Here is a 56,632-nt window from a genome sequence, read left to right on the forward strand (position 1 = left end):
TTTGCATATGAATCCATCAAGAAAAATTTGATTTGGGTTTTTACTTCTTTCAACGCATAACTCTATATTTCTGGCGAATACAGTTAATATTAATCTATTTCCCCCATCTACAAATTTATTGTAGGATCTCAATTGTCCCTCCACTATAATTTCTGTGCCTATCTCTATATCCATTCCTCCTATGAGCCTTTCTGAAATAGTAATAAATAATATATCCTTACTTTCACTTAGCCTTGGAACTTCAATATTAAAAGTATAGAAACCTTCTCCATACATTTCATGACTAAATTGCAGCTCCGAAATCACCTTTCCTTCAAGATAAATCTTATTATTTAACATTAAATTGTCCATCATAAACCCCTCTTTCCCTTAGTTTTAAATATATCATTACCATATAAGTATTCATTAAAAAACAAAAATATACTTTAAATACTTAAAATATTTAAATTTAAACATTAAGTATTCTATTTTTAAATAAAGCTTTATTACAGGAGCTTTCCATAAGACCCATAGTTATAGCTATCATAGAGGCATAAAGTTCCTCTATGTCCTTCAAAGCAATATTTACCGGAATTTCCTGCGCCTCCACAACTTTTCCTCTGCACATAATATCTCTTTGAAGACAATACACAAAACCACTATTGTAATTTAAACTGGATATAGTAACTGTATTTTTACTTCCCAATCCGTAAGTTATAATATATCCACATATATCTACATTACTTTTTTGTCCATTTATCAAATCCATATTTACAAAACAATATTCGCTATTTAAAATCTTAAATTCTTGATCTATGGAATTTAAAATTACATACTCTACTTTTTTGGTATCGCCATCATTTATAAAAATATTATAGCTTACACTGATCTTATCAAATAGGTTCATTAAATGAGTTGTGAATTTGCAGCTGCTCCCTATAATTTTTACAGATTTCATATTTATTGCCTCCTGTCAAAATATATACTCGTTTAAAATTATTTTAAGCAGGATATACTTTTTTATACTCAAGTATGGAAAAATACATACCTTAGAAAACATTAGAAACCTGTTTTACTTAATGTTTTATATTCATTGATTTTCCTCATTGCCATTATAATACATATTTATTCTATTTTTCAATAACAGTTATACCATAAATTGAACTAATCACTTATTTGTTTTCCTTCATTATCCAATCTATAATTACTTTTATAAATTAAATCCCCCACTTTAACAAACTTATATCCCTCTGCACTCAATTTTTTTATTATCTTAGGTAAATTTTCAGGGGTATACTTAGCTGTATTATGAAATAACATTATAGAGCCTGGTTTTATGTTCTTCATTACTCTATTATATTCAATATCTGCCCCCTGTTCCTTCCAATCTATGCTGTCTACATCCCATTGAATACAATAATATCCTGATTTTTCTACAGTATTTATAACTATGTCATTATATGCCCCCTCAGGACACCTGAATAATTTTGTTCCAGAAGCTGTAATATTTCTTATTTTGGCTTCATTTATATTTATATCTTCTATGATTTTTTCCTCTGATATTTTGGTCATATTGGGATGCCTATCAGAATGATTACCTATTTCATGTCCTCTTTCATATATCTGCTTTAATTTATCAGGATTTCTATCTATCCAGTCACCTACTACAAAAAATGTAGCTTTAATGTTATATTTATCTAGCACATTCAATATCTCTCCAATGTACTCATCTCCCAAACTCACATCAAAAGTTATGGCAACCTTTTTTTCTTTTGTATCAACACAGTAAATGGGAATCTTTCTATTTGTATTTATAAAGGTTCCCTTATATCTATAATTTGTAAATACAGATATTAAAGTAGCTACAAGCAGCAATAAAGTTATCATAAATATTTTTTTTATTAATCTTACCTTCAATTTTTTCCTCCCATATATATTTATTTTCATAACTTTATATAGTATTCTACATTAATAAATATTACAGGAATATAAAAATTTATTGTGCAACATATTAATTATGTTGAAATACTTTATGTTATAATATATATAATTATAGTATTTCGAATTTATATGGAGAGGATTTTATAATGTTTGAAGATACTTTGGAACTTGCAGAAAATAAATTATTATTACTTTATATATTTAAAAAAATCAAATTTCCTATTTCAGATAATGCCATAACTGAAATTATACTAGAGAATGATTTTATAAATTATTTCACTATGAAACAATATTTAAATGAACTTTTGTCTTCTAATTTCATCACTCAGATAGATAAAACTAATAATCATAATCTAATAATTACCGAGAAGGGGTTAAAAGTATTATGCTTATTTAAAAACAGAATTTCAAAAGATAAACTAGATATCATAGATCACTATTTAGAAAAACAAAGCCAAAACATAAAAGAACACCTTTCAATAAATACTCATGTTTTAAAAGATAAAAATAATTTTATTGTAGATTTAAAAATATCAGAGAATGATTCTATATTAATGGAAATAAAATTAAATGTGGATTCTGATAAAAAAGCAAAAAAATTGTGCAAAAAATGGGAAAAAAATTTTTCAGAACTTTATCAGAAAATTGTGGAATCTCTCATGGAAGATTAAAAACTTCAACTTATAATCATACCTGTAGGTTCCCCTCCTATAGGTATATATTTTTTACTTTCATTTTTTATATTTAATTTTATAAGTAAATTATTATAGTTATCCCCTATATATAAATTATCTTTATACTTTATTACATTTCTCGGCATACCCCCTACAATTATTCTCTTTTTTTCTTTATAGTTATTTATATCTAGAATACTTATGGTTCCATCACCAAAATTAGCTACGAAACCATATCTGCTATTACAATATATATCCATAGGAGAATTTCCTACAATAATTCTATTTATGATTTTATAGTTTTTTAAAGACAATATAGCTATACTTCCCTTAAATTCCGATCCTATATTACTTTCACATATTAATACATGCTTTCCATCTACTGTAAATACAGCTTTAGTAGGATAGCAGCCTACTCTTACATTTTTTACATATTCCCTATTTTCACAATCTATTAAAGTTATACTGTCATCTTTCATATTGGCTATTAATAATAATTTTCTTTCCTTATTTAAACATATACTATAGGGAAGATTTCCACAGGGTATGCGTTCAACTACTTTCTTCAATTTTAAATCAAATATTAATACACTATTTAAATCTCCACATATTATATAAACATTATTACCATAAACCACTGCATCATTGCAGCATTCTCCTATATAATAACTTTCTTCTTCAACTTCATTTTTCTTATCTATTATAGTTATAGCATTATTATATCTATTGGCAGTTATAATCTTGTCATTACCCACACATATGCCTTGAGGTCCAACTCTATAAATTATATCATCAGATTTTAAATATATTTTCTTCTCTTCATGAAAATCATCCAAGTTAACCTTTGATACAAGATCAGAAGAAGTGCTACATACATAAAGATAGTCCAATACCATCACCCCCTACAAATATAATATGAGTATGTATCAAAATGGGTAATAACAATACCAAATTATTTTCTTGTATAAGTGATTTATATTCTATATAATTATTTTATAAAATGTTCTTAGGCTTAAACTTGCGATAAAATAAATTTATTTTTATAGAATAAGGTGATGAAGTGCATAGTTACATAACAAAAGGAGTCTGTTCAAGACAAATAAATTTTGATATATCTGACAATAAGATTAAAAATGTAAATTTTATAGGAGGATGCAGTGGCAACCTTCAGGGAATATCCCGATTAGTAGAGGGAATGGATTTAAATGAAGCCATAAAAAAACTGCAGGGTATCTCCTGCAATGGAAAAGGTACCTCTTGTCCTGATCAACTGGCAACTGCTCTCAAAGAATTTGCTGGAAAGAATTAAAAAATAAAGAACATATTTTTAAACATAAAATATGTTCTTTATCAGAACGCTGGAGTTAACTAATATCCCCAGTTGAAAATAATTACTTTAATTATCTGATACATCATTATATCTTTTTTATAATCTTCCTCATATCTCCTACCATATACAGCGAACCACACACTAGAATTAAGTCCTCTCTATTACAATAAGAAAGTGCTTTTCTATATGCTTTTTCATAATCATTAAAATCTTCACAATTAGAATTATACTTTTCTATTATAGTTTTCAGTTTACCCGCTATTTGCCCTCTTTTATCTTTGGGGGTAACTGCCATGACCCTTTTTGCAAGAGGCACAATGGTCTTTACCATCTTCTCTACTTCTTTATCTGCCAGTATACCAAGTATTAAAATCATATCATTATATTGAAAATACCTGCGTATATTTTCTTTAAGCATTGAAATTCCCTGTATATTATGAGCTCCATCTACTACTACCAATGGATTTCTGCCCATGACTTCAAGCCTTCCCTTCCAGGTTACACTATTCAATGCTCTTAATATAGAGGACTTATCAACTAAAATATTATATTTTGATAATTGTTCTATGGTAAATAAAGCTGCGGCACAATTTAAAAGCTGATGTTTACCTAAAAGAGATAGTTTGATGTCATAATTGGATTTCTTTGTAGCTATTTTTACCTGCTGTACATATTCCCTGCTTCCGCTGTCAATCTTATTTTCACCTATAAAATTAGAAGAATTTACAGGAACCTTTAAAAGTTCACTGCCCTTTTCCTCACATACTTTTTCTATGACCTTCTCAACAGATTCTGTCTGTGGATAAAGTATTACAGGAATACCTTTTTTGATTATTCCTGCTTTTTCATAGGCTATTTTCTCTAAAGTATCACCCAATATGTTCATGTGATCATAACTTATGGAGGCAATTACACTTGCCATAACTCCCCCTCCATACTCTTTAGCAAAAGGAACCATGACATTGGTAGAATCAAATCTTCCTCCCAGTCCTACTTCAATTACCGCTATTTCTACTTTTTTCTCCCAGAAATAATAGAACATGGCACAGGTAATTACTTCAAATTCCGTAGGATTATTATAACCCAGTTGTAAAACTTTATCTACAACCTCCGATACCTTAGTAACTACTCTGCTTAAATCATCATGGGATATATTTTTCCCATTTATTTGAATTCTCTCTTCAAATTCCTCTAAATAAGGAGAAGTATACATGCCCACTTTAAATCCGGCCTCCATTAATACCCTACTTATCATCACAGTAATAGAACCTTTTCCATTAGTTCCTGCCACATGTACAGCTTTTATTTTTTTATGTGGATTCCCTAAAAGCTCTAATATTTTTTCTGTTCTTTCAAGACCTAAGTTCACTCCAAATTTAGCAATATTATTTATATACTGCAATGTATCCTTATAATTCATAATGCCTCATCCCATATTTTATTTTAGACTTTCCAATCTTTCAATTACAGTTTCAAGCATTTCTCTATACTTATCCCCTTTTTCTCTCTCTCCATCTACAACAGACTTTGGTGCTTTTGAGAGGAATTTTTCGTTTGAAAGTTTACTATCTACTCTTTTTATTTCCTTTTCTAATTTCTCTTTTTCCTTACTGAGTCTTTCAATTTCCTTGTCTTTATCTACAAGCTCCAGAAGAGGAATAAATAATTCAGCTCCTGTAGTTACTGAAGATACCGCATTTTCTGAGACCTTACTCTTATCATCTAAAAATTCAATTTCGCTGGCAGAAGCCAATTTCTTAAAATATTCTTCTCCATTTTTAAAAGTATCCAGTGCATTTTTCTCCGTTATATATACTAGTAATTTTGCCTTTTTTGAAAATGGTACATTCATTTCTGCTCTTACATTTCTAATTGCTTTAATGGCCTCTATAATATATTCCATATCTTTTTCCACTTTTGAATCTTTAAACTCTTCATTATATTCTGGCCAAGATGAAACAGTTATGGATTCACAATCCGTATAAAGATGATCATATATTTCCTCCGTTATAAATGGCATTATAGGATGAAGCAGCTTAAGGGAAGCAACAAGTACATTATTTAATACATTGTATGCAACTCCCCTCTCTTTTTCACTTCCACCATACATAACCGGCTTTACAAGTTCTATATACCAATCACAGAATTCTCCCCAGATGAAATCATATATTTTTTGCGCGGCTATTCCAAGTTCAAACTTCTCTATGTTATCCGTTACTTCCTTTACCAGGGTATTCAATCTGGAAAGTATCCATTTATCTGCATCACTATACTCCCTGCACTCTTTATACTTATCCATTATATTTTCATCTAAATTCATAAGTACAAATCTTGAAGCATTCCATATTTTATTGGCAAAATTTCTAGCAGATTCTACTCTCTCCGGGTAATATCTTATATCATTTCCTGGTGCATTTCCTGTAATAAGTGCAAACCTAAGTGCATCTGCCCCATATTCATCTATTACTTCTATTGGATCAACACCATTTCCAAGGGACTTAGACATTTTTCTCCCCTCTGAATCTCTTACAATTCCATGTATCAATACATTTTCAAAAGGAATATCATCCATACAATATAATCCAGAAAATATCATACGTGCTACCCAGAAAAATATTATATCATACCCTGTAACTAAAGTATTATTAGGATAAAAACACTTTAAATCCTCTGTATTTTCAGGCCAGCCAAGTGTAGAAAAGGGCCATAGAGCAGAACTAAACCAGGTATCCAGTACATCTTTATCCTGCTCTATATTGGTCGAATTACATTTGCTGCACTTTGAAGGATCCCTATCACTTACTATAACTTCTCCACAGTCTTTGCAATACCACACTGGAATTCTATGTCCCCACCACAGCTGCCTTGATATGCACCAATCTTGAATATTTTCCATCCAGTTAAAATAAGTTTTTTCAAATCTTTCCGGTATAAATTTGACTTTTTTATTTTTCACTACATCTACAGCAGGTTTTGCAAGAGACTCCATCTTCACAAACCACTGCTTTGAGAGCATAGGTTCAATGGTAGTCTCACATCTGTCATGGCAGCCTACGTTATGTACATGTTCCTTTACTTTTACCAAAAATCCCTGTTCTTCTAAATCCTTCACTAATAATTTTCTAGCTTCATATCTGTCAAGTCCATTATATTTGGTTCCTTGAAGTTTTACAGTCCCATTTTCATTTAATACTATGATTTCAGGTAAATCATGTCTTTTACCTACATAATAATCATTAGGATCGTGTGCCGGAGTTATTTTTACCGCTCCTGTACCAAATTCCATATCCACATAATCATCAGAAACTATTGGTATCTCTCTATTTAAGATTGGAAGCAGTGCAGTTTTTCCTACCAAATGTTTATATCTCTCATCTTTAGGGTTTACTGCAATAGCTGTATCTCCAAACATGGTCTCCGGTCTTGTAGTTGCTATTTCCAAATACTCATCACTGTTAACTACTTTATATTTTATATGCCAAAAATGGCCCTGCTGCTCACTGTACTCAATTTCCGCATCGGATATGGCAGTATGACATTTAGGACACCAGTTTATTATTCTATTTCCCTGATATATAAGTCCTTCTTCATATAATTTTACAAAAAACTTTCTTACTGCCTTATTCAGCCCCTCATCCATAGTGAATCTTTCCCGTGTGAAATCCACAGAACAGCCTAATTTTTTTATCTGCTCTCTTATTCTAGCCCTATACTCATCAGTCCATTCCCAGGTTTTCTCAAGAAAAGCTTCTCTTCCTATTTTCTTCTTTACAATTCCATCTTTTAAAAGTTCCTTTTCTACTTTTACTTCTGTGGCTATACTGGCATGATCTTCTCCCGGCACCCATAATGTATTATACCCTTGCATCCTCTTGGTTCTTATTATTATATCCTGGATGGTATCATCCAGTGCATGACCTAAATGTAGTTTCCCTGTGATATTTGGAGGGGGGATCACTATAGTATAGGACTTTTTTGTGTGATCTGCTTCAGGTGTAAAATAGCCCTTTTCCTGCCAAATATTATAAAGTCTTTCTTCAAATGCTTTTGGATTATAAGTAGTTGCCATTTCTTTTTTTTCTGACATTAAAATTCCTCCTCTTACAAATATAATTTCATTATAAAAAGCCTCCATCCCAATAAAGGACGGAGGCCCGCGTTACCACCTTTTTTCCTGTAAAACTACAGGCTCTTAAAAAATAACGATTAAGAAACCGTCTTTACCTACTGAACATTTCAGTAAAGAAACTCTAAAGCTACCTTGGAGATAATTTATATAGAAAACCTCTCAACTAATAAGTTTTCCTCTCTTTATACTCTATTACCTCTACTCCTCTTTTTCACAGTGATTACACTTAATTTAATTTTATATATTTTTATTATAACCTTAATTTTTAGGCTGTCAAGAAATTTTATTTAACAGCTTCTTTTGCAAAAGAATTATTAACTATCTTATTAAAAGGAGGCCTTTCAGGTATTAAATCAGCTTTATAGGACTGTATTATATCCATAAGCCTGTTTAAATCTTCTTCTTGTATAACAGGTGTATCTGCATAGGCATCTATATCTCTATAATTTTTCACTACAGACTTCAATATATCTTCACTAGTTCCAGGGAAAAATGATTTAATAGATTTGGCTACTTCCTCGTCGCTGTGTTCCTTAACCCACATTTGACCTTCATAAATAGCTTTAGTAAACCTTTGTATAATTTCAGGATTCTTTGATATATAGGATTTTGTAGCAAAATAACAGGTATATGGAATATTACCTGCAGATTTACCTATTGAGGCTGCTATATAACCATTCTTATCTTTTTGGAGCATACTGGCTGTTGGTTCAAAAAGAGCCACATAATCTCCCGTACCAGCTTTAAATGCACCAGCTGTAGCAGTATAGGCTAAATTTGTTATTATATTTACATCCCTGCCAGGTTGTATGCCGTGATTTTTAAGTACATATTCCAGTGTCATCTCTGGAACTCCCCCAGGTCTCCCGCCAATTATAGTTTTTCCTTTTACAGATTCCCACTTAAAATCTTCTTCTTTATTTTTTCCCACCAAGAAAGAACCATCTGTAGAAGTTAATTGTGCAAAAATCACAGGAAAATCCTCTCGTTTCTGATTATATATATATATGGTTTGTTCAGGACCACAAAATCCTATATCACAGCTTCCACTAAGTACCTGCTGCATAGTTTTATCTGCTACCCAAACAAAAACACAAACTATAAGTAACCCCCTAATTGGGTCTGTCCTTCGAATTTAAATCCAATATAAAATCATATATCTTCTGTAGAAAAGTATCTTTATTATATTGTATAGAAAGTTCAAGCTCTAGTTTTTCTGCTTCAAATTGAATTTGCTGTAAAGAAAGTAAGTTCATTTAAAATCCCCCTCTAACTACATCTCTTTTACAGAACATCCGTTCTAATAAACTATTATAATAATACCATAAAATTGTTAACATATCCACATCATTCTAGTGTATTCTTTCTTCTCAATATTTTATTTAACATCCACGATCCCCCTTATCCTTGATATTCAAACGGTGCACCTTTTATTGCCTATAATGATACCACAAATAATATTCCTAGGCGGAATATCATATTGCAAAATTAGACATTCCATTATTTTCTTGTATAAAATACAAATATTGTGTCGTAAAATGTAGGTTGAGGTGGTTTTTCTTGTTTAAAAATATGCGAAAAAAATTAGGATTTACGCAAGATCAAATGGCTAGAAAGCTTGGTATAAGCCAAGGTACATTAAGTAAGTTAGAAAATAATTCTGTTTATAAAATCAATATTATAAAAATTGCTTTTATAAGGAAGGTGTGTGATATTTTTTTGTTGTGCCCCATAATATTATTTCTATATTTTTATAATGGGCAACCCTTTTGCCCTTTTTATTCCTTGGAAAATAAATGTACATATTGTAACTGTAAGAATTGTTATAAAACAAAAAAATAACTTTACTATTTCATGTCGTTATGCAGACATTTATTTTTATATATAGTCTATATAACGACATTTCATTGATATACGCTCATTTTATGGTAGGATATCCCTGATATATGTTTAGATGGGAGAATTTACATGGGATTAAAAAAGTCTTTTGGAGATAAAATCTATGATTTGCGCATGGGGCTTGAGTTAACTCAAGAAGAATTTATCGCTCGACTTAGGCCACCGTTTTCCAGAACAACTTTAAGTTACATAGAAAATGGCATATCTATGCCTAGCGCGGAGTTTATAAAAGCTATATGTGAAGCATATAATGTATCTGCCGATTGGCTTTTAGATATAAATGATACAGTAGCATTAACGATAAAAGAAAGACAACTTCTGGATAAATACAATGAATTGTGTGAAAAAAACAAGCAACTTGTTTTCAATTTATTAGATGCCCTTAATTATAAAATTGATAAAGATAAACATAAAAGCTCCAGCTAAAATAAAGCTGGAGCTTTATTATTCCATTCTATAAATTTGGAATGAGGGTGTTTTTACATGAATGAAAAGACTATAATATACTTAGAATCTAACTTGAAAAAGGCTGTTAGAATATACCTCATTAGAGATCGTGAAAATCAATTCGAAAAAAATATTTATATAACATATCAATAAATATTAATTAAATCGGAATTTGAAAGGAAGTAGCATATGAAAATAGTCGATGGAAACAAATATTTTCCAGAAATCAAGGATTTGATTGTTGAATATACAAACTCACTTAATCGAGATTTGACTTTTCAACATCTGACAGAAGAATTAAATGATTTAGAAACCAAATATACAAAGCCTAATGGAGAAATTTTGGCAGCTATTTCTGATGAAGGAAATGTAGTTGGTTGTGTTGCGTTTTATAAGCATACTGATAAGCGTTGTGAAATGAAAAGATTATATGTAAAACCGTATTATAGAAAATTCAAAATTGGTCAGAAACTAATAAAAGATATAATTGAATTGGCATCAAAAGATAGTTTTGAAGAAATGGTGTTAGATACAATAAAGCCGTTAAAGAGTGCTATTCATTTATATAAAAAATTCGGTTTCGAAGAAATTCCAGCATATTATGATAATCCAATGGGTGATGTTGTATATATGAGATTAGTTTTATAAATTCAAATTTACAGCAAATATTAGAGACATAATTTAATACATAATATTCTTTTTATACTCATCTAACAGTCCTATCCTCCAATTTAAGATATAATACAGGGTAAATTTTAGCATAAAAATTGTAGAGAATACAGAGATTTTGATAAGTTGGTGGAGTTCGCACCTTATGTATTTATTTAGGTAAATGTAGGTATGATTAAACCCTTCAGCTTGAATTAAGCAGAGGGTTTTTCTTATAGGTAGTCTAAAATTCCTTAATAATATTAATAAGGTTAGTAACATGACCTTATTATATCCAATTTATTTTTATCCATATAATTCATATCTTATACATAATCAGTCTACTAAACAGAAATAATAAAACTAATATATGTTTGTGATTGGGAGGGATTATATTGGAGAATACTCATGATTTTCGTTCACCTACAACAAATCTTATTGGCGTAGGTGCTCTTAAAGATTTACCACTAGAGCTAATGCCATATAAATTAAGCAAAGCCCTAATCGTTACAGATAAAAACATAATAAGGCTTGGTCATGTTGAAATAGTTGAAAAAATATTAAAGGATTTGTTTATTTCTTATGACATATTTGACGGTATCCTACATCCAGATTGTACAATTTCATTTGTAGAAGATGCTCTTACATACTTTAAAAAAAGATTAAACATATTGAAAAGGGACTATCACTTTATCATATCTGTTGGAGGTGGAACTAACCATGATTGTGCAAAGGCTATAGCTATTGTAGCAACTAATGGTGGCTCTATAGAAGATTATGAAGGATATAAAAAAATGACAAAACCTAGTTTGCCAGTCATAACAATAAATACTACTTCTGGTTCAGGAGCTGAAGTATCGAATGTTACAATTATAAAAGATGAAAGTAGAAAAGTAAAAATGACCATTGCAGATCCAAAAATGATGCCTATAATATCTGTAAATGATCTCAGGTTTATGCCAAGCATGCCTCCAGAAATAACGGCTAGTTCTGGCATTGATGTTTTGACCCATTCAATAGAGGGTTTCGTTTCTACGGAGGCATCACCCGTCACAGATGCCATGGCAATTAATGCTGTAAAGTTAGTTTTTCAATATCTAAAAAGAGCATATAAAAATGGTAATGATCTGGAGGCCAGAGAAAAAATGATGTTTGCTAATGTTATGGGAGGAATGATTCTTAATAATGCAGGATTAGGATATGTTCACTCCATGTCCCATCAATTAGGTGGTTTTTACGAGGAAGTTCATGGAGCGTGTAATGCGATTCTACTACCTCATGTGTTAGAATATAATGCTGTGTCAATACCAGAAGAAAAAATTCTTAAAATCAGTGAAGCTGTGGGAGCAAAAGCAAATAATAAACAAGAAGCTATTAATAAAATTAATCATAGTATTCAAAATCTCTCTGAAGATATTGGTATCCCAACTCATCTGAGTTCTATTGGAATTAATGAAAATGATCTAGAGTTACTTTCCAAAAACGCTGAAAAAGATATCAATTCCCTTGTAAATCCAAGGAAAGGAACTTTCGCAGATATAATGAATATTTTTAAAGCTGCTATGTAAATACACTTAAACTAAATCAATGAGAAAGTTAAGCCGGAAGTAACAAGGCAGTTCGGCAAAGAAAAAACGATTGCTTTTATGGGAAAACTTTATTAAAACTTAATACACTACGTGTTATGGTTCAACCCATTAAGTACAGAACTTATAAAATTTAAATACAATTCTTGTTAAGGTTCAACCAATGTAAAATAGCTAATTCTTATTTTTATTATATATCTTTAGGTATTGAAAATAAAGGATTTTATAAAAATTTTTCCAAGCAATTTTATTTTCTACGTTTGGTAAATATAAAATGTTTAAAGTTGGGTATAATGGTTAATGTCATAAGAATACTTTAAAGTCACTCATTATTGTTCTAATTGGTGAAAGCCCTGGGGTTTGACCCTGGGGCTTTTTGTGGGCTTAATTTAAAATTAATTACTTATGACTTTAATTTACTTTCTTGATTATGTTTTGGCAAAGTAGCAACTCTGTGTTTTGATACTAAATAATCTAAGTATACGTGAATCTGCTTTTTCTCAATTTTTTTTATGTATTTTTCCATATATTCATAGTCCGGATTACTTTTTTCATCTATTGGAAGAAGAATCTTTTCTTTTCTAATTCTGTTGTCATTTATTTCTCTATTAAAACTATACTTTTTTGATAAACGAGTTAAAATAGTTGCAATAAACAAATAAATATACTTATTATATAATGGATTTTCAAGTTTTGTAACATGGTCGCTAGCAACAAATTTAAATGGTTGAAAAAAGCATGCCCCAACACTGCCACTATTAGCTAATGTTAAACAACTTGAAAAGATACGAACATTTTCCTTATTACTAACAAAGTCATCCACACCATTATTCATTGCAGTTGATGAAACATAAGGTACTGTTCCTTTTAAATGATCTCCATTTTTCAGTCGTTTACCACGTTGTATATTGGAAAATATATCTTTTATGTAAAATTCTTTCCATCGCTTATGAGGACAGGGCACCATATCTTTTTCTGAATAGTCTTTTTTAAGATAAGCTATGTATTTTTTTAATAAGATCTGTTCTTTCTTTCTCATATATTGTTCCATAAAAGCCCAATTAGCATTGCCAGAAGCATCCGCTGGAAGCAAAATAACCTGTTTCTTCAATCTTGTGGAATTAATCGTATAAGAATATGAATACTTACTTTTATGCATTTTTAAACTTTGTACAACAAATAACAAGGCGTTTTTCGATATTTTCTTTCTTGGATTCAAAATATTCACTTTAGTTCCCGTAAAAAAAGGAAAAACTTGAACAAAAGGTTCAGCAGTTTCATTTCCAATAGTGATTACAGGAAAATGATTGTTTAAATACTCTTTAGAATAATCGATGAATCCATCCAAACCATTATTGCTTTCTTTTCTAGTAATATACGCAACAGAACCTGTTAACCTATTTATTTTATTACCATCAATATTTTTGCCAATTTTTACTTGAAACAAATCTTCAATTTTAAATTCTTTCCATTTTATTTCGTTAAGATTACACTCCATCAGCAATTTTCACCTTCTTTAAATAAATATCCTTTTCCATGGATAATCATATTAAACTCAAATGTCAGATAATCCACCATAGTTTTTTCAAAATCCTCTTCTTTAGGAATTTCATCGTTGAAATAATAAAAAGAATGCAGCCACTCATCATCAGCTTCTATCGTAGTTTTGACCATAAATTTACTTTCGGCTGGTGCATCATGGAGCCAGCATGAAAGCAAATGAGTTCTTTTTTCTTTTGCTCTTTCAGTTTCAACTAACCCAACGTGTTTATTTACAACAAATCCATCATCTTCAAAATTAATAAACTTACAGTACTTCTCTTTCGGATGTGTTTTATACGCAGTAAAAACAGCTATACAAGGATTTGTTCCAATACGGTAAAATGTTTCCTTATTTAGTGTAATGACTCCCTCCAGCGTATGTTTTTTCAAAATCTCTTGTTTTATCTTCTTGTCTTCTTTCGTTTTCCCCACCATTGTAGATTGAGGAACAATGACTACACATCGGGCTTCATCATCCATACTATCAAGTAGATGTTTAATAAAATGTATTTCTGACAAATGCATAGTATCCTTTCCTTTTGCCTGTGAATATGGAGGATTCATGAAACCAACAGTATATTTATTCTCTCGTAGCTTTTCGGAATCCCTTTTTAAAAAATCGTCGCAAATCAAATTACTTTTACCGTCACCTCGAAGGATCATATTTGTAGTAGCTATAGAAAACATATCTTCCCTAATTTCAATTCCATGAATTTGTTCTTTCTGAATGTGTTCTTTTTCCTCATCAGAATATGCCTTTTCAAGCATATAATGCATAGCTGCAATCAAAAAACCGCCCGTTCCACAGCAAGGGTCAAAAATAACATCTGTAGGCCTAATATCCACAAGTTCACAAAACAGTTCCGTAATATGTTTTGGGGTTAATACCACACCAAGTGATTGACCGTCACCACCACTATAGCGAATAAACTCACCATAAAAGCGACCCAATACATCTTCTGGTGTATTACTTACCGCAGAAGAAACAACGTTCTTCTGTAAGAATTCAGTAAAATAGCATAATGGGGTCTTTCCCAACTTATAATTTTTATCAATAAGCCTATCATCTATTTGGTTCAATATAGTTCTATCTTTAATGACTGTAAATTGATTTAAAATTTTTTCTTTCTTTGTTTCTGGCTGCACTTCTACCCTTGTAATATGGGTGGAAAGCGCATCGTATATTTTTTGACCATCTGTCTTTAGAGTATCTCCATTTAATGAATTAATGGAAAAAGAATTTTCTCTCAAGGCTAATAGAATAGCAGAAACAACAAGAGGCTTCTCAGAATCACCGAGTTGTCCGTAATTTCTCAGTGCTTCATGTAACTCGGAAGATTTCTTTAAGATATCTTCAAGCTCTAACGTTTCCTGAGGTATTTCACCAAGAACTTGTTCTTTATAGTAACGATCAATGTTTTCATCAGAAAAATTTTTAAAATTTTCAACTTCATTAAGAACTGTATATCCTCCTGCATCTACATACATTGGTTGAATTTTATGATGTTTTTTATCACCAGAACAGCCAAATGCGAATATTTTTTTAAAACTAGTCTTGTCCAAAATTACTCGTGCATAATGTAATGCACCATTTAAGGCATAGTTTATAATAGCTGATTTATCTTCAGAAAGAATTTGTTGTTCTTTATCATTATATAATACTTGTTTTTCTACATCTGCTTTATCTTCCACTACAATGATAAAGTCTTTAGACCACCCCACGAATTCAGGAAAACCTACGTGTCCGCTTTTTTTCTTCGAAGCCGTTTTCAAAGCCAACTGTATTTCTCTTAAACTACTCCCATTAGGGGTGTATTCTATCCCAGCTTCTTTTAATAAATTCCCAATAAAAAAGTCAGTAATTCTTTCATTAGTCACTCTCATTTCCTCCATCTATAAACAGATGCGTATAGTCAATTTTTTTTCTTATTTCTTCACGATGTTTTCCATTTCTAAGGTACATAGCTATATCGGCAGGTACTTCACTCCTTTTCTTTGCTGCGAGTTCAAAAAAATTTATTTTATCTTTTTGTCTTGGTTTAAGCAACTTAATCATTTTAAATTGCATATCAGGAGCAGGTGGAGATACCCTGCCATTTAACACATCAAAAAGATATGTCTTCGTAATACCTATTTGTTCCTGAAAAGCAGTTTTTGTCAACCCTGCATGTTCAATCATTAAAGACAACAACTCGCCAAAAGAACCTTGCTCATATGTTTTTTTACGTGGCAAATTATCGCCTCCCTTATATAATTAGTTAACTTACTAACATACTATAGTAAATTGGTTAAAAATGCAATATTCAAATATGTTTATTACACAAAAATAAACCCCAGAATGCCCCAGGGTTCGCCATCTTCCTAATATTCTTAATAATCAGTTCACTATAAGTATGTTCTTTGCCCTTGTATTTACCACAAGATTATGATTTCTCTTAACCTCATCTACGTACTTTCAAAAAAATAGTATGATTGGTTGATAATCATACTATTTGGAGTGTTGATTTAAAAAATTAAACTTTTTAGGTTGTGAAAAATTAATTAAGGGGGTTAGCCTTATAAGTATATACTATATGATTTTATAGGATATGTAAATGGTTTCAAGGCATAAAGCTTTCTTTTGTTTTGAATTTATTGAATTGGGTATAATAATTAACGCTTACAAAACTACTATGTTATCTCTTTAATATCGTTTCAATATGTTTTAATTCATGAAAGCTCTGGTGCTGCCAGGGCTTTTATTATAGAAATTTACTTCTAAGGTTAAGAGATGTATTAGGAAAAAATCAAAACATAAACATTCCAAATAACAGTTTTTTGAATAGTATACTATTGTGAAAAAAATTTTATTGGAGGCTTTTCATGTATAAATACATGTATCCACCATTAGAAACAACACCACCAATGTGTTGTTTCTGTATGATGGCTAACAGAACTATGTATCCACCTGTTATGTGCAAGGAACCTAAACCTTTATTCAAGGGGGAAGAAAAATTTAAAGAAAACAAAATTAATAAAGGAAGTACAATGCCCTCTATGGAGAAGAAACCAGGCATGAAACAAGAAATGCCGGATATGATGGATATGTCAAAAAAAGATATGGAAAAAATGAAATCAGATGTACAAGAAATTGTAATGATGTTCGAGCAGCACCATCCCGATATATTAAAGACATTAACAAACTGCGGCATGTCAATAAATCAAGCAAGAGAATATTTAAGTAGAATTGTTGGAATGTCCCTTATGCATCATATGATGCATCAAGTATAAAGTTTAAATACTAAAGAAATTTATAAAAAGTGCTCAACTGCACTCTTTGCAAAATATAGTGGCTGTTAAGGCCACTAAAATTAATTCTGTGCTACTTCAGGGATAGTATTTTCTGCTGCTTTATCCTCTGCATTTATGACAGCTACGGAAGTATCTATATTCTGTACAGCACCTGCAGCACTCTGTATACTAGCAATAGTCTGCTTCAATTGAGTATTTTCAGCTTGTGCTGCCGCCAAATCCTGTTGTACCTTTGTAATTTGTGTATCCTTTTCGGACTCTGTAGGACCGCATGTCCAAGTCATTTACTGCTTCCTGTATAAAATCAGAGATAAGTTTTTTCTGGTTAAGCGTAGGTTCTACATTAATTTCTTTAAGTGCAGCATATACGGTATTTTGTGCTGCATTAAACTTTTCTTCATTTGTAGCGAGGCTTCCAGCATGAGCTAGTTGTTCAGCTGCTTTTACTCCGGCTACTGCCTTTTTTTCTATCCAGTCTACTAAAGTTGCACCGGGTTTCAGTGCTGGAATAGTTTTGCCAATTGTATAAGTGGTTCTGTTCCTTCTAAGATATTTTCTGTAGTATCCAATACTTTCTCAGTATCAATGCCTTTCTTCTTTAGATATGGCACTAATCCAAAATAACTCCAATTACACCGACTAAAACCCCGCCTACTGCTACAACATCATTTATATTTATCATTTTTATTGCCTCCTATTTTTTTATTAAGCTAAACAGCTTTATACAAAATTTCTATATCCCTATTGAAATTTTGTATATTTTTAATTTTGTAACCATACCGCATTAGCCATTTATACACATTTTTTAATCTATCACTAGCTCCTATTATTTGAATTTCACAGTTATGCACTGTTTTTTCTAAATTTTTCAATTCTTTTAAGGCTATTATAAATGGTTCTAATCCTGCCTTTCTTCCTGTACATTTTCCAAACAATATCTTAGGGCTTTTTTCAGTCTTACAAAAGCAGTCATTACATTGTCGTTTAGTATTGCCTATAACAATACTCATGTACCAAATATTGCTTTTATTACTACTAACATAACTGAACACTACTTTAAGCCACTGACCATTTTTTAATTTAAAAAATTTGCCCATAGGTCTTCCATTTACCTCCATAATTTATAATCTAAAAAGAGAGCCTTTCAGCTCCTAATTTATTTACTTTATATTGCATATAATTTTTAAACCTCAGATACCCCTTTTGCTCTCATGTCATTAAAAATCCTAAGTGCTGCTCTGCAAGTTTCTAAGCTTCTGGTTGTATAAACGTATATTTTATCAGTTGTTGATATTGGTTGTCCAAGTGCCTTGATTCCATCCCAGTCTTTATTTATGTCATTCACTGTCTTGATTGACCGCAAATTGTCTTCATATGCTTTTATATGGCTTTCCATATTTTCAATAGCTTTTTTTATATCCAAAACGTCACTTCCTTTGTACTATGCCTCGTGAAAATATTTCTAGTTATTCAAAAATATACTCCATGTCTCAGGTCTTAAAATCCATCCGTTGGTCTTTCCCAGTTCTTCTGGAGTTCAGTTACTGCTTGGAAAGTTGGTTCGTCATACAACATTTGAGTATAGGAATTTTCTTTTAGATAGCCATATTGTTCTAGTTTCTGTTGAAGCCATAAAACTACATTGGACTTGTGGCCTTTAACAATAATATCCTGTATTCCTTTCAATGCTGCCATAGTTGCTGAACCTGCTATTCCATCTACTTCTAATTTAGCGTTATAGTCTATGTTCAAATTATATTGTAGTGCTTTAATTTGCTCTATAAGTGGATCTGGTTTTACTGGTTCACCTGTAGCAATGCTATTATAAAAAGGTTCTGCCATATAGTTTAAATCAAGGTATCCACTTATTCCTGGTATCTGCCCTTTTTCTGTATACTGCCATATAGCATAATCAGGCCATAATACAGTGCTTGGACTGCTTACTCCATAATGGGCCACCCACAGAGGACACTTTGTTATACTGCTATTTAAATATGCCTTTATATAACTTGGATTACAATAAATAAGTGCAGGTGCTATAGTGGCTACTATTTCTAGGAAAGCCAGACATGCTTCTGTCATATCACCGGAACATTGCTGCTCAAAATCCAATACTACAAAATCTGGTTTGGCCCCTGCCGCAATAGACTTAAAAAAGTTTGCTTCCTGGATGGCCTTAGCTATGGTTGTAAATCTGGCAAAATGATAAGCCCCGGTTATAAGTCCCAGGGCTTTAGCTTTAGCAATATTGGCATTATAAAATTTATCTATAAAGGTACTTCCTTCTGTGGCCTTGGCTATTAAAAAATTGTGGCCGGCATTTTTAATTGAGTCTATACTAATTGAGCCATTTAAATTACTTATATCTACTCCCTTGAGCATATGATTTTCCTCCTATTTATTTTTTAATTGTTCCAGTACATTTTTCAACTTTTCAGGTACCGGAATGCCTAATTTAACTGCATTTTCTGATATACTTATGCCCTCCATTGCCACATAAAAATATATGGCCATAGTTCTAAAAATCCACTGTTGCCCCAGAAGCCTGTCTAAAAGTACTGCCAATATTAAAATTAAAAGTATGGTAAACTTCTTTTTAAGCCCATTAAATCCCTTGGAGCTATTCAGATGCTTTTCTTTACATCCACACATAAGACCTGTAATATAGTCCAAAACCATACAGGACACTAATACTTTTATCCCCATTTCCCACCCACCAAAGCACCAGGTAAATAATGCCCCCAGCGTAGAACTTGTAAACCCTATGGCCACTAGTTTCCCTGTAAATTCTTTAAAATAACTTATAATATATTCCACTTTGAGCCTCCTTGTAAGTATTTTTAAGTACTAAAAAAGAGTCCTGGATTTCTCCAAAACTCTTTGTATTAAAGTTACATTAAATTTAATAGTAACCGGTAGGGATCATATTGTTCTTATCAGGCATCGTTATATTATTAATGCATGTGCCCACATTATCCTGATTATAAAATCTACAACTAGCTATTATCTTGAAAGGATAACTAGTATCAATTGACTGGTTTATCTGTTTTGACTTCTCCTGCAATTCAGTAAAGTTATCTGTAAATTTACATATGGTCCTATTTTTGCACTTCTCACATTGCCCCACTTCTCTCATCTCCCTATTTCAAGGCAAAATAAAAAAAGCTATCCCTAGCTCCTGTTTTGCCTTGTGATTTATAAAGACTATGCTATATAGTCCTGACCTGTAATTTCTTTAAATTGGTCTGCTGTTAAGTCTCCATTTGCTACAGCCCATTTTAAGTCATCTATTGTAAGATACCCTAATGTATAAAACATCTTATAAAAATCATACCCTAACATTTTCCCACTTCCCTTATACTAAATTATTTATTGCGTCTAAAATAGCCTTTACCAACTCTGCATTTTTATTGGAATTAGTAAAGGCTCTGTTGAAAGTGAACAGTGTTTTTGCAATGTTTTCAATTTGTTGTTCGGTTGTTATAGGTATAGGCTGTAACTCATCAAACACCACTGTTTTTGCTGTCGGATCTACATGATATTTAATTACTCTACTAAATTCATCCTTATAAGCTCCATATTCTAAGTCTATATAGGTAATTCCATTCCAGACAGGTCTTTCTTCTGTAGCATCTGTCTGTTCTCCTGTATCTAAGATTACTTTCCCTGTCTGATTATCATATACTATACGTCTTCCTAAATTCATTTTTATCCTCCTATGCTATTGTAAGTGGACTTACTAAGTCTGTTGATACTTTGATGTTTTTTATATATGCATTATAATCTTCATTATAAGACTTTATAAGAAATTCAAATACATCTCCTTGACTACAAGTTACATCTATAGTTTCCGTTGTCCATGAAGTCGAATTGTATGAATTGCTAGTTACAAGACTACCGTTTTTATCTACTTCATATGCCAGGGATGCGCTGCCACCACAGCGTAGATCAAATGATATTCGTATTTTCCCTTTTATGTTTGTAGTTATTGTTTTACCGACTTTTACTCTTGTGTATGAAGTAGTATTATATTGCTGCGAATCCCAAAATAATATATTTGAATCTCCTGCTGTTAATTCGTATGGCTTTAATGTACCTATTTTCCCGAACATGCTAACATCTTCTCTTATATTTTCAGTCTTTAAATTTGCATCACCCTTAACTATACCACTACCATTATGGTAACCATTAGAAATAGTCTGGTCTGTTGTTCCTGGTGTTAATGTCACTGCCCCTCTATTCGGCATGGTCCCGGTCTGTCCTGCAATAGTTGTTCCAGATAAAACATTGGCTACAGGAACCGTAACTGCACTTACCTTCCCACTTCCGTTATGATATCCTGCAGGTATAGTTTGATCTGAACCGGAAGGAGTTATTGTTATGGCTCCCTTATTTGGCATGGTTCCTGTTCTAAGCTGTCCATCAGAATTGCTAAATTTTACTCCACTAAGTACCTGACTTTCCACAGCATTTCCTTGTCCTCTTGCTATGGCATTTATGGCAGCTATAATATCATCCCATGTGGCATCACTGCCTAAACTGCCTCCTTTACTGTTAACGGCACTAATCGCATCAGCTTTTACGTTAGTGCCAGACTGAAAAACCTCGTTTATCATCTTAATAATATCAGTTTTCTCTGTAGTTGCAGGTGTACCATTTGCTGTATGGCTATTTACTGTTGTTGAATTTCCCCCATTGGCAGGTAATGAACTTGGGAAATCCGTTATTTGGGATTTTGTATGAGTATGAGCCTTTGGTGCCTGTGCATTTACTCCAGAACTATCTAATGTAGCTACTCCACTAGCAGCTCCCATTTCTGTTCTTTTTACCTGTGCATCATTTGTTACATTTCCTAATCCTACATCTGCTTTAGTAGTGCCATATGGATTAGTACCAGTCGGAGGAGTATACACTTTTTTCTCTACCCCATCTATCTTTATATTTCCATTAGTACTGGATTGCTCCACTTTGTTGGCTCCTGTACTTATGCCATCAAATTTTACTTTATCTTCTTTAGCCATTCTTCCATCTTGTGAAGAAGATGCTTTTTTCACTATTTCAGTATCTGCTATATCCGCATTATAGTTTAAATCTTCTATATTTACTACGTCCGTACCTTCAGGCTTTTTAAATTCTAAATTCGCTGTTGTCTGCATTTATATTCCCTCCTATCCATCATAAACTTTCAAATCATTCCATGTCTTAGGTTTGGCCTGATTCCACGTAAGGTTTTTGTCCTTTAAGAAATTCCAAACTGTATAAGTATATTTGAGATAATAGCCTAAATGAGCAGGCTTGATATCTTCAAGCATCTGTTTAAAATCTTCAAGATTCTTAGGTATCCCTTTAATCCCTATAAATTGAACTGTAAAGCTGTAGTCCTCTGGATGCATTATTACATCACACTCGCCGCCACTGAAAGCTTCTGCGGTGTTTTTTATCATCTGTCTTGTAGTAGTGCCTGAACCTCTTAGTTTTGCTTTTATGACTGCTCTTCTGTCTTCATAAGATTTATTCAGGTCAGTGGGAATGCTAAATATACTCTCCCAAAATACAAGTCCCCAGGTTGCAGTATCTATAAAACACTGGTTTAGAATATCTTCTTCCTGCCAGGCAGAAAGGCCTAGTTCATAACTTGATACATCACCCCAGGACTTAAATTCTAGAATCTCCTTTAGATGGGGAGGCAGCCTGTATAATAGATCAGGCCTGTAAGATTTAATTTCTTCATCAGATATCTGTTGTTCCTGGGAATATCCGGTTGTTCCGTATTTTTCAGTACCATACAAAGTTACACCCCCTTGAGGTCGTTCCATGTACAACCTTTAGAAACTACATCTTTTTGTAATGCAATTTTATCGTTGTTATATAATAAGTTAGGTAATTTGTTTATTGTGGTATCAAAATTCAATGAGTTATTTACTTCTTCATTAAGGGGTACATTATTTTGAGTATCATAATAATCTAACCCAAATATGTTAAAAGTTGAAGAACCATTAAATTCTACCTGATTAGATTCAGCGTTTGAAAACTTAAATTCTATTCCGCCATATACATTTCCATTATAAGTAAAAGTGCAGGGACGTATTAAATCAGGACTTCTCCCTAGTCCTAAACCAAAATAATGCATAGTAGAAGAATTATATAGTTTCTCGGCTCCTACATATAAAGAGGTTAATTCTGTAATACCATTACCTCTTTTAAAGCTGATAATACCTGTACTGTATGAATTTAAACTAGGATTTGTATTAGTAAGTTCGCATAGAGCGATAACAGATCGTCTATAACTGTTTTTTTGCAATTGCCCCGTTAAAATAACTCTTTTTGTAAAATCATTTACACTTTTACCTCCTACTGTATTACTGTCCTCGGCCTTATCCACAATGCCATTGCCATTAGTATCATATACACTTTTTAACATATCACCATAACCAGCATTAGATATTTCATCTTTGGTAGCAAACTTATTGTTACTTTCAGTTTCAGTGTAATATCTATCATCATGGGTATGCCCTACATCTGACTTGTTCTCCAGCTGATTTTGAATATCCTCAGGAGCTGGTGTCCAGTCTGTGGCTTTATTACCAACTTCTAATTTAGCATTAGCAACATAAAAGGTTAAAGTTTCACCAGTATTAGCTCCATTTTTATATACACATAATATATTATTTTTACCCACAGCCTTGATAGCAGTACATGTGTATCTTACCCATTCCGTAGTTATATTTATAGCTACTTTACTACTATCTAAGCCAAAATTCACCTGCATAGGGGCATCTGCTTTTAGCCAGGCAGAATAGGTATATTGACCTTCTTCATTTACAGTAGCAGCATAATTATTAGCAACATTATATATGCCATGTACCGTTGTTGGTGTACTTACTTTACAGCATTGCCCAAATCTACTATCAGATATTACTTCTATTGTAGTATCAGATCCATTTTTAGTCCAATTAGAGAAACTTTGTGAAAAATCACCATTTTTTATTAAATTTCTTCCACCTACTTGTATAGCATCTATAGAAGTATCTACCTCATTCTTCGTATAAACATCTGGAAAATCTGTTATATCTACTCTTACATGTTTATGCCCCACATCCGACTTATGACTTACAGCATTCCAGGCATCTATTAAAGCTTGAGTTATTGTCTGCAATATAGATAAATTATTATGAGTATGTTTTTTACTATTAGTATCATCTAAATTTATCTTATCCTGCTTAGACATTTTTCCATCTACTGAAGAAGTAGCAAGTGGGATAGAATTAGCTGATATTGCCACCCAACCAGTCCCACTATACCTATAGGTTATATCTGTATCTTTTACATTCACAGTCCAACCGTCTTCAGGACTTGGATAGGTTGTTGCTATATCTGCAAAAGTTGAAACTGCTTCCTTCCAATCAAGATCCGTAATTACCTGACTTATTTTATTATCAATTTCATTTTTAGTATATTTATCATCCCAATTAGGTTTATTTGTATTAATTGTATTTGATATGGCATTTTCGGCTTGTTTTGCTCTATTTATTTCGCCGGTGAGTGCTGTATTTATATTATTTTCAGATTGAGTTGCCCTGTTAGCCTCACTATTTAAATTATTAGTCAGTACATTTTCGGCACCTTTAGCCCTATTGATTTCGGCATTTAAATTATTGGTCAAGGTATTTTCAGCATTTTCTGCCCTACTAATTTCACTGTTTAAGTCATCTTCTATACCATCTTCCCTATTTTTAGCTCTATTGATTTCAATATTTAAATTATCTTCTATCGTATCTTCCCTGTCTATTGCCCTATCTTTTTCTGCATTTAAAGCTATTTGAGTATTTACAATACTATCCTGAACTCTATTTATATCTTCGGATTCTACAGTATCGCCCTGTGTCTGATAGGTTATATATACAGGGGAAACGGTTGAGAATATCTTAATTGTCTTTTTCCAAGGTGTAAGGCTTGGAGTAGATACTATAACATTTTCTATCTTGGTTCCTGTTAATTTACTTCCGGTATACACATTAATAGAAGGCAAACTTACATTGTCATGCTGGAGTTCACCTTCATATACACCATCTGTAACTTGTATTTCTTCCTCAATTACATAGGTGTTATTATCAAGTTTATTTAATTTCTCTGTAAATTTATCTATACTTTCTGGATATGCCATTTATCACACCCCTAAACTTATAGTCCCTACCACTGGTATCTCTTCATCTGCTAAAGCTATATTAGAAGTTCCATTGTTTAAAGTTAAGCTATCACTATCATAATCAACTATTCCATCTGTACTTAATAAAATACCTCCAACTTTTGCATAGCTTATATAGGTAGAATTAAAGGCCAGGTCGCTCAAATATTTCTGTATGGCTTCATTGAAATTATCCTGTACCTGCTGCAAAGTGTATCCATTTGCAAGAACTACTTTAGCTGTTATATTCATTGCTTTTTCTGTGGCAGATACTACTGTACAAACTGCACCTATAGGAGCCTGGCCTTCTCCTTTTCCTTCTGGTTCCGGATCTATATAATCTTTTACTTTCTGAACTAATTCATTATCTGCTGCCCTTTTATTACTGTTTATTATTACTACCTTAACGGTACCATTTCCATTCCAGAGTGGGAATGGTTTTGCATCTCCTACTCCTGGTACCTCTTTAGCCCACTTTACATAGTCATACTTATTGCCACTAGTTGTTGGCTTTTGCAATCTCTCTAAAATCCTTTCTTTATAATCGTCATTACTTTCAACATCAGTGCCACTTGTGAAATCATGGTCATTAACTATATTTTGTACTCCATTTATAGGGGTTGTAAGTATAGTTATGGTGTTTGCCTTTACATTTCCTACAGTACCGGCTTCAGTACATTCCACCTGTATTTCAACTATTCCAGTATCATCTATAGTCTTTGTTTCAAGAAATTGAAATTCAATACTCCGGTTATCTTCCGTTGAAACTGTACTGGCTATTTTACCACTTTGAATAACTGTGCCAGATACTCCCCTGATTTTTATTGTATCCTTTGTTTTGGTAGCATCTTTTCTTATGACTCCTATAGCAGCACCTACAAGGTCTAAATATCCATCATAGCTAGTTCCCAAATACACTAACTTTATAAAAGCTATCATAAGCTGCCTGTGTTTGTATTCTTCTTCTGCCACTGGCCTTGTGATACTCCAGAAAAAGTCTCCTTCCATTGTACTTACATCAGAAGGAGCTTTAGAGAGCATTCTTGCATGTATAGTGTCTGTATCTTCCTTTAAAAAATCAGGTACTGCAGGCATTGTATCTGCCATATTATCACCCCACATTCACAGAATTGTTTAACCCCACACTCTTACCGTCTACAGTAATCACCGTATATTCATAATACAATTCTCCGTTATTTTGCCATTTAAAAGTAAAGTTTGTAACATCTTTAGTTCTTGGATGCACCATTAAAGCCTCCACTGTCATTCTTTTTACTTCAAGCTCTATGGCATCCCTCGAATACTGACCATTTTCAAGACTTGAGAACTCCTGGCCAAATAAGTTACTGTATATATACTTATACCTATCTGTTAAAAGTGCCATCTGACACCACTGTGCGTAAGCTTCCAAATCATCACACTTTTTTATAGTTCCATCAGGATTCTTTACAAATTCACCTTTCGCAAAATTAAACTTATAGGAACCTTTATATTCAATGCCAGTATTAGTGTTAGTTGTGCTACTGCCAGTATCATCCGTATAATAACTATCAGGGAATAGATTAGGCATTTATCTCACCCTCCCTATAACGATAAATTCACTTCCTACCTGGGCAACCAATACCCTGTCACCACTTTTTAAAGGCTTCAATCCATCTGGTGTTATTACATTATGTGAATGGCTATATTCACCGGCACTATTAGTATTAGTAAAATAATCCTTATCCATGGTTAAATAGTCCAGCACCTTGTAATCTGTTATTACATCTTTAAAGTTATCAAGTTTCAACCCTGTTTCTGTCATGGTACCAAATTCAACTCCTAATCCTGAAACAGCACCATTTATGGATTTACTGGTTTCATCTTTCACAACCCTAACTAGTTCCTCCATCTCCCGCATAAAACTTCCTCCTTATATAATCCATAGTTCCAACGGTTAACTCCATCTTCCCACTGCTTCCCAAAGTGTGTGTAACACTTGCCACATATAGTTCAACGCCATCAAGGCTTACTTTATCCCCTGCCCTTATGGTATTTATATCAACGCCACAGCTTATATTTATATAGTCCTCACCAGTGCTAAATATAGAATCTGCTCTTTTCTTGGCTTCATCTGCATTTGTCACTTTATCATCCTGGACTATCTTTCTTAGAGTGCCATATCCTCTGGTTTCTTTTTCATAGATACCAATAACAGGACTTAGACTTTCATCTGATTGGGTTCCAAGAACTTTTACCTGGGTTACAGCACCTTCCAATGAGCTGTATTCTTCTATTTCCTCTGCTATGGATTCTAATTTCCATACAGTAGTATTTGTACCTATCTCAATCAGATCCAGTTTATCTTCTTGCATTCTGACTTTATAAAGCTTACCACCTTTTTGAGCTGTTTCTTTAAGGTCGTTAACTATCATATCAAGAATTTTATCACCCCTATAAGGTTTTTTTGCAAGACCTATACCTGTATCCACAAAAGTTCCTATAGGTATATTCCAGTCATTGGTATACTTTGTTATCCTCTGGGTGGCGGTCTGTCCTTCTGGATGTAAATATTCATCTTCTGAATTTTCAAGATAGACTGTTTTCTCCTTGCACTCAAGGTTCAGATAATGCTCTTTCCTGTTTCTTTCCCTTTCCCATACAACACCCTTAAAAACTCTTACATCACTGGTTCCATTAAAGGGAGTATCCCATATTTCAATGCCATTACCTTTAACAAACTGGATACTCTGAAGCTGTTCAGTTTCAAGGAGCTTGACTGTGGCCACATATGCTATAGAATCTATACTTTCCTGCAGTGTAATACCTTCATTTAAATTTTCTATTTTATAATTATCCTTTGCAATTATGCTTATCAAATCCCAATCACCTACCTAACATAATCAGTGCAAATCCAACCGCCACGGTTGGACCAGTATATATCTGCCCAATTACCCTGGACACTTCCAATTTTATAGCACTCATCTTTTTTAACTGTTCCTCTAATCCCATAGCTTTCTCCAGGTCCATCCCTCACGTTAAGTACATCTGCGGTAACTATTATCCATTCTCCTTCCCTGTGGGAATACTTTGCACCACTACTTTCTGTGGTAGTTTGTCTATTGTCCTGGAGGGTGGAATCAACCTGGGATATTTTAAGGTCCCTATGTGTCCTGAATGTAAAGGTAAAATACCTGTTGTTATTAAGTCCTTCTGGTCTTATCTCTTCATTCATAACGCTCATGTTTACAAGACTATTAAAGCCTATAACTGTTATAATAAGTCTCAAAGGTTCCTCTTGATCCTTCCACTTTTCAAGCTTTTCAATAGTTTCTTTTGAATTTGCTATATTTGTATACCTACAGTAAGGTTCATACACATCTGGAATAAGGGTTTCCATGTTTATTTCCTTTATTTTAGTGCCTTTGTCGCCTATGTCTATTTCTCCAATGTCTATAATATCTGCAGTATTGTACTTCTTCTCCCTGTTTATCGTAAGACTTAAGGGGTTCACTGGAAAATGGAAAGTCTCACTATCTTTTGTATTTGTTAGGTACACATCAAAGTTAAGGTTTATCACTCTTTTCACTGCATCCACTACAGACTGGCCTATATTCCCTATGGCATTTGCAAAACTTGTAAGATCCATGGCATCACTCCTTTACATTATCTCCAGGTGTAATTGGTATTGAAACTTCTTCTAAGCTAAATGAAGAAGAATTATCTAATATTCAAAAACTAGGGAAAGAATTAATTTCTATAACTGCTAATTTAAAAGTCTTTAATAAGTAACATTTACAATTAGATGTGGTGGTTTATTTTTGGCAACAATCTTTTTAAATTTATTACATTGCGTTTTGTTGCCATCTATACAAATATTAATTTCTCCTTTGTTAAAATTCTCACTTATTCTTATCAATTCGATTTGAATAAGTGAGCTTAATTTTTTTAATTCTTGAATAGTAAAATTTAACATATCCTCACCTCTTAATATTTTGTAATTGTTTCTTCAACTCTGTAGCAAATTTCTTTGTGGCCTGTATTACTATTTCGTCAATGTCTGGGTCACTACCTACATTTACATTAATATCGCCGAAACTCAGTCCTCCAACTGCAGCAACCTGAACTTTTTGTTGAGGTTTAATAAGTTGATATTGTACTTTACTCGGTTTGTTAGCCATTTTTTCATTGATTTGCCTTGAAACTTCTTTTTTCATATCCTGTACTGATTGCATATGATTGAGTATTTTAGTTCCTCTTGACATATAGGTTAGTGGATCACCGTTATAATTTCCTAAAACCGGTACAGATTTATTTTGTGAAAGTTCCCATCCCCTTTCATCTACAGTCGAAAGACCTCCTGAAAAATAATTAGTACCATTTGCTTTTTGATCTGGATCCTTACCTGTAAAGAATTCTTCAACAGTTTGTATTACCTTTTTAAAAATAGTTGTAATTGTAATAGTAGATGTCTTTCCATTAACTCTATCTGCTTCATTGCCTGCCCCTGCTATACGTTGTTTGGACTCATTAGCATTATCTGTTATTGTAACATTTGCACCAGGCGGAACATTCTTAACCGCATTTCCTACTTCCGTTATACTTGTAATCTGCCCTTCTGCATTTGAAGTGATCTGAACAGGGGTTCCATTTAAATTTAATATCATTGTTCTAGTTCCATTAGCCGCAATACTTACTTTGCCTAATTCACCTATTGCTTGCCCTGAAGAACTAACAATCCTGTTGTTAACTGCATCATATGAAGCTCCCATGTCTGACAGATATTTTATAGCTCCACCAATAGTACTTTGATGGACATTCCCTAATTCTTTAACTTTCGATTTAATATCAGTGGTATAGGCACCAATTTCTTGTGTAGTAACATTCCATGCCCCTACAATATCTCCAGTACTTTTCTCTACTGAAACATACATAGCGTTCATTTCACCTGTGGCTGAATTTCTGATACCGTAAAATCCACTTTTAGTGATATTCTTCAAATCTGAATATTTGCTTTTTATTTTTTCAAGGCTACCCTGTGTCTTTATATCTCCACCTGTTAATTCGGTGCCATCATATTTGTTAATTTTACCTTTTGCCTTTGGATAAGTTTTATATAGCGTCTCTAAGTCTGACTTCCATGCTTCCTCTGCTTCTTTTAATGCCTTATCCCTTGCAGCAGTGGTCTCTTTCAATCCAGACTCTAATTTAGCTTTACTTTCTGATGATATTTTGGGGCTACTTAATAAATATTTGGTTGTCGCGATAGTTTTATCGTAGTTAGCATTAATTTCATCTATTTGTGACTTATATTCCTTCGCCCTATCCTGAAGTAACTGGCTTGCCCCTTCAATCCCTGTTACCTTTTCAGCTTTGCTTGTAAACTTACTACTAGCATAAGCTCGTTCTCCAGCACTTTCCGCATTGGCATATTCAAGTTGGATTGATTTTAATTCTGCTAATTTATCTCTTATTTCTTTTATATCAGAATCTAATATTTTACCATGATCCTTTATGGCTTTATCGCCAATACTGTAAATTTCATCTCTAATGGCAAGTTCTTTGTTGACGCCTTCTTCAAAATAACTACTTAAATAATCCATAACGTTTTGTTCTGCGTCGCTTGTTACACCATCAAGACTAAAAGTTTTCTGAAATTCATCCTTAATTTGAGATTGTTTTTCTCTTATTGCTTCTATAGCTTCATTAGTGAACTTATCTACCCACCCCTTGAGCTGCATGTTATCCGCATCATCTATTGAACCATCACGAACTAATCTTTGTATATTCATTTCTATTTCCAATAAACTCTTGGATGCATCTTGTGCGGCAGTTTTAAAACTATCAGATATTCCACTTCCAAAATCATCATAAACAAGTCCTAATTTGCTCATTTCCTTCTTAGATTTATAAATAGACCCATTTAATTTATTCATTATTTTTTCAGTTGTACTTAATTCCTCTGTGGTAGTAGAAAGACTTTTTTTCATCAAATTAGCATTAGCTGTTATTGCAGTTCCAGCTACCACAGCAGTTCCAGCTATGGCAAGTCCTACAGGGTTCAATATTAAAGGTAATAATCTGCCTACAACTCCTATACTCCTAAGCCCCCCGGCTACTTTAACGGTTTCCTCTGCTACCTTGCCGCCTTTTAGTACACTTGCTAATCCTTTAATTCCTGTAATAGTATTTCCTATTTTCCCTACCGCTGAAAATCCTGCAAAAGCTGCACTTAATCCCACTACAGTTGCAGCTAAAGTTTTTATAGTAGTGGTATTCTTGCTTATATAGTCAACAAATTTTACTACACTATCAGTTATCTCCGGCATCTTACCCGTAAGCCAGGTTACAAACTCTTTAGCGTACGGTGCCAGTCTTTCACCTAATTCAATCTGTGCAGTTTCCACTGCCCCTTTAAGCTGTTCCCATTGTCCTGCTAAATTATCAAGCTTTGTTTCTGCCATTTTGTCAGCAGAGCCTTTGGCATCTTTGAGCTTCTGACTTAAACTACTTAAACTTTCTCCGCCTTGATTCATTAATGCAAGTATACCTGACATGCTTTCCGTACCAAATATTGTACTTATAGCATCTGCCCTTTGCTGACTTGTTAATTTACCAAGAGAGCTGTTTAAATTATCTACAACTCCACTTAAAGGTTTCATATTCCCTTGAGCATCAAATGCATTAATACCATACTCTTTCATTACGTCTGCTGCTTCCTCTGTGGGACTTGCAAGCCTTGCCATTGCCTGTCTGAGCACAGTACCCGCCTGACTACCTTTTATATTTTGATTACTTAATAGTCCAGCAGCCGCAGCAGTATCTTCTAAACTTATTCCCAGAGATGCACTTACTGGTGCAACATATTTCATTGTCTCGCCAAGATCTGTTACATCACTATTTGTGGCGCTTGCACTCAATGCCAGTACATCTGCCACATGTGCTGAATCACTTGCATTTAAACTAAATGCTCTTAAAGTACCACTTGCTATATCTGTTGCAGATGCTAAATCTAAGCTTCCGGCACTTGCCAAGCTTAACAGCCCCGGTAATGCAGTTATGGTTTCCTGAACGCTAAAACCTGCTTGTCCTAAAAGTTCTTCTGCTTCTGTTACCTGTACAGCCGACCAAGCAGTTGAAGCTCCTAAACTTTTGGCAGTATCGCCTAATTGTTTCATCTGTTTATCTGTGGCCTCTGTAACTGCCTTTACATTAGATAAACCCTGCTCATACTGTGAAAAAGTTTTTATGCTAGTGCCAAGACCAATTCCACCTGTGGCTAATACTCCAGCTATTCCTACAGATATTATCTTTTTGGCACCAGTTTTAATCCATCCATTTATTTTACTTTCCACATTATTAATGGTTTTAGTAGCTTCATCTTGTGCTTTTATTTTGACAGTTGCCTTTTTATTATCTAACTTTTCAGCCTTAGTTTCAGTTTCCTCAATTATTTTACTTGCCTTATTATCTGCATCTATTTTAGGCTTAACATTTTTATTATTTAATTTTTCTGCTTTATTTTCTATCTTATCAATAACCTTACTGGCTCCATCCTCTGCCTTTACTTTAGCTTGAGCAGTGGTACCATTTAATTTATCTGTCCTAGATTTTATTTTATCAATAGTTGTTGATGCATCATCCTTCAATTTAGCACTGGGGCTGGCTTTTATCTTATCCAGAGCCTTCAACTTATTTTTTGTTTGTTCTGCCATTTTTTCCATAGCAGAAAGCTTCCCCTGGGTTTCAGAATCTCCACTAACCCCTATTGCGATATCAATTCTATAAATCTCTTTATTGGCCATTAATATTCACTTCCTGACCTCTTCAATAGCTTTATTATGCTGTTCCACTTCATAATTAGAAAAGGCAAGAATCAATTTCCTTGCCATATCATTTCTTTCTACTTCATAAAAAGAGTCAGGAGGTATGTTATGCATTGCAAATATATTATATAATGCAGTAATTTTCCCTCCCAACTCTATGAGTTTTTTATATCTTCCATCTCTTCCAATTCATCATTAAATCCACTTAATTCTAATATTTTATCTGTCAATGCAGATATCTCTCCAGCTAGAAGCTTTTTTCTAATGAACTGTTTTCCATTACTTACATTAACTGAATCAAGCAATTTAGAATCATTCCAATTAAAATTAGTAGTAGCAGCAACAATTAAACCTGCATCAAATTCATTTCCATCAAGTTTATCCTCTGATTTACCACCTCTGGATTTTCTGTTATAAGTACATTCCTTTCTAATTTTACTTATTTCTTTTTCGCTTAATCCTTTTAGCGTTAAAGGAATGCCCATTCTTTCTATAAAAACTGTAGCAGTTGGAACTTCATAAGTCCCCATAAGTTTAGCTAAAATATCCTCTTCTTTCATAGATAATATCTGTTCATCTGTCATTTTTTCCATCTTAAATTCCTCCTAAATAATTAATTTATATTTAATTGTAGTATTAAAAAAACTCAAATAATAAAAAGTCAGCTGAATAAACTGACTTTTCCTGTATGTTTTAAAATTTCCCATTTTATTAATTTATTTCAATTTGTTCTACCCACATTGAAGGTATACTTATTTTTGCTCCCATTGTAGATTCATAAGAATATATACCCAAAGAAATTCCTCTTACAGTTACATAATCATTTTCAAGTATTCTTGTACTTGTAATATTGGGATCATAACCGATATATAATATGTTATCATAATTTCCGTCAACTGCTAACCTTAAATCATTTTCTTTTTCGTCTTCAACAACCTGAATGACTTTACCACTAAATTTGGCTTTCTTATTTTTAAAATCATTTGGAGTTCTTGCTAATTGTTCATATGTTATTCCTGTATCATAAGAAGCTTTGTTTTCTTCTGCTTGCTTAGCTGCTATTTTTACTTCCTGAGCTGCAAAGAACTCTGCTCTATCCTTTTCTAATGCGTCTTTCTGTGATTGATATTTTTCTTTAAAACTCTGTTCAAGATCATTCCACACAGTAATTATATAATAAGCATTTTTTCGTTCTTCTTCATTCATTTGCTCATATGTTTTTCCACTTTCTAATAATTGAGCATATATAGTTTGATCTGATCTTACTTTTTCTATTCTTTCCTCTTCTGCAGTCTTTGGTTTTTCATTCTGAACTAATTTTGATTTATTTTCTTGAGATTCTATTGAAAAATCTATTATAGCAGCTAAAGAACATATAATAACCAGGCATACAACTATTTTAAGTAATTTCTTTATTTCATATTTATAGCGTTTTCTTACTAATTCATAAATAATAAGTCCTAGGATGGCTAATATAGACAAAGCCCCCAAAACAAAGATTAAAAGTAAAAAAGTCCTCATTTTAAAATCCCCCCCTTATTAACAAAATGTTAATAAAATTATAGCATATTCTGCTAATAAGGGGAATTTATATACATTAATCTGCCTCAATAGCATCCGTTAATTCATAACCTTCAAATGTAAAAGGACTTTCTTCCATTACTAAATCCCCAACCTTTAAATCAATAAGGTTAACTTCATCAGCCATACAGTTCAACAATCTTATACTCTCATATCCATATGCTTCTGGATCTTCAAGTCCTACGATAAGTTCAAATCGCTTAAAATCTCTTTTTATCATATCTGATGTTACATGATATCCAGTAAAACTGCCGGTACCTTTTTTAGTACCTCTCTTATACCTAGTCCACTCATCTCCAACTACATTTATTTCTTTTTTATCAAGTGCGACTTTTGCAGTACACTCACTTACATTTGTTTGTTCAACTCCATCCATAAGTATTTTTCCATACCTACTATGAATAGTTCTACTTGAATCTAAAGGCATATTATCCCTCCTATCTTATATATCCTGTACCATAAATTCTTTTCATCACATTTATATATTTAGCATCCCATATCCAGAAGAACTCATCATTTTTAGCATTCGCTTGAAGTTCTTCATCTATTTCCACAGTAAAATCGCTATCTATTAGACCAGAATCATTCAAAGTTTCAAAGTACTGTTTCAAAGCTGCCAATACAGCAACCTGTCCTGTTCTATCATTGCCTATCTTTCCTATATATTTCTGATTACCTGTAGAACTAGTATCTTCATCTACTGCATCTATAAATTTAATAGCTCTTAAATATCCTAAAGTTTCATTTTGATCTGTCCCATAAGACTTTAAGGTATTTACATCATCTTCTACTATAACTTCACCATTATCGTATCTTACAATCATAGTACCTGCTTGTAATGAACTTTTAATTTCCTCATCAGTTAGGTTTTTAGTCACATTACTAAACACAGTTTTAGCATTACACAAGCTTTCTTTAAGACTTTGACCTTCTCCAAGGGCTGCTATATAACATGCTGTTTCTGCTGGAGTATATGTTATTCCATCCAATATTCCTCCAACTGCACCAATATAACAGAATCCCTCATAATTGAAACTTTGTGATTTAGCATTAGCCTCATTTATTGTCTCATCTAACCCACCACCGGCATATGCTCTTATTTTCTTTCCATTCTTCCTGTTTTTCTCAACCCATGATTTAACACTTGTTTGAAGAGCTGAATCTATTATTCCATCCAATACGAATCCATTAAATTTTACACCTTCAAATGCTGCCATGGCATCAATATATTTATCATTTGTTATTGCTGCTGCACCATCATTACCACCTGTTAATGGCTGATTTACTATACTTGTCAAAGTACTGTTGCCATCTGCAACTTTTTCAGCATTAATCCACAGATTCTCTTCATTGTTATTTATTGATTCAACCATTTCCTGTATTGCTCCAGAAAGTGCTGTAAAAGAATATATTTGAGTCGTCTCATCATAGAGAATTATATCTTTTTTAGATGAATCTACAATATTATCTCTCACAGTAACGTTGAATTTTCTTGTAGTAGGATATTTCGTATTGATTTTTAATACATCTCCAGAAGGTTCAGCTGTATCTTTTAATGTTATTGTAGATACCTTTTCATTTCCATCCGCAAGTCTATACAAAAGGAGTTCTTTGGGCTGACCTAATAATACCAGTCTTCCAAGTCTGTATGCAGTATAGCTGGTATCATCTCCGAAACTTGCAATTAATTCTTTTTCAGATGTTATTGATATCACTACTCCAACCGGTCCCCAATTGGCTTTTACAGGCATTGCAATAATGCCTCTTTTGCCTTGCTGTATACGTGATAAAGCTATAGCTTTAAACCTATTATAAAATCCTGGCCTTATCGGTTTATCTGTCTCACTCCAATATCCAGATGCCATACTATTCTACCTTCTTTCCTAAGAATTTTTTAATTCTTTCTTTAAGCTCTGTTTTAGTCATCTTTGTTTTTTCACAATTAAATAAAGCACCTGAGACTACTTCTCTCCTGTAACCAAGTGCCTTACAATTATTTATAAAATCTTGTATGTCATATACTTCTTCTTTTGATGCCAATTTTTCCTCTTGATTAGCCTTAACTCCTTCTACTTCTGTAACTGTAGTTTCCTCCAAATCTTCTTTGATAGATAAATTCTCTGGTACTATCTTTTCATCAGTCGGAATGTATTCTTTCTGTATTGTATTATCTTCCAAATCTATCCCTCCTTAATTAACCTACTTTATTTTCTCCTTCCATAAATTTTATTTATAGTTGGTGTATTTTTCTCTATCATCTTCCTCCTAAAAAAAGTAACAGTTAGCTGGCCTACACCTAACATATCTGCTTCCCTATCTTCACTAATACTTTCTACAGTAAGGTATCGCCTATCTAACAAATCCAAAGGTATTTTAAAATCATCAATAAGATTATGTTCTATATCATCTAATAATTTATTAACTTGATTTTTATTATTACTGACAATGTGGCATACAAAAGTTTTAGTCTCTTTTACAAGAGCGTAATTTTCTCTTTCCTTCTTTTGATTCTTTACCCTCCATAAAATAGAAGGCACTTGAAAATTCTTTTTCCAATTATTAAGATATACTGTATAGTCTGTAATAGTTTTTGTATAGTCATATAATGCATGAAGCCATGTATCGGTATTGACTTCATACTCCTCATGTAGAGCTATGACATTAAACCGAAGTCCTCTTGCTATGGCCTGCCATTCCACATCTGCAACATCCTGTCCTATGGTGCCATTAAAAATACAGGTAAAAGTTTCATTTGTTTTTGTATCTTCTATTACCTGCATATTAAGAGCCTTGATTACTTTGTCCCCCAGTGAATCCAGATTTTTAAAGGTAGTTCTTTTCTCATATATCCATATTTCTATAGTTCTTTTGAATCCAACTACCTCTCCACTGTCGGTATCATTACCCTGGAGAACTACTGCATAAGGTTTCGGGGTATCTCTTGTTGGAACAGTGGGATCACAACATTTTTTAAGTTCTGGAATACTGTCAGTAAGTTTTTTTCTTATTCCGTCACGCATTGCTTTTCTACCTTTGCCTTAGCTTTTATTTTTAAATGTTCTGCGTAAAATTCTACTTTCACCATAGGTATATTTCGTGCATCCATTGAAAAACTAACGCTTTTTACTTTTTTTGAATGATCAATTCCATCTATAATTATTTTCCCTAATAATTTATCAATGCCATATTCTATTTCTATATCAGCTAATTTTAATTCTTCTTCATTTTTAATCTGATTTTCACTCATATTATCAATCCCCCCATAATTTATTCACTCCAATATTCAATTATTTTATTTGCTATATTGTTCTTATTATTTTTAAGGGTATTCTCTAAAACAGGCATAGGTTTTATTCCCTTTACGAGCTTAGCAAAATGTCTATTTCCATCTTCATCAACCCAACTTAATATTTTCTTATTTACAGGTACTATAGGCTTTCCTGCAGGTCCGTATATTCCGGTACCTTCTTCCAGCCATCCCCCATATTCTTCACTTGGAATCAAAGACAAAGTATATTTTCTTCCTGAGCCTTCCACACCGCCTTTTATACCCCTTCTTGCATCTCCACTTCTGTCTTTCCAGTAGGCGTTCGACTTGGCCTCATTAACCAGCATGGGTTTTATTTTGTTATCAAGCAGCCCATACATTCCATTTAGTTTATTTTCTATGAAATCATTAACTTTGAATCCCATATAACCACACCTTTTAATCTATACGTTCCAAATCACACTCATAACCGCAGATTGTATCATTAATTATTATAGGATATGCGGCCTTTACCTCGAATTTATCACCATTACTTGTAAATTCAATAGATTGTTTAGGCGTAACATCCAATTCTGCATCCTTGTCAGCAATCATTTTGTATCTGCTTATATAAGAAGTTCCCTGGATTCCTGAATTTATATTGATATTTACTGAATTACTATTTGTCCCAATATAAATTAATACCGTTATGGTTTTCTCAATTGGTTCATCATCTACAAATGCACCATCAACCTCTTCGTTAATAGTCTTAGTATAAGTTATAACCGTTGGATTTACTGATATGGCCTTATTGATTGCATTTATAATTTTATTTGGATTTATTTTTGGCATTATGCACCATCACTTCTTCTCATGGAAGTTTTATAGCCTCTTACTATAGTTGGATTTAATGCAGCCTGTTCTGATAAATAATCAGCTTGATATATGGAAGCTAGATTATTCCAATAGTCAGGATCGGCATTTTCTATTGTTACAGGTCCCACCACTATTTTACTTTCCATATTTGCTTTCATTAAACAACCTCTCCAGCTGGCCTTAAGGACATTATTGTCATTTACTTCAAGTAAATTCTCCAATTCTTCATCTGAAAACACTGGGTACTGACTTTCATTAAGATTTACTTTCAATATTTCTAAAGGAGTAAAAGCCATAATTATTCACCTGCCTCTGTACCTGCCTTTTCCCCTTCTCTATTAGGTGGAGTAGATGGAGGAGTTTCAGCTTCTTTTGGGATTTCTATATCTGCATATTTACTTAATTCTTCTATGTCTTTTTCATTGACTTTGAATTTTTCTCCTGTCTTCATGAATGCTCCATTATACTTAATATGTTGTCTTGCTATTGCATTATATTTTTTTGTTGCCATGAATTTATTCACTCCTTATAACATTAAATTAAAAAGTAGCCATAATTAAATGACTACTAAGCAACAGTACCAAAGAACACTTCATCTGCTCTATCAAACGAAACAATAGGCATTACCGACACCTTGGTATCTACAGTTACTGGATCCCACTTAGTATTTGTAGTAACTGCTATACCTGGTTCTATTATTGTTGTATCTAATTTCCCACTGCCATGTGTTAAATCAAACTCTTCAGGAGTTGTACCATAAACAGTATCTCCTAAAGTTGCTCCACTCATTAATGTTATCTTATAATTCTCATAATAGGGTACTGGGTCTGCTCCTTCATATGGATAATATGTTGTGTCTTCTAAGAATACGATAATCAAATTCATTCTTTCTTTAGCATATTGTAAATAATCTGATTGAGATAATATTCTTAATGTATTTAAATTGCTATTTCTTATGTCATTTGTAATTGCAGTATTAATTAAAAATGTTTCATCAAAAGTTTTCTCTGTCATAAGCATAATATTAGGCTTTGGACAATTATCATCTGTTATTATCTTTTGAAAATTTTTAACGTCTCCAACTATATCGGCAGCAGGATTCGTCCATTTATCATCAGCAGTAAGTATAGTTCTGTGATTTTCTGGCACACCATACTCGACAGCAACATTTCCGTCCTTAGGATCACTAGAATAAATAATTTTCCCTGTTTGAATTACTTGTGCTCTCATTTTTTTAGCAATTATTCCTGCACCTTTTATAAGATTTGCTTGCCCATCAAAAACTTGATCTAAAACTGCATTAACAATATTTTCATTATTACAATTCATAGCATTTATAACTTCTCTTCTTGTGGTTTCATCTATTCCAACAGCTTCTTTAAAAAATGGAATCTCGGTTGTTGAAACTTCTACCTTAGCATTTAACGATCTCATTTTAGCAGCTACATCAAAAGTCGATTGCCTTAATGCTACAGCTTTCTTTTTAGCACCTTTTGCGTGTTCTAATTTAGTTCCTAATACTTTCTTATTAGGAAACAATGTCTGGTCTATAGTATCTTCCACTGGTAATTCCTTAATATATAAGGCGATATTTTTTGAATTTATATAATCCTGTAATTTAGGCATTTTTGTTCCTCCTTATGCTCCAAATATTATTTGTTTTAACGCAGCCTTTTCTACTTCTGCATTATCTTCATTAAATTTAATTTCTGATTCGTATAAAACTCCATGTACCAGAACCGGTACAATTTCTGTAGCATTGTTAGGATTAGAATCAACTGACATAGAATCTTTAAAACTTACATCTTGATAAACGACACCATAGGCATCTGTTGTACTTTCGGTTGTTGTTACTGGTTTTCCTTCCTTTGTTAATAATGTTCCAGCTTCTAACACTTCATCCGAATTTATTGCTGTTAATACATCTGCTTTCTTTACATTAATAGGTAACGATATAAAATGGTCACCAGCTATTAATCTTAATTTCTTTTGGCCGCCTATAACCTCATACGAACTTTGATGCATTTTGCATTCCTCCTTAATAAAAATTATTTTTTAGCAAAATCCAAAATATTTTTGGACTTACTAGCTTCTGCACGTTGCTTTCCAAGTTTTGTTGCTATATTTTCATCACTTGGTGTAGGATTTGATTCTGAACCGCCTGAGTTAAAAGTACCTGTACCCTTAATCTCTTTTTCAAATAGATAGTCATCAGATTTCTTGATTGCATCAACCTGCTCCTTAAGACCGATAAAATTACCATTGTCATCAAGGGTCAACTTGTCTAAGTCTAGTAATCCTTTCAGAACTTTAGAGTTTTTAGCCCCTATAGTAGCTAATTTAGATTCAAGAGCAATATTGAACATCTGTTTCTTATACTCTGCCTCCTGTTTGCCCAAATCTTCTTTGTTTTTGCTCTGCAGGTCAGTGAGTTTAGTTTTTAAATCCTCATTGTCTTTAGCAAGTGGCTCCAAGTCTTTAATCTGCTTGTCTCTATCAGATACACCTTTTTTATAATCATCACGCTCCTTTTTCGTTTGATTATATGTCTCCTTAGAAATATAATCAGAACTATCTACCAAATCTATGTCTTTGTATTTTTTCTGGAGATCTTCTGGTATTTGTGTAAATGAATCTCCTAATATTTCACTTAATTTTGGCATTATTTTAATCCTCCTTGTTTTTTTCTATTAAATGATTGACTTTATCCCTTCAAACTTTCCACTTAATTTTTAGTAAATCAAACTTCAATTTATACAGTTCAGCAACTATATTTAAGTACTCAATTGGCTTTATGTCCTCATTATCCAGATATTCATCTGCCAATGATTTTAAATATGCTAGGTTTTCTATTTGTTGATCTAACTCGGTATTTATTTTATCTGCATCCACTAATTTTGTACCTCCTCATTTTGCAAGATGAAAAAAGGCCCTATTCTTTTAAGCCCTGAATTATTACTATATCTTAATTTTTTTCTTCCAAACGCAGATACACTTTCCTAAAATATTTATTTGTATCCAAGACTCTGCATACTTTAATCCATTTTCTTCGTATTTTGTGATGTAGTGATGCATCCTTTTTCCTCCTATCTTTTCATATCTTGAAGTGTCTTTCTAAATTCTGTAGTAAATTTATTAATAGCTCTATCGACTAAATCATCTACTAAGATATCATCATCTATATTTGCATCAATACCTATAGTATTCTGAGTTAACTTTTCATTGAATACTCTTGGGTTATCTTTTACAAGTGCATAAATAGCAGTTTCTAAATCATAAATTTGTTTATGCTCTAATCCTATATTGTAAACAAAATTAATTTGATGAAGAACTTCATGTATAAATGTAGTTTCCTTATACTGATGTGATGCACTTTTATCTATCTGTATTTCTTGTGAATTCCCACAGCTTCTTCCTGAACTTGAACCATCTCTCATAAGATTATCAATTAAAGCTACTGAAAAAATCATGCCACCAATTTTAATTTTATCGGGTATATTCAACACAATCCCTCCCTTAATTTTGAGCATAATAAAAGCACTCACTATTTTCACTTAGTAAGTGCTTCTTACTCGTTTACTTTATTAGACTCTAATTCTTTCATAAAAGTTTTATATTCATTTTTTACCCACTGTGGAGAATCTTCTTTTATTTTTAGGCCCTCATCATCATAATAAACATATTCAGTACTCATAAACTTAGGTTCTGGTAGTTCCATATCTATCACCCCTTATTAATATGCTTTTTTAGTTTTTGCTCAACTATTTCTCCAAATACTTGAGCAAATTCTCTCGGAGTATCTCCTCCAAAATATTCTGCAAATGTTTCTGCAAATGCTTCTGCTGGATTTGTTCCTCCATATCTGCTTACCAGTTCAGATATATCTTTAAAACTATACGTATTATCATATTTTTTATTATACTCTAATAATACATCATTTATAAAATTTTTGCACCAATTATCACTATCTAATTCATTATTTTCAAACCATTTAAGCGAATCTGCTACATGATGTCCATATTCATGTATAAATGTTTTATAACTTTTTGCGTTTGGTATTGTCCATTTGCTTTTAATACATTGTTTAATATATTGCGTATTATAATCCTGATCACAAAAGTATTCACCATTTAGTACAAGTTCAACTGCTTCTGGATGCTCAGGATAATACCTATAGTATCCTACTGGGGTAATATTAGCTTTTATCTTTATACTAGGTAATTTTACTGGATCTACTTCTTTAAATCCTTTAAAATAATTATGGAATTTATCTAACCAATTAATTGAAGACTGTAATAATTCTTTATCTATAGGATACTTTCTACTATCAGAGAATTTTATATCATAACTCTCTTTTAGATGATCACTTATTTCCTTTTTGTTCTTATATTGAGTATTTATATCTTTTACAGTGCTCCATTTTTGTTCCTTATCCATATTGACTATTTTATTATCGGCATCATAATTAATTTTAGTTTGAATTTCATCTGGAACGCTAACCTTAATAGAAGTTTTACTATCTCCTTCTTTAACCCATTCATCTATATTGGATTTAATTTGAGAATTAACTTTATTTTTACTCCAATCTTTCATAGTCTCAATACATTTTCCAAACTCTTCAATTACTTCTGTCATGTAACATAGACAATTTGGATGCTGGAGTGGTAGATCTTCAGGTTTAAATACCTTGCCATTATACTCGTCACATATATCCATCCTGCCATGCATTCTAGCTGAGTGGCTTGCACTTAAATTCCACTTAAGCCCTTTACAGAATGGATTTTTCTTTGCATTTTGGATTAAGGTTTCTGTTTGTGCATGAGTTATACTGGTCCTTGCTAACCTTCTAGCTTGATATGATATATTGTCCCCACCTAGTCCATCAGCAAAAGTCTTAGGCGTAATGCGATTCTTAGGGTTAACATATTTCTCTAGTTCTGCAGCAAGTTTTTTAACATTGGCACCTTTGGCTATATTGGCTTTTATAATCATGTCAACCTTACTGCCATTGTCACCAGTTATATTCCATAATCTTCTACTTAATGTCTTACCATCTTTATAATAATTCCCTGCTATAAGCTGCCTTACAGTATCACTTGACACCTTGGTTATAGTCCTCTTTAAAGCTTTGTTTGTGGCTTCATCAGGCGAAATCATGTCTACAAAGCTAAGCTGTACGCCTTTTTGTATGTCAGAACTTTTTCGGATATTATTTTCAATTGTTTTACTGAGCTTATAATAAAGCTCTGCCCTATACTCATTGATTATTTTATATTGTTCTATCTTATGATTTCTAGTTCTGGAATCTGGCATACTTAAGATTTCATCTATAAGTTTATCCCCGGCATTTTTATAAATATTAAAAAGTTCTTTTTCCTGCTGAAAATTCAGGGCAATAAATTCTTTTCTTGCCTGAAGAACTCTTTTTTCATATTCATTCATAACTATTCACCAGTGTTTAAATTATTATCAACATTATTATTCAATTCACTATTCAATCCTTCAGTAAATGAATCCTCTGCATTACTCAATTGTGTTTTCTCCTCAAGTATTTCATTGAAAGCTTTTTCGTCGTCTTCCTCATCACTAAACTCTTTAATGTATGATTTCCTCGACCTCACATCAGCTTCGACTTCCAAAATCGCAGTTTTCTTCTTTTCATCATCATCAGAAGGGAGAGGGTAATTATGCTTGAAGATGGTTGTATACTTTATACTCAACCATTCAGAGTTAAATATACCTTTATAGCATACTGGAGCCACTTCAATAATAAAATTGATTAATGCCAACAAAGGCCTTTCCCAGTCATTCCACTTTTCCTCACACCTAGCTATCAAATCATTGTAAAGATAAATCATGGCTTTAGCAGAGGGGATATTATTCAAGTCTGATAATTTAGGCATATCCAGTGCAAAATTCATATCCCTTTCTGTCCTGTCCAGGTAAGCTTCTATTGCATCAGAATTTCCTATATTGTATTCCATTCTTTGAACTGCAGCTTGTCCCCCATTTTCTACAAGTTCATCTCTGGTTTTTACTGCATGTAGTGCATTAGGAGCTATAGTGAATTTATTTACATCATCTTCATTACCATCAATCACAACCTCTGAACCAAATAACTGAAACCTCAACGCATCTGCAAAATCCGATATTCTCCTGTTATATTGGTTTTGAGCATCTTCCAGTTCAGTAACATCAGATTCACCAAAAGAATCATTAAGTTCCCCACCATTTTTAATAAGCCAGCAGGGTATAGCAGTAAATCCAGTGTCTATATCTATCGTAAGTTCTTCCTGCAGGTCTGTATTTTTATAGGTTTCTTTCTTATACCACGCCTGCCTTTCTTTTGAATTTTCATTGACTTTATAGTAATAGGTGTGAAGGTAGTAAATCTTATCTGCATCAGCTTCCCTGTATACATTAAGTTCATCCTCTTCAAAGAACACAACCTTTAATAAAACTCCATTCTTTTCTTTATAGTAAAAATTTTCTATAGTCTCATACTTAAGTACTAAAGGTTGTCCTGGATTAGCTTCTACTCTAAGCAGTACCCTCTTTTTTACCGTGGATTCTAAAAAAGCCTTTCTTGTATTATTCCAGAAGTTATTATTTTCAAAAATATCCTCTACAAATTTTCTTAAATCCTCACATTTATCCTTATCTTTAAAATCATCTGGTTTAAATATTAGGGTAGGTTCCTTCCCAAACATCCACCTTGCCTGTTTCCTAAGAAGAGGCTTTACCTTATTTCTTATATCTTGAGTAGGTTTATAATCGCAATTATCATCTGTCGGCCAGTTTTGGCCATATAATATGGGATCATTTTTAGCTCTCTCTGGATCTGCGGATTTCCCTTTATAAAAGATATAATCTCTTCTTACTTTTCTTTCTCCTTTTAATTGTAAATCCTGTAAGTTTTAATGTTGCTGTTTTTATATTCACTAAAATACAGTGCCTCCTTTCCTTCTATGATGTATTTTTATAACCCTCTGCCCTTGTTATAAACACTATCTGCATATTTTTGTTCTTTAATATCAGCAACCTCATAACCATCTAATCCATACCATATAGCACTAAATGTATGAGGATCTATGTTAAATTCATCTTCTATAATTTCTCCATTTTTATCTATGCATATGTAAATCCTTTAATTCATCTACGGTATTAGTACAATTGCTAGAACATACTATTTTCTTGAATCTTTTAACCTTCTTGGTATTCTGCAGCCTTGACCCTGGAAACTTTTTAGCTCTTCTAATGTTGAACCCTTGCTGATTGAAATACTTAATTGTTTTAGGTTCTGCACCATCAGCACGAATAAGTTCTTGAGTACTTTTAAATTCAGCTATTTCAAGGGCAGTTCTATCGTCTGTCATTTGATTTTGTAATACTCCCAATAGATATAAAGTATCTTTTCATTATCGTCTACAACTAACCTTAACAAAGCATTATAGGAATCTTCAAACCCAAAGTCAAAGCCAACCTCCTAATCGGATTTTTTATGTTCCTATAGCTTGAAGCACTTCATAGTGTGGCCTAACTTCAAATTGAGGAAGTACCCTCCTACCATTTATACCGAATCTACCTTTTCTGGCTATCCTATATAAATCAATATCATAAGTTTTTAATTCTTCTAGCTGCTCTATATAACTTTTAGGCAAAAATAAATTATCATCTGCCAATGAGTGATGATAATAGGTATTATTTCTTACAACTATTCTTTTTTTGTAGAGTTCCTCGTCATCCAGTATGAATATTTTTTTCTTCTCATTTTTAAAGAAGTGCTTGTATGTCCCAATTATCCTTACTTACAGGGTTAGTTGAAAGTATCATATGCAGTGGCAGTCTTGGATGTCTTAAACGTCCTAAAAGTTCTTTGAATCCTTCATATTTAACCTCTGAACATTCCTCAATCCACACTATAGAAACATTGTTTATAGACTTTAGCTTTGAAGGTTTATCCATACCTTTAAATATTATTTTGGAGCCATTAGGAAACCTAACCTGCATTGGTGAAGCTGTAAATTTAATTCTAGTGTCAAGTCCCATGTCTATTACTATTTCCTCTAAAAGTGAATAGCAGCTGTCCCTTATAGTATCAAACACTTCTCTAACCACAAGTGCAGTTCTTTTCTCCTGGAGCAATTTAAGTATTAATTTCAATGCCACATGATAACTCTTTGATGATCCATAACCACCAACTAAAAAATAGAATTTATAATCCCAGTTGAAAATAAAATCTTCAAAGCTAGGATTTACTTCTTTTTCTATAAGCATTATTCATCACTTTTTCTTTTTATCATTATTTCTATAGGCTTGTTATCGTCAGGATTTTTAACCTTCTCTATCTCGGCCCTAAGTTTTTCCATCCTCAACCTTTGTTCTTCTGTGGCCATGTCTGGGTTGTTATGAACCATCTCATCATGTTGCTTGATAAGACTACGAAGCTCTGACATAGCCCTAGATTGAGCTTTAAGAAATGTGGCTTGCCTGTCCCATGCAAATTGAAACTCATATTCTAATTCTTTCTCTGATTCATTGGTGGAAGTTTTCTGTGTGCTTCTACCTTTAGTCTTAACCTTGGACTTTCTAAGCTCCTTAATCATTTCTTCTTTACTCTTAACATCCATAATTCTCTGGGACCTTGCTATGGCCGTATACTGAATTATTATATTTTCCCAGAGCATATCCAGAGGATCTTTAATCATAATCTCCTGCACCACCTCCATTGTTTCAGGGGGAAAAATCTTAGAAAAAAAGCCATGGGATTCAGCGTTTTTGTTTCCTTTTGGTACGCTGCTCACATGACCTTTTGAATTCTTATTTTGTGGTTGGCCGCCCTTTTTTCGTTTAGTTGTACAACATTCATTTGTTTGTTGTACAACATTCAATTTATCTACCCATTTATCCCTTTGCTTCCAGACTGCAATCTTCTTTTCATCTTCACTTAGAATCTTTGCAATCTGCCTATTTTCAATATTCCCACCATGTTCCTTGTAAATCTCAAATGCTTTATCCCTGTTTGGACTTCTCTGTCTCGGCATCTCTACATTGTCACCACCTGCCTCATTCGTTTTGTTTGGGGGATGAAGAAAGAGCTTTATTATAGTTTCATCCCTCTACTAAATTTCATTAATTATAAGTATCATAATAAATTCGTCAACCATACTATAATGCTAAGGAGGTAAGACTTATGTCTTGTTGTAATAAAGTTCAAACACATGACCATGAATTTTTAGGAAGCACTATGTTAGCTGAATTAGAGGAAGATCCTCATAATCATAGATTTGCTGGAGTATCTGGTCCGGCGCTTAGAGTTACACGCGGACATGTTCATGTAGTTAAAGCAAGAACAGATTTTTATGAAAACCATTTTCATGAATTCGAAGCAACCTCAGGACTTCAAATAGATGTTGGAAATGGAAGACATGTTCATTTTGTACGAGCAATAACTACAGAAAACGATGGCCACACTCATAATTTAATTTTTGCTACACTTATTGAAAACCCTATTTCAGAAGAAGCCTAATCTTAAAAAGTAGAGCTGCTAAATATTCATGCAGCTCTGCTGTATTTTAATTATTCTACCTCATCCTCCTAACAGCACCCTTAACTCTCCTGTAACACTCATGCCGCATTAATTTTTCAATATCAGAAAAGGAGAGGTATTCGCCTCTCCTTGGTTTATCTTTATTTAGTTTTTTATTTTGGTTAAGCTTTTCTTTCAGGATTTCTCTTATCTTCATACCTCTCACCTTCTTTATGTTATGATTAAATAAAAAGGAGATTTCTCATCTATGAAAATTCTAAAGTACATATTTCTATGGGTTATAAGTTTTATTGCATTTATGTATGGTTCATCTATTCTTGATGTAATATTTAATAATGATTCTGATTCAAGCACAATATTGATTACTTTATATGCATTAGGAGCAACTATAATAATTTGTACATACCTAATAATAAATTCTATAAAAGAAAAATAAGCACTCTAAATGACGAGTGCCTACCTTTGACATACACATATATAGTTTTATTTTATTTACGGTTTCCCGCATTGGCAGCCCTATTTAACCCTGGAGCTAGAGGTATATTCATGGGGAATATTAAAATTTAACTTTATTTTCATTTGCCAATCTTCTCGGAGTGTCCCATGTAACTACAGGAGCAACCTCTTTATTTATTACTATATCCCCGTCAGGATTCGTTTTATATATAGACCTATTCTTTTCTACAAACGCACTATCACTTATATATTTATTTGCTTCATAGTTAACTGCCTTTACCACCTCTCGCCTACATGTTAAGGCAACCCTATGTTTATATTTTAAATTACTAAAGTTTCTTTGGATGCATTTTTCTACAGTATCTTTTTTAACATTTAATTTTCTAGCAATCTCAGGGGCTGTTAACCCATCTAAATACAAAATCTTAACTTCTTCTTTATTTAACACAGCTCTCAAATCATCAGCTCCTAAAAAAGAATATAGTTCACCCAAACCATAAAAGTGGACATGTTTTATTTTTACCAAATTCAACTCTTTGAATTTCATTTATATTATATACTATTTCTCAATGTATTTTGTCCCAACTTTGTCCTATTTTTGTTTCAAATTTGTCTCATTTTTGTCTCAAGATTTTTTACGATTAAAAAAGGCAACAGCATTATTTTTTCAGCTATTGCCATATACCCCTTCCCACTTCACGATATCCTCCAGTATATCCTCTCGCCACCTGTAGGCAGTACTTCTTACACCACCATACATTTCATTTGCTATCCATCCAACGCTTTTATTTAGCTTGTACTTATAAATAATGAATTGCATAATTTCTTCTGATAGTGGAGGGACTGTCAGAACTTTCTTCAACGGAGCTGTATTTCTCTTTAACCACCTTATCCTGGACATATTCTTACGGAATTTTCTATTTACATATTTTAGTTCATTCTTAAGCTCCTTAATTTCCTTTTCATCTTCATTTTCTATCACGCTTTCACTTGAGTGCTTTATATCCCACTGAATACTTTCCTCCTGATCTTGAAGGTCTTTGCATTCCAGTTCCAAAGCTTCCATTTCCTTAAGATCTCTAAAATAGCCATACAGCTTACCTTCTGTCCTTTTAAATGTTTCTTTGTCCAACATACAGTTCCCTCCCATGTACTTATTTAAGCTAAACTTTTATTTGTCTCATATTCTGCATTTTACTATGAAATCGTCAATTATTTAGCCAACTGCTCTATATCCCTTCTTAATTCCATGGAATTATATATCATATTCACGTATTTCTTTATCCTAAGTTTTGGCATATTAATACTTTTCCTCTTTCCTTCTATATCCATATCAATTTCTTTTATTCGTTCTTTAAGGAATTTAATTTTATTAGAAATCCGTTCTTTCTCTAAATTCCTGACGTTTATATAAGAAACTATGGCCTTTTCACTTTCCTGTAAATCTTCCTTTAATGAATTTATTTCTTCCAGCAGCTCTTTGACAATTCCTCTGTTTATTTTTTCAGGAAAACCATAGTCAATTTTAATAAGAGTGATGATTACCGATTCATCCTGTCTCAAAACAAGGAGTATATCATCCTTTACATAGAATCTTTTGATAGTTCCATCTCCACCAAGCCGGTCTTCCGTTAAAAACTCTGAATAGTTAAATATCTTATTTATATCTCGTATTATCCTGTCATTATTCGTTAACACGTAATTTTCTATATCAAAACTATTAGTTATTCCCTTAACTCTTTCCACATATCTCTCCTTGCAATGGTTGGTTACATCAACATGCTTAAGTTCTGTTAGCACTGCTTCCATGGAATCCCTCCTTTAATAAGTTTTAAAAATCGTCTTAATAAACCTTCTCTTTCCAAAAGCATTATATTGATAATAACTGTATTGTATATATCCATTTTTTTAACTATAGCATCTCTTAACCCTGATACATTGTATATATCCTTAGCTTTACAGCTTACTTCCACATCTGCAACTCCCCACTCTTTATCTTCAGTAAAGATAAAGCATGAAACCAAATATTTATTCATACCACCCCTCCTATTCCCTTAATTTTAATGCCTTTTCCCTATCATATTCTTCTTTCAAATAAAGCCCTGGTTCCGTATATACTTTATCTCCTAGTATCTTATCCACTTGAGATATCGCAGCTCTATCCGTTTTGGCTTCAATAATTACTTCCTGTTCAACTTTTTTATCATCTTTGTATACTAATATATACTCCATTTATTCTCCTAACCTTCTTCCACACATAGGACAATACTTTATCTTAAAATGTCCTTGTGCAAGTCTATGCCTAAATAATACTATTCTGGGTTTATCACCTTTCAATTGAAATATTACAGCTTCATTAGGTTGTGTTTTTTTACTGTCAGGGCTTTTGTTTATAAGAATGCTTTTTCCATATTCACCGTCACAATATTGGCACATAAGCTATTCCTCCTTAACTTATTTACCTCCCATGCCTGTCCCATTCTTTTTTAAAATTCTTATAACTCTTAGCACTTTCCTTCCTGCAATTCCTGACAACTATATAAATGCCTATTATCCCAACTATGCTAATTAAAGCCCATGTTCCTATAAACACATATCCTAATTTTATTAAATGTTCCATCTACTCACCTTCTTCAAATTTCTATGCATAATAAATCCAATTTTGCACATACTATCTTTGTGTTTCATTATGTAATTATGTTTTAATGTATGTGTAACATAATTAATCCTTATACCGGGGATGGATAATCCCCGGTGTTTAGTTTTACTTGAAATTACAACTAATCTATATTAAATTCCCATGTATAATAACTTATAACTTTACACATACTATTTATATATCCATTGAATAATTATCTTTTCAATGTTTATCTTTAACATATTAGTTCCTCATACCAGGGGCATATAAATCCCTGGTATTTAGTTTTATTGCAAAGTATTTGAGATACGAACTAACTTACATGTTCTTTTCTGCAACTTTCAGACATATTTGCCTGTGTTAATACTTTTGCCATTACCGGTACTACACTATTTCCTATTCTTGCAACCCTTTTACTTATTGGATACCTTTTACCAGTATAATCATGATCAATGATATAATTTTCCGGAAAACCTTGACCTAATTTTAATTCTTCAGGTTTTAACATCCTAAACCATATATCAATTAATTGATATTGCTCTCCTTTAATCACAACCGTTACAAGTCCAAATCTATCTTTAGTAACTATAGTACCTATAGGCCCACTCACCCTTTGCCCTATCCCATTTCCATAATACTTGATTAGAAAGGCCGAAATTAAACCGAAATGTCCAGGACTTGTTGTAATGGTGTGTATGGGTTCATTTACTGCCTGTCCAGTACCACTCTTATAAAATTTAGTGATAAATGCAGTAACTAATCCATATCGGTTGCTTGTGTCAATAGTCTTTATTGGTTCATTCAAGCTCTGACCTCTTACATATTCTTTTTTTGTTTCACCATGATATTGGATAAGGAATGATGATGCTATATCATCTGGTAAAAAGTAAGGGTTATCATCATTAATAATGAATTTTTCAATTCCTCTTGCAATTCGGTTAAGTGTTTTTTCCTTTAATGGCTTTTCCCTTGTAAATATGGAACTTCCTAAGTCATTCCAGTCAATACATTTTGATATTGGTTCCCACTTTTTAAGTCCATTTACACCAAGTTTATTATGTGTGGGTTCCGGCCAAATAATATTTTTTCCATCACGCCTAAATACTGCATACCATCTATTCCTTGTTGTTGGTGCCCCATAATCAGCAGCTATCAACTCCCTACTGTCAAATTCATAACCTAATCCTTTCATTGCACTAATGAATTTCTTATAATCTTCCCCTTTACGTTCTTTTATAGGATGTCCCTCATTATCAAGAGGACCCCATTTTTGAATTTCTTCGACATTTTCCATTAGGATAACATCTGGCAAAATTTTTCTCGCATGTTTGTATACTGCCCATGGCAATATTCTTAATCCTTTTATCTTGGGTTGCCCGCCTTTTGCTTTTGAATGACTTGTACAGTCTGGGGAAGCCCACATAAGTGAAACATGACGACCTTTTGTATATTTAAGCATGTCAACCTTGAATATATCTTCTGTAATGTGCATAGTCTCTGGATGGTTAGTTTTATGCATTAATATAGCATCAGGATCATGATTTACTGCTAAATCAATCGGTCTCCCCATTGCCATTTCAATTCCCGTAGATGCTCCACCTCCACCTGCAAAAATATCAATTATAAGTCCTTTATTCATTGTTTTAACCTCCACGTCTGGAGGCATGGCCATGCATTTTATCTAGAATTACTCCGATTTTTATTTTTTATTTACTTCACAATAATTTCAGATTATGTCACAACTAATATCCTATAATAGTTTCAGTTCTGTCCATAAAACCACAATCTAATAAATATTTGCAGAATTCTTCAGGTGTGGGGTCTTCACTATCATGTTCCCCTAATACATTAATCAAATCATGAAAATTTGACAACGCGCTCCAAGCATCACTGAATATATTCAATTCAGGAACTATTTTTCCACTTAGATTTATCCAATCCACTGTCATTTCACCGGTTGTACCTCCTTGGGAGGAATACAACCCAAAAATTACTCTATCTACATAATCTGAATTCCTTAAACAAACCTCTCCATACCATGCTCTTGATAATTGAGTAAAACCTTTAATCATGCCTTCGTTTTTATTTTCCATCATCCTATCTCCTACACACATCAGCCCCAACCTCTGCACAAGCCTCACAGCCTCTATCCACCAACTTTTTATTATGCCTGTGGAATCCCTGGACTATGTCAAAATTCTCTCTGAAAAGCTTCGCCAGAATCCCAATACCCACCTGAATAACATCCAGTACCTCTTCCATTATCTTTTTCTTATCTCCAGAGGAGAGAGCTTCACACAACTCTCCTGATTCCTCTAAAACTTTATCCTTCCAATCCTCCCAGGTCATTGTACGATTGTCTATCTTATTTCCTCTTCGGTCTATCAATTTCCTAAGCACCATTAGCTTTAGTTTCAATGTGTTCACCTTCCTAATCAACTTCTGTTTCCAAATTAAATCCATCTATAACCATGTCCTCTTTAAGTTCTATAAGTAAGCACTTCTTTCCCGATTTAACATATACCACCTGTTTTACAGTACTCAAATCCCTGGGACTTATGGTTATATTGGTACTCTCATTTTCTATCTTTATAGACTTGCTTCCAAAATCAGGTATTACATTTCTGACCTTAAATTCATAATCCCCTCCACACACTTCTTCAAAAGCACTTTTAACTATTCCTGTGTTTTCAACTCCACTTTCCCTTAACACTCTGGTTACTTCATTTATATCCAAAATAGGCTCTTCTTCTCCCTCATCTTGAAATTTTTCATTTATCCTTTCGTATATATCCTGAACTATATCAGGTTTTATTTTTCCCCCTAATGAGATCCCTAAAATGGCATTAAAATTCTCCTTTTCTTCCAAAGCTGTGGGTTTAATATTGCATTCCAATACTTTTTCTACGAAAACATTGTTCATCTTCTTTGATTTTGAAGAATAATAAATTATTTTATTTACATCTACATATTCAGATGTAAAGCTTGGAAACATGAATCCTTCCACAGGAGAATTTAAGTTTATAACCATATCTAATGCAGAATTAGGTTTAAATTTCATCTCCGTATAATCAAACTTCAGCATCTTTTTAGGTATTTCCACTTTATTTACACTACACAATATAACTTCTATGGCTTGTACATATTCCTCTAAAGAATCTTTTTTTCTCTTACCATCACTGTAATATTCTGCCTTTGTAAAACTTATAACCACATCCGTATCATAATTATAGTTTTGAGAAATTTTATCCACTATCTTATCTGCATATTCACTTATTCTTTCCTTTGAATTTAAAGCAGCATATAATACATGCTGAGTATTTTCTTCTGATTCTTCCTCATTTATATTTTTAAAATCCAACTCAAATATTTTAGAATCCAAAGTTCCTGTAAGCACTTTTTTAAAGTTATTTAAATAAAGCTCTCTCTTTTCTACTTCCATCATTTCAAAATATTCCAGTTCTCCTGTTATTATTTCACCGTTATCCTTTTTCAGGTAAACACTATAGATTTCCTTAACTTTAAGCATATAGCTTCCCAACTTAAATTCTTTTCTTATATCCGATAAATCCTTTTTATTCACAAACTTATACCTCCTTCAATATTTTCAGTTCTACCTCTGGATACCTCAATTTAAACTGCTTGTACGTCCTCTTCCATTGTGCTGACTCATAACCTTTGGTATCCTCAACACTGTAGGTACCATCCTTATTCAAAACCAGAAAATCAGCAGTATAAGTTATAGCTCTTTCTTCTCCTTTACCTTCCTGAAGAATAAACTCCGGCTGCAATATAAATCCTGCGATTTCCCCAGCATAGAATAAAAGTTTTAACTGGCAGTATCTCTTCATTTCCAGCTGACTCCTGAAATACATTCCATCATGCCATGCACCCTTATTCCTGTATTTCTGCTTCTTTACTTTTGGTTTCTCTACCTTCTGACCTCTCTTTTTGAGGTATTCCTGGTATTGTTCCTCTGTCCAGTTCATCCATCTTCATTCCTATCTGATTACCAAATTTTATGGGTTTGGCTCCTCTTATGATTTTTAAACTACTCATGCCTTGGCTACTTCCTTAAGCTCCCTAAGTTCTGCAATAAAATCATCAATATCCTTGAAATCTACTGGTATGGTATTAATATAAGATTTTTGCCTTAAAAGAAATCCACCCTCTTGAATTTCATAACTCATTACCTTACCTTGGAGTAATGCTATTTTCAGTCTTTTCCCAGACTTTTCATTAATATCTTTCGCCGGCTCTTCGCAGTCCTTCGTCGGTTTATCCGCCGGCTTCGCTGGCTTATCGTCTGTTTTCTTGCTTTCCATGTTTGCCGCCAATCCATTTTATGTTGCTTAAATTCTTAAGTTTCACATTATTCCTCCTTACTTTCTAACTGTTTAGTATATCTCTGAGCATCTGGGTTTTTCTAATCCCATTCTTTATCCGTATACTTGAACCTGTATTTTCAATAGGGGAACACATGTCATGGATTAATCTATCTGCAGTTCTGCCAATATCATATTCACAGTCCCTGTCATATCTCCTCTTAAGTTGATTCATTGACAAATTTGATGTTATAATTAATGGTTTTTTCTTCCTGTACCTTGAATCCAATATTTGATACATGGTAGCTCTGGACCAATCCGTATTATTTTCAACTCCTATATCGTCAATAATCACCAAATCTGCGTTATCCAAGCAATTGAGTATGTTCTGCACTCCTTCATCACCGTAGCTTCTGAAACTGCTCTTTATCCTCTCCAAAATTCCAATAGCAGAAACACAAACCACAGGTATAAACTGTTTTATAAGTGTATTAGCAATACAC

The 56,632-nt window shown here is 32.9% G+C and carries 75 protein-coding genes, 2 pseudogenes and 1 other annotated feature (2 of these 78 running past the window's edge); of the genes and pseudogenes, 9 read left to right on the forward strand and 68 right to left on the reverse strand.

Features of this window, described 5'->3' with window-relative positions; translation table 11 throughout:
- The 3 genes from BS101_RS17785 to pdaB form a co-directional block, all read right to left on the reverse strand.
- Positions 1 to 351, reverse strand: the start of a protein-coding gene (locus BS101_RS17785; protein ID WP_073540043.1) for a single-stranded DNA-binding protein. The gene continues 393 nt to the left of window position 1, outside the view; 351 of the gene's 744 nt are visible here — the first part of the coding sequence; the start codon lies at positions 349 to 351; its stop codon lies beyond the left edge, outside the window.
- 97 nt (positions 352 to 448) lie between these two features.
- Complete coding sequence (locus BS101_RS17790; RefSeq protein ID WP_073540044.1) at positions 449 to 937, reverse strand: hypothetical protein; 489 nt, start codon at positions 935 to 937, stop codon at positions 449 to 451.
- Between the two features lie 206 nt (positions 938 to 1,143).
- Positions 1,144 to 1,896 (reverse strand): polysaccharide deacetylase family sporulation protein PdaB, encoded by a 753-nt coding sequence (pdaB, locus tag BS101_RS17795; protein WP_073540045.1) that lies wholly within the window; start codon positions 1,894 to 1,896, stop codon positions 1,144 to 1,146.
- Between the two features lie 170 nt (positions 1,897 to 2,066).
- Between pdaB and BS101_RS17800 the strand changes: the two genes are divergently transcribed.
- A complete protein-coding gene (locus tag BS101_RS17800) occupies positions 2,067 to 2,591 on the forward strand; it encodes a DUF4364 family protein (RefSeq protein WP_073540046.1) in 525 nt (174 codons plus the stop codon).
- 5 nt (positions 2,592 to 2,596) lie between these two features.
- On the opposite strand, the gene BS101_RS17805 is transcribed toward BS101_RS17800, so the two are convergent.
- The gene (locus BS101_RS17805) at positions 2,597 to 3,484 is read right to left on the reverse strand and encodes a YncE family protein (RefSeq protein ID WP_073540047.1); all 888 of its coding nucleotides are present in this window, start codon (positions 3,482 to 3,484) and stop codon (positions 2,597 to 2,599) included.
- 170 nt (positions 3,485 to 3,654) lie between these two features.
- On the opposite strand from BS101_RS17805, the gene BS101_RS17810 reads away from it, so the two are divergent.
- Positions 3,655 to 3,903, forward strand: coding sequence for a TIGR03905 family TSCPD domain-containing protein (locus BS101_RS17810; protein WP_073540048.1), 249 nt, complete (start codon positions 3,655 to 3,657; stop codon positions 3,901 to 3,903).
- A gap of 106 nt (positions 3,904 to 4,009) precedes the next feature.
- Here the strand turns inward: BS101_RS17810 and BS101_RS17815 are convergent, their stop codons facing one another.
- The 4 genes from BS101_RS17815 to BS101_RS22945 all read right to left on the reverse strand — a co-directional run bounded on the left by BS101_RS17815 (position 4,010) and on the right by BS101_RS22945 (position 9,309).
- Entirely contained in the window at positions 4,010 to 5,344 is a 1,335-nt protein-coding gene (locus BS101_RS17815) for a bifunctional folylpolyglutamate synthase/dihydrofolate synthase (protein ID WP_073540049.1), read from the reverse strand.
- 18 nt (positions 5,345 to 5,362) lie between these two features.
- Positions 5,363 to 8,011 carry a valine--tRNA ligase gene (locus tag BS101_RS17820; RefSeq protein ID WP_073541397.1) on the reverse strand — a complete coding sequence of 883 codons (2,649 nt, stop codon included), beginning with the start codon at positions 8,009 to 8,011 and terminating at the stop codon, positions 5,363 to 5,365.
- A gap of 52 nt (positions 8,012 to 8,063) precedes the next feature.
- Positions 8,064 to 8,277: a binding site (T-box leader), on the reverse strand.
- A 59-nt stretch (positions 8,278 to 8,336) separates the two neighbouring features.
- The gene (locus BS101_RS17825) at positions 8,337 to 9,119 is read right to left on the reverse strand and encodes an ABC transporter substrate-binding protein (protein ID WP_073540050.1); all 783 of its coding nucleotides are present in this window, start codon (positions 9,117 to 9,119) and stop codon (positions 8,337 to 8,339) included.
- Between the two features lie 46 nt (positions 9,120 to 9,165).
- Positions 9,166 to 9,309 (reverse strand): hypothetical protein, encoded by a 144-nt coding sequence (locus tag BS101_RS22945; RefSeq protein ID WP_156876077.1) that lies wholly within the window; start codon positions 9,307 to 9,309, stop codon positions 9,166 to 9,168.
- 316 nt (positions 9,310 to 9,625) lie between these two features.
- Between BS101_RS22945 and BS101_RS24645 the strand changes: the two genes are divergently transcribed.
- The 4 genes from BS101_RS24645 to BS101_RS17845 all read left to right on the forward strand — a co-directional run bounded on the left by BS101_RS24645 (position 9,626) and on the right by BS101_RS17845 (position 12,615).
- Positions 9,626 to 9,895, forward strand: a complete 270-nt coding sequence (locus BS101_RS24645) for a helix-turn-helix domain-containing protein (RefSeq protein WP_431732556.1) — start codon at positions 9,626 to 9,628, stop codon at positions 9,893 to 9,895.
- 126 nt (positions 9,896 to 10,021) lie between these two features.
- Positions 10,022 to 10,378, forward strand: a complete 357-nt coding sequence (locus tag BS101_RS17835) for a helix-turn-helix domain-containing protein (RefSeq protein ID WP_073540052.1) — start codon at positions 10,022 to 10,024, stop codon at positions 10,376 to 10,378.
- Positions 10,379 to 10,588: 210 nt separating this feature from the next.
- A complete protein-coding gene (locus BS101_RS17840) occupies positions 10,589 to 11,047 on the forward strand; it encodes a GNAT family N-acetyltransferase (RefSeq protein WP_073540053.1) in 459 nt (152 codons plus the stop codon).
- 395 nt (positions 11,048 to 11,442) lie between these two features.
- Positions 11,443 to 12,615, forward strand: a complete 1,173-nt coding sequence (locus BS101_RS17845) for an iron-containing alcohol dehydrogenase (RefSeq protein ID WP_083585764.1) — start codon at positions 11,443 to 11,445, stop codon at positions 12,613 to 12,615.
- A 421-nt stretch (positions 12,616 to 13,036) separates the two neighbouring features.
- Here BS101_RS17845 and BS101_RS17850 read toward each other — a convergent pair whose 3' ends face one another.
- Genes BS101_RS17850 through BS101_RS17860 form a run of 3 tightly spaced genes read right to left on the reverse strand, consistent with a single transcriptional unit; the run spans position 13,037 to position 16,408 of the window.
- Positions 13,037 to 14,131 (reverse strand): restriction endonuclease subunit S, encoded by a 1,095-nt coding sequence (locus BS101_RS17850; protein WP_073540054.1) that lies wholly within the window; start codon positions 14,129 to 14,131, stop codon positions 13,037 to 13,039.
- Positions 14,131 to 16,053, reverse strand: coding sequence for an HsdM family class I SAM-dependent methyltransferase (locus BS101_RS17855; protein ID WP_242951320.1), 1,923 nt, complete (start codon positions 16,051 to 16,053; stop codon positions 14,131 to 14,133). Before BS101_RS17855 ends, BS101_RS17850 begins: the two co-directional genes overlap by 1 nt.
- Positions 16,046 to 16,408, reverse strand: a complete 363-nt coding sequence (locus BS101_RS17860; protein ID WP_073540056.1) for a helix-turn-helix domain-containing protein — start codon at positions 16,406 to 16,408, stop codon at positions 16,046 to 16,048. Before BS101_RS17860 ends, BS101_RS17855 begins: the two co-directional genes overlap by 8 nt.
- A gap of 629 nt (positions 16,409 to 17,037) precedes the next feature.
- Between BS101_RS17860 and BS101_RS17865 the strand changes: the two genes are divergently transcribed.
- Positions 17,038 to 17,445 carry a hypothetical protein gene (locus tag BS101_RS17865; RefSeq protein WP_073540057.1) on the forward strand — a complete coding sequence of 136 codons (408 nt, stop codon included), beginning with the start codon at positions 17,038 to 17,040 and terminating at the stop codon, positions 17,443 to 17,445.
- An 80-nt stretch (positions 17,446 to 17,525) separates the two neighbouring features.
- Here BS101_RS17865 and BS101_RS24010 read toward each other — a convergent pair whose 3' ends face one another.
- The 41 genes and pseudogenes from BS101_RS24010 to terS all read right to left on the reverse strand — a co-directional run bounded on the left by BS101_RS24010 (position 17,526) and on the right by terS (position 48,204).
- Positions 17,526 to 17,750 (reverse strand): hypothetical protein, encoded by a 225-nt coding sequence (locus BS101_RS24010; protein WP_242951321.1) that lies wholly within the window; start codon positions 17,748 to 17,750, stop codon positions 17,526 to 17,528.
- Positions 17,665 to 18,036, reverse strand: a complete 372-nt coding sequence (locus tag BS101_RS24425) for a phage holin, LLH family (protein WP_347472950.1) — start codon at positions 18,034 to 18,036, stop codon at positions 17,665 to 17,667. The genes BS101_RS24010 and BS101_RS24425 overlap by 86 nt, the downstream gene beginning before the upstream one ends.
- A gap of 140 nt (positions 18,037 to 18,176) precedes the next feature.
- Positions 18,177 to 18,584: a hypothetical protein gene (locus tag BS101_RS17875; RefSeq protein WP_073540058.1), complete on the reverse strand. Its 408-nt coding sequence runs from the start codon at positions 18,582 to 18,584 to the stop codon at positions 18,177 to 18,179.
- 65 nt (positions 18,585 to 18,649) lie between these two features.
- Positions 18,650 to 18,889, reverse strand: a complete 240-nt coding sequence (locus BS101_RS17880) for a hypothetical protein (RefSeq protein WP_073540059.1) — start codon at positions 18,887 to 18,889, stop codon at positions 18,650 to 18,652.
- Between the two features lie 74 nt (positions 18,890 to 18,963).
- Positions 18,964 to 19,848, reverse strand: coding sequence for a glycoside hydrolase family 25 protein (locus BS101_RS17885; RefSeq protein ID WP_242951322.1), 885 nt, complete (start codon positions 19,846 to 19,848; stop codon positions 18,964 to 18,966).
- A 12-nt stretch (positions 19,849 to 19,860) separates the two neighbouring features.
- Positions 19,861 to 20,238 carry a phage holin family protein gene (locus BS101_RS17890; protein WP_073541014.1) on the reverse strand — a complete coding sequence of 126 codons (378 nt, stop codon included), beginning with the start codon at positions 20,236 to 20,238 and terminating at the stop codon, positions 19,861 to 19,863.
- 130 nt (positions 20,239 to 20,368) lie between these two features.
- Positions 20,369 to 20,602 carry a hypothetical protein gene (locus BS101_RS17895; protein ID WP_198039507.1) on the reverse strand — a complete coding sequence of 78 codons (234 nt, stop codon included), beginning with the start codon at positions 20,600 to 20,602 and terminating at the stop codon, positions 20,369 to 20,371.
- A 68-nt stretch (positions 20,603 to 20,670) separates the two neighbouring features.
- Complete coding sequence (locus BS101_RS17900) at positions 20,671 to 20,808, reverse strand: XkdX family protein (RefSeq protein ID WP_083585765.1); 138 nt, start codon at positions 20,806 to 20,808, stop codon at positions 20,671 to 20,673.
- Positions 20,809 to 20,821: 13 nt separating this feature from the next.
- Positions 20,822 to 21,172 carry a hypothetical protein gene (locus BS101_RS17905; RefSeq protein WP_073540060.1) on the reverse strand — a complete coding sequence of 117 codons (351 nt, stop codon included), beginning with the start codon at positions 21,170 to 21,172 and terminating at the stop codon, positions 20,822 to 20,824.
- 10 nt (positions 21,173 to 21,182) lie between these two features.
- Entirely contained in the window at positions 21,183 to 22,622 is a 1,440-nt protein-coding gene (locus tag BS101_RS17910) for a hypothetical protein (RefSeq protein ID WP_242951323.1), read from the reverse strand.
- Between the two features lie 12 nt (positions 22,623 to 22,634).
- Complete coding sequence (locus BS101_RS17915) at positions 22,635 to 23,255, reverse strand: YmfQ family protein (RefSeq protein WP_073540061.1); 621 nt, start codon at positions 23,253 to 23,255, stop codon at positions 22,635 to 22,637.
- 2 nt (positions 23,256 to 23,257) lie between these two features.
- Positions 23,258 to 25,630, reverse strand: a complete 2,373-nt coding sequence (locus tag BS101_RS24015; RefSeq protein WP_242951324.1) for a phage head spike fiber domain-containing protein — start codon at positions 25,628 to 25,630, stop codon at positions 23,258 to 23,260.
- A 3-nt stretch (positions 25,631 to 25,633) separates the two neighbouring features.
- The gene (locus tag BS101_RS17925) at positions 25,634 to 26,758 is read right to left on the reverse strand and encodes a baseplate J/gp47 family protein (RefSeq protein WP_073537105.1); all 1,125 of its coding nucleotides are present in this window, start codon (positions 26,756 to 26,758) and stop codon (positions 25,634 to 25,636) included.
- A gap of 4 nt (positions 26,759 to 26,762) precedes the next feature.
- Entirely contained in the window at positions 26,763 to 27,221 is a 459-nt protein-coding gene (locus BS101_RS17930) for a DUF2634 domain-containing protein (protein ID WP_073537104.1), read from the reverse strand.
- A complete protein-coding gene (locus BS101_RS17935) occupies positions 27,222 to 27,551 on the reverse strand; it encodes a hypothetical protein (RefSeq protein ID WP_073540062.1) in 330 nt (109 codons plus the stop codon). It lies immediately after the preceding gene.
- The gene (locus BS101_RS17940; RefSeq protein WP_073540063.1) at positions 27,526 to 28,509 is read right to left on the reverse strand and encodes an XkdQ/YqbQ family protein; all 984 of its coding nucleotides are present in this window, start codon (positions 28,507 to 28,509) and stop codon (positions 27,526 to 27,528) included. The genes BS101_RS17935 and BS101_RS17940 overlap by 26 nt, the downstream gene beginning before the upstream one ends.
- Positions 28,510 to 28,520: 11 nt before the next feature.
- Positions 28,521 to 29,279 carry an SH3 domain-containing protein gene (locus BS101_RS17945; protein WP_073540064.1) on the reverse strand — a complete coding sequence of 253 codons (759 nt, stop codon included), beginning with the start codon at positions 29,277 to 29,279 and terminating at the stop codon, positions 28,521 to 28,523.
- Between the two features lie 132 nt (positions 29,280 to 29,411).
- Positions 29,412 to 29,606: a hypothetical protein gene (locus BS101_RS17950; protein WP_073540065.1), complete on the reverse strand. Its 195-nt coding sequence runs from the start codon at positions 29,604 to 29,606 to the stop codon at positions 29,412 to 29,414.
- 4 nt (positions 29,607 to 29,610) lie between these two features.
- A complete protein-coding gene (locus tag BS101_RS17955) occupies positions 29,611 to 33,435 on the reverse strand; it encodes a phage tail tape measure protein (RefSeq protein ID WP_073540066.1) in 3,825 nt (1,274 codons plus the stop codon).
- A 6-nt stretch (positions 33,436 to 33,441) separates the two neighbouring features.
- A complete protein-coding gene (locus BS101_RS23465; RefSeq protein ID WP_198039629.1) occupies positions 33,442 to 33,609 on the reverse strand; it encodes a hypothetical protein in 168 nt (55 codons plus the stop codon).
- Between the two features lie 2 nt (positions 33,610 to 33,611).
- Positions 33,612 to 34,049, reverse strand: a complete 438-nt coding sequence (locus BS101_RS17960) for a phage tail assembly chaperone (protein ID WP_073540067.1) — start codon at positions 34,047 to 34,049, stop codon at positions 33,612 to 33,614.
- 118 nt (positions 34,050 to 34,167) lie between these two features.
- The gene (locus tag BS101_RS17965) at positions 34,168 to 34,977 is read right to left on the reverse strand and encodes a hypothetical protein (RefSeq protein ID WP_156876079.1); all 810 of its coding nucleotides are present in this window, start codon (positions 34,975 to 34,977) and stop codon (positions 34,168 to 34,170) included.
- 76 nt (positions 34,978 to 35,053) lie between these two features.
- Positions 35,054 to 35,464, reverse strand: a complete 411-nt coding sequence (locus BS101_RS17970; RefSeq protein ID WP_073540068.1) for a phage tail tube protein — start codon at positions 35,462 to 35,464, stop codon at positions 35,054 to 35,056.
- A gap of 10 nt (positions 35,465 to 35,474) precedes the next feature.
- The gene (locus BS101_RS17975) at positions 35,475 to 36,902 is read right to left on the reverse strand and encodes a phage tail sheath family protein (protein ID WP_073540069.1); all 1,428 of its coding nucleotides are present in this window, start codon (positions 36,900 to 36,902) and stop codon (positions 35,475 to 35,477) included.
- A gap of 1 nt (position 36,903) precedes the next feature.
- The gene (locus BS101_RS17980) at positions 36,904 to 37,215 is read right to left on the reverse strand and encodes a hypothetical protein (protein ID WP_073540070.1); all 312 of its coding nucleotides are present in this window, start codon (positions 37,213 to 37,215) and stop codon (positions 36,904 to 36,906) included.
- Between the two features lie 26 nt (positions 37,216 to 37,241).
- The gene (locus tag BS101_RS17985) at positions 37,242 to 38,057 is read right to left on the reverse strand and encodes a hypothetical protein (RefSeq protein ID WP_073540071.1); all 816 of its coding nucleotides are present in this window, start codon (positions 38,055 to 38,057) and stop codon (positions 37,242 to 37,244) included.
- Positions 38,042 to 38,284: a hypothetical protein gene (locus BS101_RS17990; protein ID WP_073540072.1), complete on the reverse strand. Its 243-nt coding sequence runs from the start codon at positions 38,282 to 38,284 to the stop codon at positions 38,042 to 38,044. The genes BS101_RS17985 and BS101_RS17990 overlap by 16 nt, the downstream gene beginning before the upstream one ends.
- Positions 38,285 to 38,304: 20 nt before the next feature.
- Positions 38,305 to 38,730 carry a hypothetical protein gene (locus tag BS101_RS17995; protein ID WP_073540073.1) on the reverse strand — a complete coding sequence of 142 codons (426 nt, stop codon included), beginning with the start codon at positions 38,728 to 38,730 and terminating at the stop codon, positions 38,305 to 38,307.
- 13 nt (positions 38,731 to 38,743) lie between these two features.
- The gene (locus tag BS101_RS18000) at positions 38,744 to 39,136 is read right to left on the reverse strand and encodes a hypothetical protein (RefSeq protein ID WP_073540074.1); all 393 of its coding nucleotides are present in this window, start codon (positions 39,134 to 39,136) and stop codon (positions 38,744 to 38,746) included.
- Entirely contained in the window at positions 39,136 to 39,456 is a 321-nt protein-coding gene (locus BS101_RS18005) for a hypothetical protein (RefSeq protein ID WP_073540075.1), read from the reverse strand. The genes BS101_RS18000 and BS101_RS18005 overlap by 1 nt, the downstream gene beginning before the upstream one ends.
- A gap of 2 nt (positions 39,457 to 39,458) precedes the next feature.
- Positions 39,459 to 39,671, reverse strand: a complete 213-nt coding sequence (locus BS101_RS18010; protein ID WP_073540076.1) for a hypothetical protein — start codon at positions 39,669 to 39,671, stop codon at positions 39,459 to 39,461.
- 56 nt (positions 39,672 to 39,727) lie between these two features.
- On the reverse strand, positions 39,728 to 40,786 hold the full coding sequence (locus tag BS101_RS18015) for a major capsid protein (RefSeq protein WP_073540077.1): 1,059 nt from the start codon (positions 40,784 to 40,786) through the stop codon (positions 39,728 to 39,730).
- Positions 40,787 to 40,798: 12 nt separating this feature from the next.
- Positions 40,799 to 41,185: a hypothetical protein gene (locus BS101_RS18020; protein ID WP_073540078.1), complete on the reverse strand. Its 387-nt coding sequence runs from the start codon at positions 41,183 to 41,185 to the stop codon at positions 40,799 to 40,801.
- Between the two features lie 23 nt (positions 41,186 to 41,208).
- The gene (locus BS101_RS18025) at positions 41,209 to 41,823 is read right to left on the reverse strand and encodes a phage scaffolding protein (RefSeq protein WP_073540079.1); all 615 of its coding nucleotides are present in this window, start codon (positions 41,821 to 41,823) and stop codon (positions 41,209 to 41,211) included.
- 49 nt (positions 41,824 to 41,872) lie between these two features.
- Positions 41,873 to 42,052 (reverse strand): hypothetical protein, encoded by a 180-nt coding sequence (locus BS101_RS18030; RefSeq protein WP_073540080.1) that lies wholly within the window; start codon positions 42,050 to 42,052, stop codon positions 41,873 to 41,875.
- Between the two features lie 194 nt (positions 42,053 to 42,246).
- Entirely contained in the window at positions 42,247 to 42,666 is a 420-nt protein-coding gene (locus BS101_RS18035) for a hypothetical protein (protein WP_242951325.1), read from the reverse strand.
- A 62-nt stretch (positions 42,667 to 42,728) separates the two neighbouring features.
- Positions 42,729 to 42,878, reverse strand: coding sequence for a hypothetical protein (locus BS101_RS23470; protein WP_198039508.1), 150 nt, complete (start codon positions 42,876 to 42,878; stop codon positions 42,729 to 42,731).
- 5 nt (positions 42,879 to 42,883) lie between these two features.
- Positions 42,884 to 44,602: an exonuclease SbcC gene (locus BS101_RS18040; protein ID WP_073540082.1), complete on the reverse strand. Its 1,719-nt coding sequence runs from the start codon at positions 44,600 to 44,602 to the stop codon at positions 42,884 to 42,886.
- 2 nt (positions 44,603 to 44,604) lie between these two features.
- Positions 44,605 to 46,050 (reverse strand): annotated as a pseudogene (locus tag BS101_RS18045) (phage portal protein); the annotation flags it as partial.
- Between the two features lie 51 nt (positions 46,051 to 46,101).
- Positions 46,102 to 47,437 (reverse strand): annotated as a pseudogene (locus BS101_RS24650) (PBSX family phage terminase large subunit).
- A complete protein-coding gene (gene terS / locus BS101_RS18055) occupies positions 47,437 to 48,204 on the reverse strand; it encodes a phage terminase small subunit (protein WP_073540083.1) in 768 nt (255 codons plus the stop codon). The pseudogene BS101_RS24650 and the gene terS overlap by 1 nt, the downstream one beginning before the upstream one ends.
- Before the next feature lie 149 nt (positions 48,205 to 48,353).
- Between terS and BS101_RS18060 the strand changes: the two genes are divergently transcribed.
- Positions 48,354 to 48,689, forward strand: a complete 336-nt coding sequence (locus BS101_RS18060; RefSeq protein ID WP_073540084.1) for a YmaF family protein — start codon at positions 48,354 to 48,356, stop codon at positions 48,687 to 48,689.
- Between the two features lie 55 nt (positions 48,690 to 48,744).
- On the opposite strand, the gene BS101_RS23475 is transcribed toward BS101_RS18060, so the two are convergent.
- Entirely contained in the window at positions 48,745 to 48,906 is a 162-nt protein-coding gene (locus tag BS101_RS23475) for a hypothetical protein (protein ID WP_198039509.1), read from the reverse strand.
- Positions 48,907 to 48,957: 51 nt separating this feature from the next.
- On the opposite strand from BS101_RS23475, the gene BS101_RS18065 reads away from it, so the two are divergent.
- Positions 48,958 to 49,146 (forward strand): hypothetical protein, encoded by a 189-nt coding sequence (locus BS101_RS18065; RefSeq protein ID WP_073540085.1) that lies wholly within the window; start codon positions 48,958 to 48,960, stop codon positions 49,144 to 49,146.
- Between the two features lie 120 nt (positions 49,147 to 49,266).
- Here the strand turns inward: BS101_RS18065 and BS101_RS18070 are convergent, their stop codons facing one another.
- The 15 genes from BS101_RS18070 to BS101_RS18130 all read right to left on the reverse strand — a co-directional run.
- Positions 49,267 to 49,713: a helix-turn-helix domain-containing protein gene (locus BS101_RS18070; protein WP_242951326.1), complete on the reverse strand. Its 447-nt coding sequence runs from the start codon at positions 49,711 to 49,713 to the stop codon at positions 49,267 to 49,269.
- Positions 49,714 to 49,833: 120 nt separating this feature from the next.
- Positions 49,834 to 50,301: a transcriptional regulator gene (locus BS101_RS18075; protein ID WP_073540086.1), complete on the reverse strand. Its 468-nt coding sequence runs from the start codon at positions 50,299 to 50,301 to the stop codon at positions 49,834 to 49,836.
- A gap of 77 nt (positions 50,302 to 50,378) precedes the next feature.
- Positions 50,379 to 50,975 carry a hypothetical protein gene (locus BS101_RS18080; protein ID WP_073540087.1) on the reverse strand — a complete coding sequence of 199 codons (597 nt, stop codon included), beginning with the start codon at positions 50,973 to 50,975 and terminating at the stop codon, positions 50,379 to 50,381.
- The gene (locus BS101_RS18085; RefSeq protein ID WP_073540088.1) at positions 50,960 to 51,202 is read right to left on the reverse strand and encodes a hypothetical protein; all 243 of its coding nucleotides are present in this window, start codon (positions 51,200 to 51,202) and stop codon (positions 50,960 to 50,962) included. Before BS101_RS18085 ends, BS101_RS18080 begins: the two co-directional genes overlap by 16 nt.
- Before the next feature lie 10 nt (positions 51,203 to 51,212).
- On the reverse strand, positions 51,213 to 51,398 hold the full coding sequence (locus tag BS101_RS18090) for a hypothetical protein (RefSeq protein WP_073540089.1): 186 nt from the start codon (positions 51,396 to 51,398) through the stop codon (positions 51,213 to 51,215).
- Positions 51,399 to 51,602 (reverse strand): hypothetical protein, encoded by a 204-nt coding sequence (locus BS101_RS18095; protein WP_073540090.1) that lies wholly within the window; start codon positions 51,600 to 51,602, stop codon positions 51,399 to 51,401.
- A 22-nt stretch (positions 51,603 to 51,624) separates the two neighbouring features.
- A complete protein-coding gene (locus BS101_RS22950) occupies positions 51,625 to 51,786 on the reverse strand; it encodes a hypothetical protein (protein WP_156876080.1) in 162 nt (53 codons plus the stop codon).
- Positions 51,787 to 52,117: 331 nt separating this feature from the next.
- Entirely contained in the window at positions 52,118 to 53,443 is a 1,326-nt protein-coding gene (locus BS101_RS18100; RefSeq protein WP_073540091.1) for a DNA cytosine methyltransferase, read from the reverse strand.
- A 103-nt stretch (positions 53,444 to 53,546) separates the two neighbouring features.
- Entirely contained in the window at positions 53,547 to 53,897 is a 351-nt protein-coding gene (locus BS101_RS18105) for a hypothetical protein (RefSeq protein WP_073540092.1), read from the reverse strand.
- Positions 53,898 to 53,901: 4 nt separating this feature from the next.
- Complete coding sequence (locus BS101_RS18110) at positions 53,902 to 54,231, reverse strand: MazG-like family protein (RefSeq protein ID WP_156876081.1); 330 nt, start codon at positions 54,229 to 54,231, stop codon at positions 53,902 to 53,904.
- Positions 54,232 to 54,235: 4 nt separating this feature from the next.
- The gene (locus BS101_RS18115; protein WP_073540093.1) at positions 54,236 to 55,387 is read right to left on the reverse strand and encodes a DUF4317 domain-containing protein; all 1,152 of its coding nucleotides are present in this window, start codon (positions 55,385 to 55,387) and stop codon (positions 54,236 to 54,238) included.
- Positions 55,388 to 55,391: 4 nt separating this feature from the next.
- Positions 55,392 to 55,655: a DUF1064 domain-containing protein gene (locus BS101_RS18120; RefSeq protein WP_242951327.1), complete on the reverse strand. Its 264-nt coding sequence runs from the start codon at positions 55,653 to 55,655 to the stop codon at positions 55,392 to 55,394.
- Positions 55,656 to 55,698: 43 nt separating this feature from the next.
- A complete protein-coding gene (locus BS101_RS24020; protein ID WP_242951328.1) occupies positions 55,699 to 55,863 on the reverse strand; it encodes a hypothetical protein in 165 nt (54 codons plus the stop codon).
- A complete protein-coding gene (locus tag BS101_RS18125; RefSeq protein WP_198039630.1) occupies positions 55,860 to 56,141 on the reverse strand; it encodes a hypothetical protein in 282 nt (93 codons plus the stop codon). Before BS101_RS18125 ends, BS101_RS24020 begins: the two co-directional genes overlap by 4 nt.
- A gap of 52 nt (positions 56,142 to 56,193) precedes the next feature.
- Positions 56,194 to 56,632, reverse strand: the 3' portion of a protein-coding gene (locus BS101_RS18130) for an ATP-binding protein (RefSeq protein WP_073540095.1). It continues 431 nt past the right edge of the window; 439 of the gene's 870 nt are visible here — the last part of the coding sequence; its start codon lies beyond the right edge, outside the window; the stop codon is at positions 56,194 to 56,196.

Origin of the sequence: Clostridium kluyveri (assembly GCF_001902295.1) — a bacterium.
Classification (GTDB): Bacteria; Bacillota; Clostridia; order Clostridiales; family Clostridiaceae; genus Clostridium_B; species Clostridium_B kluyveri_B.

Bases quoted from the DNA above. Each gene is read 5' to 3' on its own strand.
- BS101_RS24020 (WP_242951328.1), bottom strand. From the start codon at position 55,863: ATGAGTAGTTTAAAAATCATAAGAGGAGCCAAACCCATAAAATTTGGT.
- BS101_RS24010 (WP_242951321.1), bottom strand. From the start codon at position 17,750: ATGACTTGGACATGCGGTCCTACAGAGTCCGAAAAGGATACACAAATT.
- BS101_RS18015 (WP_073540077.1), bottom strand. From the start codon at position 40,786: ATGCCTAAATTACAGGATTATATAAATTCAAAAAATATCGCCTTATAT.
- BS101_RS18040 (WP_073540082.1), bottom strand. From the start codon at position 44,602: ATGAATGAATATGAAAAAAGAGTTCTTCAGGCAAGAAAAGAATTTATT.
- BS101_RS18020 (WP_073540078.1), bottom strand. From the start codon at position 41,185: ATGCATCAAAGTTCGTATGAGGTTATAGGCGGCCAAAAGAAATTAAGA.
- BS101_RS18005 (WP_073540075.1), bottom strand. From the start codon at position 39,456: ATGGCTTTTACTCCTTTAGAAATATTGAAAGTAAATCTTAATGAAAGT.
- BS101_RS17930 (WP_073537104.1), bottom strand. From the start codon at position 27,221: ATGCCTAATCTATTCCCTGATAGTTATTATACGGATGATACTGGCAGT.
- BS101_RS17970 (WP_073540068.1), bottom strand. From the start codon at position 35,464: ATGCCTTTAGATTCAAGTAGAACTATTCATAGTAGGTATGGAAAAATA.
- BS101_RS18105 (WP_073540092.1), bottom strand. From the start codon at position 53,897: ATGGAAAATAAAAACGAAGGCATGATTAAAGGTTTTACTCAATTATCA.
- BS101_RS17965 (WP_156876079.1), bottom strand. From the start codon at position 34,977: ATGAGGACTTTTTTACTTTTAATCTTTGTTTTGGGGGCTTTGTCTATA.
- BS101_RS17960 (WP_073540067.1), bottom strand. From the start codon at position 34,049: ATGGAAAAAATGACAGATGAACAGATATTATCTATGAAAGAAGAGGAT.
- BS101_RS22945 (WP_156876077.1), bottom strand. From the start codon at position 9,309: ATGAACTTACTTTCTTTACAGCAAATTCAATTTGAAGCAGAAAAACTA.
- BS101_RS17835 (WP_073540052.1), top strand. From the start codon at position 10,022: ATGGGATTAAAAAAGTCTTTTGGAGATAAAATCTATGATTTGCGCATG.
- BS101_RS23470 (WP_198039508.1), bottom strand. From the start codon at position 42,878: ATGGAACTACCAGAACCTAAGTTTATGAGTACTGAATATGTTTATTAT.
- BS101_RS18010 (WP_073540076.1), bottom strand. From the start codon at position 39,671: ATGGCAACAAAAAAATATAATGCAATAGCAAGACAACATATTAAGTAT.
- BS101_RS17895 (WP_198039507.1), bottom strand. From the start codon at position 20,602: ATGAGAGAAGTGGGGCAATGTGAGAAGTGCAAAAATAGGACCATATGT.
- BS101_RS17820 (WP_073541397.1), bottom strand. From the start codon at position 8,011: ATGTCAGAAAAAAAAGAAATGGCAACTACTTATAATCCAAAAGCATTT.
- BS101_RS23475 (WP_198039509.1), bottom strand. From the start codon at position 48,906: ATGAAGATAAGAGAAATCCTGAAAGAAAAGCTTAACCAAAATAAAAAA.
- BS101_RS17910 (WP_242951323.1), bottom strand. From the start codon at position 22,622: ATGCAGACAACAGCGAATTTAGAATTTAAAAAGCCTGAAGGTACGGAC.
- BS101_RS17790 (WP_073540044.1), bottom strand. From the start codon at position 937: ATGAAATCTGTAAAAATTATAGGGAGCAGCTGCAAATTCACAACTCAT.
- BS101_RS18075 (WP_073540086.1), bottom strand. From the start codon at position 50,301: ATGTTGGACAAAGAAACATTTAAAAGGACAGAAGGTAAGCTGTATGGC.
- BS101_RS18060 (WP_073540084.1), top strand. From the start codon at position 48,354: ATGTCTTGTTGTAATAAAGTTCAAACACATGACCATGAATTTTTAGGA.
- BS101_RS18100 (WP_073540091.1), bottom strand. From the start codon at position 53,443: ATGAATAAAGGACTTATAATTGATATTTTTGCAGGTGGAGGTGGAGCA.
- BS101_RS17875 (WP_073540058.1), bottom strand. From the start codon at position 18,584: ATGGAGGTAAATGGAAGACCTATGGGCAAATTTTTTAAATTAAAAAAT.
- BS101_RS17850 (WP_073540054.1), bottom strand. From the start codon at position 14,131: ATGGAGTGTAATCTTAACGAAATAAAATGGAAAGAATTTAAAATTGAA.
- BS101_RS17815 (WP_073540049.1), bottom strand. From the start codon at position 5,344: ATGAATTATAAGGATACATTGCAGTATATAAATAATATTGCTAAATTT.
- BS101_RS17925 (WP_073537105.1), bottom strand. From the start codon at position 26,758: ATGGCAGATACAATGCCTGCAGTACCTGATTTTTTAAAGGAAGATACA.
- BS101_RS18065 (WP_073540085.1), top strand. From the start codon at position 48,958: ATGAAAATTCTAAAGTACATATTTCTATGGGTTATAAGTTTTATTGCA.
- BS101_RS18025 (WP_073540079.1), bottom strand. From the start codon at position 41,823: ATGCCAAAATTAAGTGAAATATTAGGAGATTCATTTACACAAATACCA.
- BS101_RS18095 (WP_073540090.1), bottom strand. From the start codon at position 51,602: ATGTGCCAATATTGTGACGGTGAATATGGAAAAAGCATTCTTATAAAC.
- BS101_RS17995 (WP_073540073.1), bottom strand. From the start codon at position 38,730: ATGGGATTCAAAGTTAATGATTTCATAGAAAATAAACTAAATGGAATG.
- BS101_RS17825 (WP_073540050.1), bottom strand. From the start codon at position 9,119: ATGCAGCAGGTACTTAGTGGAAGCTGTGATATAGGATTTTGTGGTCCT.
- BS101_RS17905 (WP_073540060.1), bottom strand. From the start codon at position 21,172: ATGAATTTAGGAAGACGTATAGTATATGATAATCAGACAGGGAAAGTA.
- BS101_RS17945 (WP_073540064.1), bottom strand. From the start codon at position 29,279: ATGGATCTTACAAGTTTTGCAAATGCCATAGGGAATATAGGCCAGTCT.
- BS101_RS17865 (WP_073540057.1), top strand. From the start codon at position 17,038: ATGTATAAATACATGTATCCACCATTAGAAACAACACCACCAATGTGT.
- BS101_RS18085 (WP_073540088.1), bottom strand. From the start codon at position 51,202: ATGAATAAATATTTGGTTTCATGCTTTATCTTTACTGAAGATAAAGAG.
- BS101_RS24015 (WP_242951324.1), bottom strand. From the start codon at position 25,630: ATGGCATATCCAGAAAGTATAGATAAATTTACAGAGAAATTAAATAAA.
- BS101_RS18120 (WP_242951327.1), bottom strand. From the start codon at position 55,655: ATGAAGAGATACTGCCAGTTAAAACTTTTATTCTATGCTGGGGAAATC.
- BS101_RS17800 (WP_073540046.1), top strand. From the start codon at position 2,067: ATGTTTGAAGATACTTTGGAACTTGCAGAAAATAAATTATTATTACTT.
- BS101_RS18000 (WP_073540074.1), bottom strand. From the start codon at position 39,136: ATGCCAAAAATAAATCCAAATAAAATTATAAATGCAATCAATAAGGCC.
- BS101_RS18080 (WP_073540087.1), bottom strand. From the start codon at position 50,975: ATGGAAGCAGTGCTAACAGAACTTAAGCATGTTGATGTAACCAACCAT.
- BS101_RS17885 (WP_242951322.1), bottom strand. From the start codon at position 19,848: ATGCTCAAGGGAGTAGATATAAGTAATTTAAATGGCTCAATTAGTATA.
- BS101_RS17935 (WP_073540062.1), bottom strand. From the start codon at position 27,551: ATGCGGGAGATGGAGGAACTAGTTAGGGTTGTGAAAGATGAAACCAGT.
- BS101_RS22950 (WP_156876080.1), bottom strand. From the start codon at position 51,786: ATGGAACATTTAATAAAATTAGGATATGTGTTTATAGGAACATGGGCT.
- BS101_RS18070 (WP_242951326.1), bottom strand. From the start codon at position 49,713: ATGAAATTCAAAGAGTTGAATTTGGTAAAAATAAAACATGTCCACTTT.
- BS101_RS17985 (WP_073540071.1), bottom strand. From the start codon at position 38,057: ATGCGTGACGGAATAAGAAAAAAACTTACTGACAGTATTCCAGAACTT.
- BS101_RS17955 (WP_073540066.1), bottom strand. From the start codon at position 33,435: ATGGCCAATAAAGAGATTTATAGAATTGATATCGCAATAGGGGTTAGT.
- BS101_RS17990 (WP_073540072.1), bottom strand. From the start codon at position 38,284: ATGAGTGAAAATCAGATTAAAAATGAAGAAGAATTAAAATTAGCTGAT.
- BS101_RS17840 (WP_073540053.1), top strand. From the start codon at position 10,589: ATGAAAATAGTCGATGGAAACAAATATTTTCCAGAAATCAAGGATTTG.
- terS (WP_073540083.1), bottom strand. From the start codon at position 48,204: ATGCCGAGACAGAGAAGTCCAAACAGGGATAAAGCATTTGAGATTTAC.
- BS101_RS17975 (WP_073540069.1), bottom strand. From the start codon at position 36,902: ATGGCATCTGGATATTGGAGTGAGACAGATAAACCGATAAGGCCAGGA.
- BS101_RS24645 (WP_431732556.1), top strand. From the start codon at position 9,626: ATGCGAAAAAAATTAGGATTTACGCAAGATCAAATGGCTAGAAAGCTT.
- BS101_RS18090 (WP_073540089.1), bottom strand. From the start codon at position 51,398: ATGGAGTATATATTAGTATACAAAGATGATAAAAAAGTTGAACAGGAA.
- BS101_RS17900 (WP_083585765.1), bottom strand. From the start codon at position 20,808: ATGTTAGGGTATGATTTTTATAAGATGTTTTATACATTAGGGTATCTT.
- BS101_RS17950 (WP_073540065.1), bottom strand. From the start codon at position 29,606: ATGTTAAATTTTACTATTCAAGAATTAAAAAAATTAAGCTCACTTATT.